50 protein-coding genes, 1 pseudogene and 1 riboswitch (1 of these 52 running past the window's edge) are annotated in these 57,671 nt (G+C 38.1%); of the genes and pseudogenes, 42 read left to right on the top strand and 9 right to left on the bottom strand.

The features are described from left to right. Positions 1 to 1,005: pseudogene (infB, locus tag CD152_RS01840) on the top strand (translation initiation factor IF-2); its annotated part reaches 903 nt to the left of the window's first position; the annotation flags it as partial. 92 nt (positions 1,006 to 1,097) lie between these two features. Here infB and ilvA read toward each other — a convergent pair. From ilvA to ilvD, 5 genes are read right to left on the bottom strand one after another with little or no spacing between them, the layout of a single operon-like run. Next, positions 1,098 to 2,360 carry a threonine ammonia-lyase IlvA gene (gene ilvA, locus CD152_RS01835; RefSeq protein WP_101140659.1) on the bottom strand — a complete coding sequence of 421 codons (1,263 nt, stop codon included), beginning with the start codon at positions 2,358 to 2,360 and terminating at the stop codon, positions 1,098 to 1,100. Between the two features lie 12 nt (positions 2,361 to 2,372). Further along, complete coding sequence (gene ilvC / locus CD152_RS01830; protein ID WP_101140658.1) at positions 2,373 to 3,365, bottom strand: ketol-acid reductoisomerase; 993 nt, start codon at positions 3,363 to 3,365, stop codon at positions 2,373 to 2,375. Continuing rightward, complete coding sequence (locus tag CD152_RS01825; protein WP_101140657.1) at positions 3,365 to 3,610, bottom strand: acetolactate synthase small subunit; 246 nt, start codon at positions 3,608 to 3,610, stop codon at positions 3,365 to 3,367. Before CD152_RS01825 ends, ilvC begins: the two co-directional genes overlap by 1 nt. Further along, a complete protein-coding gene (gene ilvB, locus CD152_RS01820) occupies positions 3,607 to 5,274 on the bottom strand; it encodes a biosynthetic-type acetolactate synthase large subunit (RefSeq protein ID WP_103214292.1) in 1,668 nt (555 codons plus the stop codon). Before ilvB ends, CD152_RS01825 begins: the two co-directional genes overlap by 4 nt. Positions 5,275 to 5,285: 11 nt before the next feature. Continuing rightward, positions 5,286 to 6,974 (bottom strand): dihydroxy-acid dehydratase, encoded by a 1,689-nt coding sequence (gene ilvD, locus CD152_RS01815; RefSeq protein ID WP_103214291.1) that lies wholly within the window; start codon positions 6,972 to 6,974, stop codon positions 5,286 to 5,288. 354 nt (positions 6,975 to 7,328) lie between these two features. On the opposite strand from ilvD, the gene rbfA reads away from it, so the two are divergent. The 18 genes from rbfA (at position 7,329) to rny (ending at position 27,255) form a co-directional block, all read left to right on the top strand. Next, positions 7,329 to 7,673, top strand: a complete 345-nt coding sequence (gene rbfA / locus CD152_RS01810) for a 30S ribosome-binding factor RbfA (RefSeq protein ID WP_012656768.1) — start codon at positions 7,329 to 7,331, stop codon at positions 7,671 to 7,673. Positions 7,674 to 7,730: 57 nt separating this feature from the next. Then, positions 7,731 to 8,627, top strand: a complete 897-nt coding sequence (gene truB, locus CD152_RS01805) for a tRNA pseudouridine(55) synthase TruB (protein ID WP_101140654.1) — start codon at positions 7,731 to 7,733, stop codon at positions 8,625 to 8,627. 9 nt (positions 8,628 to 8,636) lie between these two features. Beyond that, entirely contained in the window at positions 8,637 to 9,590 is a 954-nt protein-coding gene (locus CD152_RS01800; protein WP_101140653.1) for a bifunctional riboflavin kinase/FAD synthetase, read from the top strand. Positions 9,591 to 9,697: 107 nt separating this feature from the next. After that, positions 9,698 to 9,967 carry a 30S ribosomal protein S15 gene (gene rpsO, locus CD152_RS01795; protein WP_103214290.1) on the top strand — a complete coding sequence of 90 codons (270 nt, stop codon included), beginning with the start codon at positions 9,698 to 9,700 and terminating at the stop codon, positions 9,965 to 9,967. 114 nt (positions 9,968 to 10,081) lie between these two features. Next, complete coding sequence (pnp, locus tag CD152_RS01790; RefSeq protein ID WP_101143222.1) at positions 10,082 to 12,193, top strand: polyribonucleotide nucleotidyltransferase; 2,112 nt, start codon at positions 10,082 to 10,084, stop codon at positions 12,191 to 12,193. Positions 12,194 to 12,253: 60 nt separating this feature from the next. After that, positions 12,254 to 13,444 carry a M16 family metallopeptidase gene (locus tag CD152_RS01785; protein WP_101140651.1) on the top strand — a complete coding sequence of 397 codons (1,191 nt, stop codon included), beginning with the start codon at positions 12,254 to 12,256 and terminating at the stop codon, positions 13,442 to 13,444. A 67-nt stretch (positions 13,445 to 13,511) separates the two neighbouring features. Further along, the gene (locus tag CD152_RS01780) at positions 13,512 to 13,766 is read left to right on the top strand and encodes a hypothetical protein (RefSeq protein WP_041635905.1); all 255 of its coding nucleotides are present in this window, start codon (positions 13,512 to 13,514) and stop codon (positions 13,764 to 13,766) included. A 120-nt stretch (positions 13,767 to 13,886) separates the two neighbouring features. Further along, positions 13,887 to 15,560, top strand: a complete 1,674-nt coding sequence (gene rnjB / locus CD152_RS01775) for a ribonuclease J2 (protein ID WP_101140650.1) — start codon at positions 13,887 to 13,889, stop codon at positions 15,558 to 15,560. A gap of 59 nt (positions 15,561 to 15,619) precedes the next feature. Next, positions 15,620 to 17,860 (top strand): FtsK/SpoIIIE family DNA translocase, encoded by a 2,241-nt coding sequence (locus CD152_RS01770; protein WP_101140649.1) that lies wholly within the window; start codon positions 15,620 to 15,622, stop codon positions 17,858 to 17,860. Positions 17,861 to 17,871: 11 nt separating this feature from the next. Further along, on the top strand, positions 17,872 to 18,585 hold the full coding sequence (locus CD152_RS01765) for a GntR family transcriptional regulator (protein ID WP_103214289.1): 714 nt from the start codon (positions 17,872 to 17,874) through the stop codon (positions 18,583 to 18,585). Positions 18,586 to 18,593: 8 nt separating this feature from the next. Beyond that, positions 18,594 to 19,826, top strand: coding sequence for an EF-P 5-aminopentanol modification-associated protein YfmF (gene yfmF, locus CD152_RS01760; RefSeq protein WP_101140647.1), 1,233 nt, complete (start codon positions 18,594 to 18,596; stop codon positions 19,824 to 19,826). After that, complete coding sequence (yfmH, locus tag CD152_RS01755; RefSeq protein WP_101140646.1) at positions 19,826 to 21,094, top strand: EF-P 5-aminopentanol modification-associated protein YfmH; 1,269 nt, start codon at positions 19,826 to 19,828, stop codon at positions 21,092 to 21,094. Before yfmF ends, yfmH begins: the two co-directional genes overlap by 1 nt. Further along, on the top strand, positions 21,087 to 21,794 hold the full coding sequence (locus CD152_RS01750) for an SDR family NAD(P)-dependent oxidoreductase (protein ID WP_101140645.1): 708 nt from the start codon (positions 21,087 to 21,089) through the stop codon (positions 21,792 to 21,794). The genes yfmH and CD152_RS01750 overlap by 8 nt, the downstream gene beginning before the upstream one ends. A 10-nt stretch (positions 21,795 to 21,804) precedes the next feature. Continuing rightward, complete coding sequence (locus tag CD152_RS01745) at positions 21,805 to 22,596, top strand: YmfK family protein (RefSeq protein ID WP_103214288.1); 792 nt, start codon at positions 21,805 to 21,807, stop codon at positions 22,594 to 22,596. Positions 22,597 to 22,611: 15 nt separating this feature from the next. After that, positions 22,612 to 23,433 (top strand): helix-turn-helix domain-containing protein, encoded by an 822-nt coding sequence (locus CD152_RS01740; RefSeq protein ID WP_103214287.1) that lies wholly within the window; start codon positions 22,612 to 22,614, stop codon positions 23,431 to 23,433. A gap of 16 nt (positions 23,434 to 23,449) precedes the next feature. Then, positions 23,450 to 24,031, top strand: a complete 582-nt coding sequence (gene pgsA / locus CD152_RS01735) for a CDP-diacylglycerol--glycerol-3-phosphate 3-phosphatidyltransferase (protein WP_012656781.1) — start codon at positions 23,450 to 23,452, stop codon at positions 24,029 to 24,031. Between the two features lie 276 nt (positions 24,032 to 24,307). Beyond that, the gene (recA, locus tag CD152_RS01730) at positions 24,308 to 25,369 is read left to right on the top strand and encodes a recombinase RecA (RefSeq protein WP_012656782.1); all 1,062 of its coding nucleotides are present in this window, start codon (positions 24,308 to 24,310) and stop codon (positions 25,367 to 25,369) included. A gap of 326 nt (positions 25,370 to 25,695) precedes the next feature. Then, positions 25,696 to 27,255, top strand: coding sequence for a ribonuclease Y (gene rny / locus CD152_RS01725; RefSeq protein WP_101140643.1), 1,560 nt, complete (start codon positions 25,696 to 25,698; stop codon positions 27,253 to 27,255). Between the two features lie 75 nt (positions 27,256 to 27,330). On the opposite strand, the gene CD152_RS11715 is transcribed toward rny, so the two are convergent. Next, positions 27,331 to 27,513: a hypothetical protein gene (locus CD152_RS11715; RefSeq protein ID WP_133422288.1), complete on the bottom strand. Its 183-nt coding sequence runs from the start codon at positions 27,511 to 27,513 to the stop codon at positions 27,331 to 27,333. 95 nt (positions 27,514 to 27,608) lie between these two features. Here CD152_RS11715 and CD152_RS01720 point away from each other — a divergent pair, with 95 nt between their 5' ends. The 7 genes from CD152_RS01720 (at position 27,609) to CD152_RS01690 (ending at position 34,031) form a co-directional block, all read left to right on the top strand. Continuing rightward, positions 27,609 to 28,403: a TIGR00282 family metallophosphoesterase gene (locus tag CD152_RS01720; RefSeq protein ID WP_101140642.1), complete on the top strand. Its 795-nt coding sequence runs from the start codon at positions 27,609 to 27,611 to the stop codon at positions 28,401 to 28,403. Between the two features lie 104 nt (positions 28,404 to 28,507). Then, on the top strand, positions 28,508 to 30,241 hold the full coding sequence (locus CD152_RS01715; RefSeq protein ID WP_101140641.1) for a 2-oxoacid:acceptor oxidoreductase subunit alpha: 1,734 nt from the start codon (positions 28,508 to 28,510) through the stop codon (positions 30,239 to 30,241). Then, positions 30,242 to 31,105, top strand: a complete 864-nt coding sequence (locus tag CD152_RS01710; protein ID WP_012656786.1) for a 2-oxoacid:ferredoxin oxidoreductase subunit beta — start codon at positions 30,242 to 30,244, stop codon at positions 31,103 to 31,105. Positions 31,106 to 31,168: 63 nt separating this feature from the next. Beyond that, positions 31,169 to 31,267: riboswitch (TPP riboswitch) on the top strand. A gap of 34 nt (positions 31,268 to 31,301) precedes the next feature. Further along, entirely contained in the window at positions 31,302 to 32,303 is a 1,002-nt protein-coding gene (locus tag CD152_RS01705) for an ABC transporter substrate-binding protein (protein ID WP_103214286.1), read from the top strand. Further along, positions 32,303 to 32,590 (top strand): thiamine-binding protein, encoded by a 288-nt coding sequence (locus CD152_RS01700; RefSeq protein ID WP_041635908.1) that lies wholly within the window; start codon positions 32,303 to 32,305, stop codon positions 32,588 to 32,590. The genes CD152_RS01705 and CD152_RS01700 overlap by 1 nt, the downstream gene beginning before the upstream one ends. A 53-nt stretch (positions 32,591 to 32,643) precedes the next feature. After that, the gene (locus CD152_RS01695; RefSeq protein ID WP_232237474.1) at positions 32,644 to 33,324 is read left to right on the top strand and encodes an ABC transporter permease; all 681 of its coding nucleotides are present in this window, start codon (positions 32,644 to 32,646) and stop codon (positions 33,322 to 33,324) included. Next, on the top strand, positions 33,321 to 34,031 hold the full coding sequence (locus CD152_RS01690; RefSeq protein ID WP_232237473.1) for an ABC transporter ATP-binding protein: 711 nt from the start codon (positions 33,321 to 33,323) through the stop codon (positions 34,029 to 34,031). Before CD152_RS01695 ends, CD152_RS01690 begins: the two co-directional genes overlap by 4 nt. Before the next feature lie 49 nt (positions 34,032 to 34,080). On the opposite strand, the gene CD152_RS01685 is transcribed toward CD152_RS01690, so the two are convergent. Continuing rightward, positions 34,081 to 34,758, bottom strand: coding sequence for a DedA family protein (locus CD152_RS01685; RefSeq protein ID WP_103214285.1), 678 nt, complete (start codon positions 34,756 to 34,758; stop codon positions 34,081 to 34,083). A gap of 138 nt (positions 34,759 to 34,896) precedes the next feature. Here CD152_RS01685 and CD152_RS01680 point away from each other — a divergent pair, with 138 nt between their 5' ends. From CD152_RS01680 to miaA, 12 genes are all read left to right on the top strand, one after another. Next, positions 34,897 to 36,615, top strand: a complete 1,719-nt coding sequence (locus CD152_RS01680; protein WP_197932709.1) for an ABC transporter ATP-binding protein — start codon at positions 34,897 to 34,899, stop codon at positions 36,613 to 36,615. Continuing rightward, a complete protein-coding gene (locus CD152_RS01675; RefSeq protein WP_232237471.1) occupies positions 36,608 to 38,458 on the top strand; it encodes an ABC transporter ATP-binding protein in 1,851 nt (616 codons plus the stop codon). Before CD152_RS01680 ends, CD152_RS01675 begins: the two co-directional genes overlap by 8 nt. A gap of 143 nt (positions 38,459 to 38,601) precedes the next feature. Continuing rightward, entirely contained in the window at positions 38,602 to 40,131 is a 1,530-nt protein-coding gene (gene miaB, locus CD152_RS01670; protein ID WP_101140635.1) for a tRNA (N6-isopentenyl adenosine(37)-C2)-methylthiotransferase MiaB, read from the top strand. Positions 40,132 to 40,133: 2 nt separating this feature from the next. After that, a complete protein-coding gene (locus CD152_RS01665; protein WP_012656794.1) occupies positions 40,134 to 40,559 on the top strand; it encodes a YlbF/YmcA family competence regulator in 426 nt (141 codons plus the stop codon). 89 nt (positions 40,560 to 40,648) lie between these two features. Continuing rightward, positions 40,649 to 43,189 (top strand): DNA mismatch repair protein MutS, encoded by a 2,541-nt coding sequence (gene mutS / locus CD152_RS01660; RefSeq protein ID WP_101140634.1) that lies wholly within the window; start codon positions 40,649 to 40,651, stop codon positions 43,187 to 43,189. Positions 43,190 to 43,198: 9 nt separating this feature from the next. Next, positions 43,199 to 45,100 (top strand): DNA mismatch repair endonuclease MutL, encoded by a 1,902-nt coding sequence (gene mutL, locus CD152_RS01655; protein ID WP_101140633.1) that lies wholly within the window; start codon positions 43,199 to 43,201, stop codon positions 45,098 to 45,100. Continuing rightward, the gene (locus CD152_RS01650) at positions 45,100 to 45,642 is read left to right on the top strand and encodes a glycerol-3-phosphate responsive antiterminator (protein WP_101140632.1); all 543 of its coding nucleotides are present in this window, start codon (positions 45,100 to 45,102) and stop codon (positions 45,640 to 45,642) included. The genes mutL and CD152_RS01650 overlap by 1 nt, the downstream gene beginning before the upstream one ends. A gap of 133 nt (positions 45,643 to 45,775) precedes the next feature. Beyond that, positions 45,776 to 46,594 (top strand): MIP/aquaporin family protein, encoded by an 819-nt coding sequence (locus CD152_RS01645; RefSeq protein ID WP_012656798.1) that lies wholly within the window; start codon positions 45,776 to 45,778, stop codon positions 46,592 to 46,594. Positions 46,595 to 46,612: 18 nt separating this feature from the next. Further along, on the top strand, positions 46,613 to 48,106 hold the full coding sequence (glpK, locus tag CD152_RS01640; protein WP_012656799.1) for a glycerol kinase GlpK: 1,494 nt from the start codon (positions 46,613 to 46,615) through the stop codon (positions 48,104 to 48,106). A gap of 20 nt (positions 48,107 to 48,126) precedes the next feature. Beyond that, positions 48,127 to 49,800: a glycerol-3-phosphate dehydrogenase/oxidase gene (locus CD152_RS01635; RefSeq protein WP_103214283.1), complete on the top strand. Its 1,674-nt coding sequence runs from the start codon at positions 48,127 to 48,129 to the stop codon at positions 49,798 to 49,800. Positions 49,801 to 49,928: 128 nt separating this feature from the next. Next, positions 49,929 to 50,825 (top strand): alpha/beta fold hydrolase, encoded by an 897-nt coding sequence (locus CD152_RS01630; protein WP_012656801.1) that lies wholly within the window; start codon positions 49,929 to 49,931, stop codon positions 50,823 to 50,825. Continuing rightward, positions 50,818 to 51,756, top strand: coding sequence for a tRNA (adenosine(37)-N6)-dimethylallyltransferase MiaA (gene miaA / locus CD152_RS01625; RefSeq protein WP_103214282.1), 939 nt, complete (start codon positions 50,818 to 50,820; stop codon positions 51,754 to 51,756). Before CD152_RS01630 ends, miaA begins: the two co-directional genes overlap by 8 nt. Before the next feature lie 225 nt (positions 51,757 to 51,981). Here miaA and CD152_RS01620 read toward each other — a convergent pair whose 3' ends face one another. Further along, a complete protein-coding gene (locus CD152_RS01620) occupies positions 51,982 to 52,455 on the bottom strand; it encodes a glutathione peroxidase (protein WP_012656803.1) in 474 nt (157 codons plus the stop codon). A 58-nt stretch (positions 52,456 to 52,513) separates the two neighbouring features. Between CD152_RS01620 and hflX the strand changes: the two genes are divergently transcribed. The 4 genes from hflX to glnA all read left to right on the top strand — a co-directional run bounded on the left by hflX (position 52,514) and on the right by glnA (position 56,849). Continuing rightward, complete coding sequence (gene hflX / locus CD152_RS01615; protein WP_012656804.1) at positions 52,514 to 53,791, top strand: GTPase HflX; 1,278 nt, start codon at positions 52,514 to 52,516, stop codon at positions 53,789 to 53,791. A gap of 4 nt (positions 53,792 to 53,795) precedes the next feature. After that, positions 53,796 to 55,055, top strand: a complete 1,260-nt coding sequence (locus CD152_RS01610; RefSeq protein ID WP_086038597.1) for a methionine gamma-lyase family protein — start codon at positions 53,796 to 53,798, stop codon at positions 55,053 to 55,055. 86 nt (positions 55,056 to 55,141) lie between these two features. Beyond that, positions 55,142 to 55,495, top strand: a complete 354-nt coding sequence (locus tag CD152_RS01605; RefSeq protein WP_169926145.1) for a MerR family transcriptional regulator — start codon at positions 55,142 to 55,144, stop codon at positions 55,493 to 55,495. 16 nt (positions 55,496 to 55,511) lie between these two features. Continuing rightward, complete coding sequence (glnA, locus tag CD152_RS01600; protein ID WP_101140625.1) at positions 55,512 to 56,849, top strand: type I glutamate--ammonia ligase; 1,338 nt, start codon at positions 55,512 to 55,514, stop codon at positions 56,847 to 56,849. 212 nt (positions 56,850 to 57,061) lie between these two features. On the opposite strand, the gene CD152_RS01595 is transcribed toward glnA, so the two are convergent. Continuing rightward, positions 57,062 to 57,451 (bottom strand): hypothetical protein, encoded by a 390-nt coding sequence (locus CD152_RS01595; protein WP_101140624.1) that lies wholly within the window; start codon positions 57,449 to 57,451, stop codon positions 57,062 to 57,064. Positions 57,452 to 57,671: the final 220 nt, after the last annotated feature.

Here is a 57,671-nt window from a genome sequence, read left to right as displayed (position 1 = left end):
GAAGAATTAAAGGCAAATCCAAAACGTACAGCGATTGGAACTGTAATTGAAGCGGAACTAGATAAATCTCGTGGACCAGCTGCATCTTTACTTGTTCAAGATGGTACGCTTGAAATCGGTGACTCTATCGTTGTTGGTAATACGTTCGGACGTGTTCGTGCAATGGTGAACGACCTTGGCAAACGTATTAAGACAGCTGGACCATCTTTACCAGTTGAAATTACTGGACTTCAAGATGTGCCTTTAGCGGGTGATCGTTTTGTTGTATTTAAAGATGAGAAGAAAGCACGTCGTATTGGTGAAGCACGTCAGCAGCAAAATATTTTAGCACAGCGTCAGGAATCTCAAAAAGTTTCGCTTGATAACTTATTTGAACAGATGAAACAAGGTGAGATGAAAGACTTGAACGTTATCATCAAAGGTGATGTTCAAGGTTCAGTTGAAGCACTGGCAGCATCATTGATGAAGATCGATGTTGAAGGCGTTAACGTACGTATTATCCATACAGCAGTGGGGGCAATCAATGAATCTGACGTTACTTTAGCGTCTGCATCTAACGGTATTATCATTGGTTTTAACGTCCGCCCTGATGTTAATGCAAAACGTGCGGCAGAAGCTGAAGGTGTAGATATGCGTTTACACCGTATCATCTATAAAGTGATTGAAGAAATTGAAAGTGCGATGAAAGGGATGTTAGACCCTGAGTTTGAAGAAAAAGTAATCGGTCAAGCAGAAGTTCGTCAAACAATCAATATTTCTAAAGTTGGTACAGTAGCTGGAAGTTATGTGACTGACGGTAAGATTACGCGTGATTCACAAGTACGTATCATTCGTGACGGTATCGTCGTTTATGAAGGTCAAGTTGATGCATTAAAACGCTTTAAAGACGATGTACGTGAAGTGGCACAAGGGTATGAGTGCAGTATCACGATCGAAAACTTCAATGACATCAAAGAAGGCGACATCTTTGAGGCCTTTGTAATGGAAGAGATTAAACGCGTCTAATAATGCATGGTTAAGCTCTTTTTGAGAGTTGAAAGAAGAGCAGTCTAAACTACAACATTAAAACACTTCACGATTATTCGTGAAGTGTTTTTTTAGATTAATAGGGAATAGAGCGTTTCATGATTGTTAACGGCGATATACTTAGGATCGAACTGCTGCACATGTTGGTAGAGACTATTTTTATCTCTCTTATCTTTCAGTTGTACGCCAATGATGACAGCACCTTTACTTCTTGCAGTTTTCTTGAGGTATTCAAACTTTGTGATATCATCTTCAGGACCCAGTACATCGTTAACAAATGTTTTCAGTGCACCTGGTCGCTGTGGAAAGTTAACGATAAAGTAATGTTTTAAAGATTCATACAGGAGTGCACGTTCTTCGATTTCATTCATACGATTGATATCATTATTGCCACCGCTGATGATACATACAACATTCTTGCCGATGATATGATCCTTAAAATGTTCCAGAGCACTTACGCTTAGTGCACCTGCAGGTTCAGCGACAATCGCTTGTTTTGTATACATATCGATGATTGTGCTGCAGACCTGTCCTTCATCGATAGCGACACAATCATCGATCACCTGTCGTGCGATATCAAATGTCAGTTCTCCCACAGTTGCAACAGCAGCACCGTCTACGAATTTATCGATAGCATCTAATGTGAGTCTCGTCCCCTTGTCAAGGGATTGTTTCATGCTGCTTGCTCCGCGAGGTTCTACTGCAATGATCTGCGTTTCTTTGCTGACATCCTTAAGATATGTACCAACACCTGATATTAATCCACCACCACCGACCGCCTGAAAACAGTAGTCGATTACAGGCTGATCCATAATGATTTCCTTTGCGACAGTTCCTTGGCCAGCTACTGTATGATTGTTATCGAAAGGATCGATAAAGCTAAGGTTATGATCTTCTGTATATTGTAGTGCGGCATCAAGACACGCATCAAATGTATCTCCATACAGTTTAATCTCCACGTTATCTTGCCCAAAGAACTTGACCTGTTCTATCTTCTGATTCGGTGTAGTTACCGGCATAAAGATGACTGCGTGCAGGCCGAGTTTATTTGCAGTGTAGGCGACACCTTGTGCATGGTTGCCGGCACTGGCACAGCTGATACCTTGCTGTCGAACCGCGGGGGTCAGCTGGCTGACGGCATAATAGGCTCCTCTTAGCTTGAACGAGCGTACCCATTGCAGGTCTTCACGTTTCAGGTAAACATTGCACTGATATTTTTGAGATAGATATAGATCCTTTTCAAGTGGTGTATGCTTGACTACATGTTTCAGCACTTCATATGCCGCTTCTATATCATCTTTTGTAACAGGCATCTTTGTATGCGTATCGTTCATACTCTTCCTCCTCTAGTTGTTATTGATAAACGGCATCATCGTTCTTAGGTCTGCACCGACTTTCTCTATAGGATGTCCTGCCTGGGTACTTCTCATAGATTTAAAAGACTCAAATCCATTATTATTGTCTTCGATAAACTGCCTGCTGAATGCGCCAGACTGGATATCAGCTAGTACCTGTTTCATATTTTCCTTAACTTCGGGGGTAATAACGCGCGCACCAGAGACATAATCTCCAAACTCAGCGGTATTTGAGATGGAATGTCTCATCTTCTCCATACCGCCTTCGTACATAAGGTCCACAATCAGCTTCATTTCATGCAGTACTTCGAAATAGGCAAGTTCTGGCTGATAACCAGCTTCCGTCAGTGTTTCAAAACCGTAGTGGATGAGCTTTGTGATACCGCCGCAGAGTACCGCTTGCTCACCAAAAAGGTCTGTCTCTGTTTCTTCCTTGAAGGTCGTTTCGATGACACCGGCGCGCGTTGCACCGATGCCGTGTGCATAGTTTAGTGCAAGGGCCTTTGCATCACCAGTTACATCCTGATCGACTGCAAATAACGCAGGGACAGCACTGCCCTTAACATATTCACGTCGAACAAGATGTCCTGGTCCTTTTGGTGCGACTAAGAAGACATCAACATCGTCAGGAGCTTTGATTGCACCGAAATGCACATTAAATCCATGAGCGAAAACTAGAGCCGATTGTGGTTTGAGATGAGGTACGATTTCCTCGTTGAACACACGCTGCTGTACTTCGTCCGGCATAAGGACGACGGTAACATCCGCACGTTCCACAGCTTCACTGACGTCATATGCTTGAAATCCATCTTCTTCTGCCTTTGTTCTGGACTGTCCTTCACGTACTCCGATGACTAAGTCATAGCCACTGTCCTTAAGATTCAATGCATGCGCGTGTCCTTGAGAGCCGTACCCTAATACTGCGATTTTCTTATTTTTTAAGTATTCCTTATTTACATCGTTATCATAATATACTTTAGCCATTATAAAACCTCCTGAGTTGTGTTGTTCACTACCGATAATACAGTTACTGGTTTTTCTAGTTGTTTGATGACAGTATGAATGTTCTGGCCGTTTCTTAATGCTACTTCCAATGTCAGATTAAATTGTCCGCCTTCTGATTGTCCATGCAGTGCTATAACTCTAATGTCTCGTCGGAAACAGATGCTTGTAATACGATTCAGCACTTCGGGACGGTCTGTCATGCAGATGCTAAGCGAGTAGTTCATTCGTATCCCTCCACTTCATGATTAGGTTGCCCAGATGGAACCATTGGAACCACCATCTCATCAGGGGAGATTCTGATCTCGATGAACGCAGGACCTTGATAAGCAAGTGCTTCATAAAGTGTCGCTTCCAGAGCCTGTTGCTGAGTGATAAGGTAGGGTTTGACGCCATATGCGTTGCTCAGCATCTGAAAGTCAGGCTGTCCACTGAAGACTGACTCGCTATAACGCTGACCATGGAACTTATGCTGCCATTGTTTCACCATGCCGAGCGTACCATTGTTCAGCATGATGATTTTGACCGGGAGCTGATATTCGTTTAATATCGCCATTTCCTGGTTGGTCATCTGAAAGCCGCCATCACCGACAATAGCAACTACCATCTGATTAGGTGCGCCAAGCTGTGCACCGATTGCAGCAGGAATACCGTAGCCCATCGTGCCGAGACCACCACTTGTGATCAGCTGTGCCTTCTTGAATGGATAGTATTGGGCGGTCCACATCTGATGCTGACCTACATCCGTTGCAACAACGGCTTCATCTGTAAACCTACCGATAAGTTCAACCACATGTTGTGGTCTGATGAAAGTTTCGGCCTGTCTATACTTGAAGGGGTACTGCTGATGTCTTTCGATACATATCTCTGTCCAGCTGCTGTCGACAGAGCAAGGTAGATCCAGCAGCTGTGTAAGAACCGACCTGACATCTCCATGGATTGCGAGGTCAGCTTGTATAACCTTATTAAGTTCACTTTGATCTATATCGATATGAACGATCTGTTTGTTCTGCTGAAAGGCTGCAGTATCTCCGATGAGCCTGTCATCAAACCGACTCCCGAAGTTGATCACGCAGTCACTTTCAGAAAGTGCCATGTTCGCTGCATAGCTACCATGCATGCCCCCCATACCTAAAAAGAGAGGGTTATCGTAAGGCACTGCGCCTAGTCCGAGCAGTGTTGTGACTACTGGGAGGTGATGTTTTTCTGCGAAACGTGTCAGCAGACCGTTTGACTGAGAATGATTGATACCTGCACCTGCCAATAGAAGGGGACGCTGTGCTTGAGCAAGTAAATTTGCCAGCTTGTGGACTGTTTCGACGTGGACATTTGGTGCAAGTGTGTAACCTGGCAGGGTCATCTCAGTCTGTAAAGGGCCTCTAGCCATACTGATTCCGATATCTTTAGGAAAATCTATAACCACTGGCCCTTTACGACCTGTAGTGGCTACGTGGAAGGCTTCGTTGATAACTCGAGGTATCTCTTCTACTGAGCGGATCTGATAGTTATGTTTCGTGATTGGTGCTGTCAGTGATATCAGGTCTGCTTCCTGGAATGCATCTAGTCCGATACCTTGCTGATGCACTTGTCCTGTGATGACGACAAGGGGGAGTGAGTCACAGTAGGCATCTGTTATACCGGTTACTGCATTTGTCGCGCCGGGACCACTTGTCAGCACGACAACACCAGCTTTGCCGCTTGAACGTGCGTAGCCTTCTGCGGCGTGTATCGCTCCTTGTTCATGTCGCGTCAGAATATGCTTGAAAGGTGCGTCGTAGAATGCATCATAAAGTGGAAGTACCGCGCCTCCTGGATATCCAAAGACATATTCTACATCGTTGTCAACGAAAGATTGCACAAGCAGTTGTGCGCCTGTTTGTTCATGGTTCATGGTATTCCTCCTTATAATAGATGTTCTGGTATCTGCATAACACCGCCTGTATTGGCACTTGTGACGAGTGCTGTATAACGTGCGAGATAGCCCGATTTAACTTTCACCTTAAAAGGTTGTAGGCGTGCCTTACGTTGCTTCAGCTCATCATCTGTTACAGCGACGTTCAGCGTACGATGCACAAGATCGATGGTAACCATATCCCCATCTTCAATGAGTGCGATAGGTCCTAAAGCCGCTGCTTCAGGTGAGATATGACCGACTGCAATACCACGGGTTGCACCTGAGAACCTGCCGTCAGTAATCAAGGCGACCTCCTTACCAAGGCCACGTCCGACGATGGATGAGGTAGGGGCAAGCATCTCAGGCATCCCTGGGCCACCTTTTGGACCTTCGTATCTTATAACGACGACATGCCCCGGACGTACTGTATGGTTATCGATTGCTGCGACTGCTGCGTCATGGCTATCGAAACAAATGGCTGCACCGGTGAACGTCTGTATAGAAGAATCGACACCGCCTACTTTGATAACCCCTCCAAGTGGCGCGATATTACCATGAAGCATCGAAAGACCGCCGTGTTCACTGTAAGGGTTATCCAGTGTATGGATGACTTCCTCATTTTGTATTGTGTAAGCAGCATTATTGTCACGTAGAGTATCACCAGTAACTGTCATGCGGTCAGGATGAAGAATGCCTTCGCGTTTCATCAGTTCATTGATGATTGCAGGTACACCACCTGCGGTATGTACATCATGCATGGAGTAGGAAGAACTCGGTGCAATCTTCGATAAGTAGGGCGTTTTTTCAGCTATTTCATTGATACGCTCTAAGTCATAGTCGATACCCGCTTCGTTTGCAAGTGCGAGTGTATGAAGGACAGTATTTGTGGAGCCTCCCATTGCCATATCCAGTGCAAATGCATCGTCAATCGCCTCTTTCGTTACGATATCTTTCGGTTTGATATCACGTTTGACAAGGTCCATCAGCTTAAATGCGCTCTCTCTGATTAATGCTCTGCGTTCTTTACTGACAGCAAGTGCAGTACCATTGAAGGGGAGTGCAAGTCCAAGCACTTCCATAAGACAGTTCATGGAGTTTGCAGTAAACATACCAGCACAAGAACCACATGTCGGACATGCATTTTGTTCCATATCAAGAAAGTCCTCTTTTGTGATTGTACCTTCCTTGAATGCGCCGACCGCTTCAAACATGCTGGATAATGTCAATGCCTTGCCGGTAGCGGATAATCCTGCCTTCATTGGACCTCCTGAGCAGAAGATAGCAGGCACGTTTGTTCTTACAGCAGCGAGCAGCATGCCAGGTGTTATCTTGTCGCAGTTCGGAATATAGAAGACACCATCAAACCAGTGGGCATTGATAACTGTCTCTGCTGCGTCAGCTATGATTTCACGGCTCGGGAGAGAGTATCTCATGCCGATATGACCCATAGCGATTCCATCATCAACCCCGATTGTGTTAAATTCAAACGGTATGCCGCCAGCTTCTCTAATCGCTTCTTTTGCGATGTCTGCAAGTTCTCTTAGATGGACATGTCCAGGGACGATATCGATATACGAGTTGCAGATTGCAATAAATGGTTTATTCATATCTTCTAGTGACTTAATTTGTCCCGTTGCGTGCAGCAGGCTACGGGCCGGTGCTTGTTCAGGTCCTTTTTTGATCATATTACTTCTCATATAAATCCTCCCTTAATTTTACAAACAAAAAAAACGATGCCCTGAATAGGACATCGTTCCCAGTCCTATTCATGTGAAATAGGACTTAAACTTATAAGTAGTGTAATCTACCTACAGTTCCAGTCCGGACCGATAATAATAATAATAATGTTGTTAAGTTGTAAATGTCTGTTATTCATCATCATCTGTCCTTCCTGTTTTTTTGTATGTTACAAATTTAAAGTAAAATGAAATAGTTGTCAACACAATATTTAAAATTTTCTAAAAATTTAGCAAGATACAAAACTGTAAAATTGACAATCAGCAGTGCGAATCCTTATAATAAAAGTAATCGAAAGTATAGAGGTGAAGTATATGAGTTTAAGAAGTGAGCGTGTTGGTGAACAGCTTAAGAAAGAAATCAGTGAAATTATCAATCAGAAACTAAAGAATCCGAATGTCGGTTTTGTTACAGTGACAGAAGTTGAGGTTACGGGTGATTTAAGTCTGGCATCGGTTTACGTAACGGTGCTTGGAGAAGAGAAAGAGCGTAAGAAATCTTTAGAAGGTCTGGAGAAATCTAAAGGATTCATTAAATCAGAAATCGCACATCGTATGGATTTACGTATTGTACCTGACTTGAAATTTAAATATGATGAATCCATTGACTATGGTAATAAAATCGAGCGTATGATTGCGGAATTAAATAGAGATAAATAGACCAATCACACTTTTTCATGTAAACTATTTTAGAGTTTACTGAAGGAGTGTTTTTTTATGGATGGCATTATCGGTATTAATAAGGCACGTGGGATGACGAGTCACGATGTGGTGTTTAAGCTACGTAAAATATTAAGGACGAAGAAAGTCGGCCACACCGGGACGCTTGATCCTGAAGTGGATGGTGTATTGCCGATTTGTGTCGGTAAGGCGACGCGTATCAGTGATTATGTGATGCAGAGTGGTAAACGTTATATTGCAGAAGTGACCCTTGGCGTTCAAACGGCGACTGAAGATGCTCATGGTGAGATTGTGAAGACCGTATCGATTGAAGAAGGGATGTTCACAGAGGCGCAGGTTGATGAAGTATTACTTCGACTAACGGGTTCAATCAGACAAGTTCCACCGATGTATTCGGCGGTTAAGGTGAAAGGGCGCAAATTGTATGAATATGCACGTGAAGGAATTGAGGTTGAGCGTCCAGAACGTACAGTGCAGATTTACGAATTAATACGTACAAGTGCTGTTCGTTTTATGGATGGTAAATGTATATTCAATATTGAAGTCGCATGTGGTAAAGGGACATATATTAGAACACTTGCTACTCAGATAGCAGAAGGTCTGGGTACTATTGGCCATATGTCCGATTTGACACGAACGGAGAGCGGTGGATTTAAGCTTGAAGACTGTATTACAATAGATGCGTTACGTGAAGTACCCTATGATGCAATAGCTGAGCTTCTCAAACCGATAGAGACGGGGCTCGCCCATATGCGGCATGTCGCTGTCGATGAGCCGACATCCGTCAAGATTATGTACGGCCAAAAGTTACGTCAGATGAGCCCACCGATTGAAGATGAGACGGTGATGTCGTACAATGATAAGGTAATAGCAATTTTCATACCGGATGACAAGCATCCAGGTTTGATCAAAGCTAAAAAAGTATTTAATTAGGGGATAGCTATGAAAACAATTGAAATGATACATCCGATCGAGCAGTGTTACGATCATGAACCTTGTGCGCTTGCAGTTGGTTTCTTTGATGGGATTCATACTGGCCACCAGAAGGTCATTGAAACCATGATATGTATTGCTGAAAATAAAGGATTAAAAAAAGCGGTGATGACATTTGATCCTCACCCTTCTGTCGTCTTAAATCCTGAAAAACAGCGCACAGATTATTTGACACCGATGCAGGAGAAGAAGCATATATTAGAAACGATGGGTATTGATTATTTATTTATCGTACCATTTACTTCTTCACTCGCTAAAATGGAGGAGCATGATTTTATCTCGAATTATTTTACTAAAAATCATGTAAAAGAAGTTGTAGCTGGTTTTGATTTTACTTATGGTAAATATGGAAAGGGAAATATGCTTAAACTTGAAGCGGATAAAGAGGATTTTAATGTAACGACTGTAGAAAGACATGCGCTAGCTGACGAGAAAGTTTCTACTACATCAATTCGTAAAGATCTGATGCATGGCGATATCGAATCGGTGAATGCACAACTTGGAAGACCTTATAAAATCACTGGTCTTGTTGTTCAAGGTGAAAAGCGTGGACGTACAATCGGATTTCCGACGGCAAATGTTGAGCCGAATGAGAATTTTGTATTACCACGTTTAGGTGTGTATGCCGTTACGCTGAAACTCGATCAGACTGGTAAGATATATAAAGGTGTATGTAATGTGGGGGTAAAACCAACCTTCCATGATCCTGAAAAACAGCAAGTTTCGATAGAAGTGAATATCTTTGATTTCAAAGACTCGATATATGGGGAGCGTGTTGAAATTGAGTGGTATGAATTTTTACGCGCTGAAAAGAAGTTTGATGGTATCGATAGTCTGATTGCGCAAATAAATGCGGATAAAGCACAGGCAATTGAAATATTGAATCACATTCATCTTGATTAATTATTGATTCATGATATAATAACGAGGTACCTTTCCTTGGCTTATAGATCACTCCGACTTTATGCTCAGGTTATGGTGTCAACTAAATTTATAGGAGGCTATTAATAATGGCAATTTCACAAGAACGTAAAAATGAAATCATTGCACAATACCGTGTACATGAAACTGACACAGGATCACCAGAAGTACAAATCGCAGTTTTAACAGCAGAAATCAATGCGTTAAACGAGTATTTACGTACTCATAAGAAAGACCACCATTCACGTCGTGGTTTATTAAAAATGGTAGGTCGTCGTAAAAACTTATTAACTTACTTACGTGAGAACGATGTTCAACGTTACCGTGAATTAATTAAATCATTAGGATTACGTCGTTAATTCTAATTTTACCGAAAGAAACCTATGTTTCTTTCGTTTTTTTTATGCTATTTATGACATAATATGAATTGTCATGTTATGATTAAGGATATATGTGAGAGAGGAGATACATACATGTCTCAAGAAAAGAAAGTTTTTAAAACAGAATGGGCAGGTCGTCCATTAATTATTGAAACTGGCCAGTTAGCGAAACAAGCAAATGGTGCAGTACTCGTACGCTACGGGGATACGGTAGTATTATCAACGGCGACAGCGAGTAAAGAACCTAGAGATGTGGACTTCTTCCCGTTAATGGTTAATTATGAAGAGAAATTATATGCAGCAGGTAAAATACCTGGAGGATTCAACAAACGTGAAGGCCGTCCAGGTGAGGATGCTACTTTGACTTCACGATTGATTGATCGCCCGATTCGTCCATTATTCCCAAAAGGTTATCGTCATGATGTTCAGGTCATTTCTATCGTTATGAGTGTAGACCCGGATAATTCACCTGAAATGGCAGCGATGATCGGTTCATCTATGGCGCTTGCGGTTTCAGATATTCCATTTGAAGGACCAATTGCAGGTGTAAATGTAGGTTTAGTTGATGGAGAACTCATCATAAATCCTGACGTTCAGCAGCGCGAAGTTTCTGTTCTGGACTTACAAGTTGCTGGTCACTTCGATGCGGTCAACATGGTTGAAGCGGGTGCAAAAGAAGTAGCGGAAGATAAGATGCTTGAAGCAATCATGTTCGGTCATGCTGAAATCAAGAAACTTGTTGAATTCCAGCAATCGATCATTGATGAGATACAACCTGTAAAGTCTGAGTTTGTACCTGTTGAAGTGGATGCAGACTTAGAATCAAAGGTAGAACAATTATCAGAAAGCTTTGGACTATCTCAAGCGATTCAGACTCAGGAAAAGCTTGCACGTGAGGAAAATATTACAGCAATCAAATTAAAGGTTATCGAAGCTTTTGAAGGTGAAGATGAAGCTGTTATCACTGCAGTGAACAAGAAGTTTGATGCACTGATCAAAGAAGAAGTGCGTCGTCTTATCACAGAAGAAAAAGTGCGCCCGGATGGACGTCGCCCAGACGAAATTCGACCGCTTGATTCAGAAGTCGGTATTTTACCACGTGTACATGGTTCGGGATTATTTACACGTGGACAAACGCAGGCATTATCAGTTGCAACACTTGGTGCGCTAGGTGAGCATCAGATTATCGATGGGCTTGGTGTAGAAGAAGAGAAGCGTTATATGCATCATTATAACTTCCCGAATTTCTCTGTAGGTGAGACTGGGCCAATTCGCGCACCAGGTCGTCGTGAAATTGGCCATGGTGCACTTGGTGAACGTGCGCTATTGCAGGTCATTCCAGATGAAAAAGAATTCCCATATACAATTCGTGTTGTATCGGAGGTTTTAGAATCAAATGGTTCTAGTTCACAAGCATCAATCTGTGGTTCTACGCTTGCCTTGATGGATGCGGGTGTACCTATTAAAGCACCAGTTGCGGGTATTGCAATGGGTCTTGTAACAAAAGATGAAAATTATACAATTCTATCTGATATCCAAGGTATGGAAGACGCACTTGGTGATATGGACTTTAAAGTTGCAGGGACAAAAGAAGGTATCACAGCAATACAGATGGACATTAAGATTAATGGGTTAACGGAAGATATCTTACGTGAAGCATTAGAGCAGGCGCGAGTAGGTCGTCTGCATATTATGGAACATATGTTATCTACAATTTCTGAACCAAGAGCAGAACTTAGCCAATACGCACCTAAAATTGAAATTATTCATATTAATCCTGATAAGATTCGTGATGTTATCGGACCAGGTGGTAAGAAAATCAACGAAATTATCGATGCAACAGGAGTTAAGCTTGATATTGAACAAGATGGTACAGTGTTCATCGGTTCAAGTGATGCATCAATGATAGAGACGGCGAAGAAGTTGATCGAAAATATTGTACGTGAAGCTGAGGTTGGCCAGATTTATATGGCAACGGTAAAACGTATCGAGAAGTTCGGTGCATTTGTTGAAATCTTCCCAGGTAAAGATGCGCTCGTACATATCTCGCAAATTGCTTTAGAACGTATAAACAAAGTAGAAGATGTTGTGAAGCTTGGCGATCAGTTCCTGGTGAAAGTCACTGAGATTGATAAACAAGGTCGCATAAATGCATCACGAAAAGTGCTGTTAGAAGAAGAGAAGAAAGCATCAGAAGAAAAATAGAGCATTAAGGTGAGGCGATATGTCTCACCTTTTTATTTGATTTGTCTGTGAGGAGATTATTTGGAGCATATTAAACTTAAGAATGATATGACGTTTGCATATCATGAAACAAAGTTAGAGGTTGTGCATATTGGACTTTATATTAAAGTGGGTACATCGGATGAGGAAGGTTATCCATCAGGTATCGCGCATTTTATTGAACATATGGTATTTAAAGGGACGAAGCAGTTTCCATTTCAAGAGATATCAGATAAAATTGATGCAATCGGTGGAGAAGTCAATGCCTATACAACGAAGACATATACATGTTATTCGATTAAGACGTTAAAACGTTTTGAACGTGTTGCGATTGAATTGCTGAAAGAAATGGTCTTCTGTGCTACGTTCCCGAATGATGAACTAGAAAAAGAACGTCAGGTCATTCTTGAAGAGATAAAAATGATCGAAGATGATGATGAAGAACGTGCATTCGAACAATTTGAAGCTGTATTATTCCAAGGGTCACCATATAATACACCGATTCTTGGTACGGCTGACAGTGTGAATAATATTACTCAGACAATGCTTGAAGATTTTTATCATAAGTTTTATCAGCCGAATAATATGATCTTGTCGTATGTTGGAACTGACTATCATTTTATTAAGGATTACTTTGAGCAATTTAACTCTGTTCATAATGTTAGACGCCCGCTGAAAAGATTTACAATGAACACGATGCATCTTACGCATCATAAAGAAAGTATGGAACAAGCACATGTTATACTAGCGCATAGAGGAATAGGCTATCTGGATGAAAAAAGTACATGCTATGAAATTATAAACAATATTTATGGTGGCAGTATGACGAGTCTGCTATTCAGAAGGTTAAGGGAAGCACAAGGATTATGCTATGCATTATATTCATCGGTCGATGCTTATGAAGAGGGTGGTGTTCTATATACATACTTCGCTACTGACGCAAAAAACATAGAGCGATGTATGACAGAGATTCATCTTATACACAAGCAGCTTGCAGCAGGTATTGACGAATCGTTGCTTTTAAAAACCAAACATTACCTTGTAACAAATTTATATATGAATCTAGATTATGATGGCTCCATTATGGAGCATATGGGTAAGAGCATACTGCTTTATAATAAGATATATGAGATACATGAACTTGAAGATAAAATAATGGCTGTTACATTAGAAGAGGTTGATGAAACGCTGCAGGTTTTTAAGAAAGCGTATGCAAGTTACCGAATTTACTAGGTTTCTATAGATTAATCCTTGCTAAAAATGTATAATATGGATGACTATATAACAAGGAGATGTAACTATGGTATTTGATAAAATTCAGGTGAATGGTTCAGAAATTGAAGCAGAAGGACGTTTTAGAATTGAAGATGAAACTGTACATGTGTCAACGACAAGCGAAGATGTGGGATTAGCGTTTAAACAAGTTGAGACAACAAATGCACCTGTGCAGCTTGTACTTTATAAAGGGGACACAGATCGCTATTCATCTGAGGGGCTGACATTAAAGCACTATACAGTAGCTGGTGGCGAATTTAAGATGGAACTAGAGAAATAATAGCAGATGTGCGTAAGCCTTATTATAGAGGCTTACGCATTTTTTATTGTTAAATTGTCTTTATTTAGCTTATAATATAAGAAGTATGAATTGAACGGGTAGAATTTAGGAGGAACTATTTTGAATCTAGTAAAAAAAGAAAATGAACATATAAAGATGACACCCCTTGGTGGTGTAGGTGAAATAGCAAAGAACATGTACATCGTTGAAGTAGACGATGAAATGTTTATGCTTGATGCAGGACTGATGTTTCCTGAAGATGAGATGCTTGGAATAGATGTGGTTATACCAGATATTAACTATGTTATTGAGAACAAGGCAAGATTAAAAGGAATATTCCTTTCGCACGGGCATGTTGATGCAATTGGAGCTTTAAAGTACATTATGAATCAGATTGATGCACCTATCTATGGTTCTCGTCTGACGATAGCACTCGTTAAAGACCGCATGAAAGAAGCGAATATAAATAAGAAGATAAAGTATTACACTGTCAATAATGACTCAATCATGCGTTTTAAAAATGTGAACGTGTCATTTTTCAGTACATCACACAGTATTCCAGATAGTCTTGGTATCGTGATTCATACATCACATGGCGCTATCGTTTATACTGGTGAATTTAAGTTTGATCAGAGTTTGTCGGGAAGCTATAGACCAGATATTACAAAGATGGGACAGATTGGCGATAATGGTGTACTTATGCTGATCAGTGATTCCACAGAAGCTGAGAAACCGGGATACAATACACCTGAGAACGTCATAGAAAGTCACATCAATGACGAATTTGCTAAAGTAAATGGCCGTATTATTGTCTCTTGCTATGCATCGAACTTCATTAGAATACAGCAAGTACTAAACAGCGCAGCAAGAAATAACCGAAAAGTGTCATTTCTAGGTAAATCATTAGAAAGCTCTTTTAATACTGCACGTAAGCTGGGATACTTTGATATAAAAGAACAATTGCTGATACCGATTAAAGATGTGGAGAAGTATCCTAAGAATGAAGTCATCATTATTGCGACTGGTACTCAAGGTGAACCGATAGAGGCACTTGCACAGATGGCGCTCAATAAACATAATATATTGAATATAGAAGAAGGAGATACAGTATTTATTACGACGACACCTTCATCTAACATGGAAGTCATATTAGGCTCTACAATTAATCATCTTGTTAAAGCAGGTGCGAAAGTCATCCCTACTAATAAGAAGATTCATGCTTCTGGACATGGATGTATGGAAGAGCTTAAGCTCATGCTCAACTTAATGAAGCCTACTTACTTTGTTCCGGTCCAAGGTGAATTTAAGATGCAGATTGCTCATGCGAAGCTTGCTGCTGAGGCAGGTGTACTGCCTGAACATATCTTCTTATTAGAAAAGGGGGATTGTCTGAACTTTGACGGTGAGTACATGCTTGCGAACGAAAAGGTAACAGCGGGTAATGTCTTGATTGATGGTATTGGTGTTGGAGATGTCGGCAATATCGTATTAAGAGACCGACGCCTTCTAAGTGAGGATGGTATATTTATTGCTGTCGTAACAATCGACCCGAAAAATCGTACTATCGCTGCAGGGCCACAAATTCAGTCAAGAGGATTTGTTTATGTACGTGAGAGTGAGGATCTTCTAAAAGAAGCTGAAGAAAAGGTCAGAGCTATTGTAGAGGATGGTTTGACTAAAAATAAAATTGAATGGGCTGAAATTAAGCAGGAAATGCGTGATAAGCTGAGTAAGCTGCTCTATGAACATACGAAACGCCGTCCGATGATTATTCCTGTAATTTCAGAAATTTAAATTATAAATAAACAAGCTATTAATAGCTTGTTTATTTATTTAGTAAGGTAGGTGTCAGTATGGCTATTAAGAAGAAAACACGTAAGAAAAAACGTAATACAAAGAAGAAGGATAATATACCTTATCGTTATTTGATCGCTCTTTTGATTATTGGACTTATCTTTGCCGCCATCTTTCAATTTGGAATCATTGGCGTAGGCATTGACAGTCTATTTACTTACTTTACAGGTAGTGCGCGGTTTTATGTCTATATCCTGATTCTTTTAATGACGATATACTATACCGTGAATCAAAAGATGATACCATTGAATCGTCGCGTCAATGGCTGGTTATTGATGCTTGTGGCTTTACCTTCATTTTTACAGGTTATAGAGCATATATTAAATGGTAAGCCCATCCTGCCGTTATTTAATTCGATTTATGAGCTTCAATCCCGTTCAGGTATTCATTTTTTCGGTGGCGGTATCATAGGTTATCTATATGATATCGTGTTTAGTACATTAATCAGTACATTCGGCTCTCTGTTATTATCGCTACTGATGATAACCATCAGTACATTGCTCATTCTTGGAAGGTCTATCCGTCTCGCTGCAGAAAGAATATTCCTTTGGATCATGAAATATCTACGTCTGTTAATAGATAAAGTTACAGACTTTGCAAAAAAGGACAGAAACACACATCATAATGAAGTCATCGATGTGTCTGACCTCCCTGTGCTTACTCAAGATGCTGAGGATATTCCGATTTATGATAGCGTACAGCAATTTGATAGCAATGAAGATCTTGGTGAAGGTGAAGCGTTTATAAGTACAAGTAAAGATGTACCGTCTAACACGGAAAACATAAATCTTGAATCAGTGGTGCATACAAGTGCAACAACAGAAGATGAGAATCCAAACTACAAGCTCCCACCGATTACGTTATTACATCCTGCTGCAGAAAAAGCAAAGAACAATATGCAGGACGTAAAAAAACGTGGACAACTATTAGAAACGACTTTAAAGAATTTTGGGGTCAATGCAAAGGTAAGTCAGATTAGGATTGGACCAGCTGTTACACAATACGAAGTACAGCCTGCTATGGGCGTTAAAGTCAGTCGCATTGTTAATCTGCACAACGATATCGCACTCGCACTTGCTGCAAAAGATATTCGTATAGAAGCGCCGATACCTGGCAAATCGGCAGTCGGTATAGAAGTCCCGAATCAGTCGGTGTCTATGGTTACTCTACGTGAAGTGTTGGAAGCATCCCCTGTAAACGATAATAAGCTGAGGGTTGTGCTTGGAAGAGATATCTCAGGAGAAGCAATCACTGCAGAACTTGATAAGATGCCGCATTTACTTGTGGCTGGTGCAACTGGAAGCGGTAAGTCTGTGTGTATTAATGGTATTATTACAAGTATACTCATGAATGCAAAGCCTCATGAAGTGAAGCTGATGATGATCGATCCGAAAATGGTTGAATTAAACGTCTATAATGGCATACCGCATCTACTGACGCCAGTTGTCACAAATCCTCAGAAAGCTGCTCAGGCACTGCAGAAAATTGTCGGTGAGATGGAACGTCGTTATGATTTATTCAGTCATACCGGTACACGAAATATAAAAGGATATAACGCATATCTCGAAAGACAGAATCATGAAATGAATGAGAAGAATGCAAAGCTTCCATATATAGTAGTCATTGTTGATGAACTAGCTGATTTGATGATGGTGGCAAGTAAAGATGTAGAAGCAGCCATTATGCGACTGGCACAGATGGCGCGTGCAGCAGGGATTCATCTGATTATTGCTACCCAGCGCCCATCTGTCGATGTAATCACTGGATTAATTAAAGCAAATATTCCTTCGCGAATTGCCTTTAGTGTAAGTAGTGCTGTAGATTCAAGGACAATTTTGGATAGTCAAGGTGCAGAGAAGCTGCTCGGTAAAGGAGATATGTTATATTTACCTTATGGACAATCTAAACCGACACGTATACAAGGGGCTTTCTTATCAGATGCTGAAGTAGAAGCTATCGTTCAGTTTGTTACAAGACAGCAGTCTGCAAATTACGTTGAAGAGATGACACCTGCAGACGTAAAAGAAAGCGAAAATGATTCAGAAGATGAACTTTATCTGGAAGTATATGCATTTGTAATCGAAAAGCAGAAAGCTTCAGCCAGTTTACTGCAGAGACAGTTTAGAATTGGATACAATAGAGCGGCTCGTTTAATTGATGAGCTGGAAGCAAATGGAGTAATTGGTCCCGCTACAGGGAGTAAACCAAGAGCAGTTTTAATAGAACAAATTGAAGAATAGGAGCGTTAACATTGTCTGTAAATCATGAAGTTGTCTATACGAAGGACTGGATTCTATCAAAGATTTATTCAGGAGATTTCAATAGTCATAAACCGTTACCCTCTCAATATGAGATTTCAAGACAGTTAAATATATCACGCGATGCTATTGAGCTCGCATTTCATGAACTTATAACTGAGCAAATTATAACTGAACACTTTCAGGAAGGTTATTTTGTTAAGGAGAGGCCCCCGTTTAACTATCCGGTTGATGAACTAAAGAGTATTACTTCTATGATTGAAGAAGCAGGTTATGTCGCGGGTACTCTCGTTATCAGTCAAGATATTGAACAACCATCGCTAGATGATAAAAGAGTGCTGCGTATAGATGATGAACGAAAAGTTACGGTTATCGAACGTATTCGCACAGCCGATGAAACCCCGGTTGTTTATTGTCTGGATAAAATTGATATGATGAATTTTGAAATGGATAGTGGAATCAATTCACGCTCATTATTTGACGCACTTATGGATGCAGGGTTAGCCATCAGCTACGCTGCGACTGAGATAGAATCGATTGGCTATGAGCCTTACATATCTAATGCGCTGGATTGTGCGCCTAAAGACAGTTTACTCCTTTTCAAACAGATTCATTATAACGATAATCACGAACCTGTACTTTATTCGATGAATTATTTTAAATCGAGTCAAGTGAAGTTTAAAGTAAGACGCACAAAGAAAGGTTAGGTGAATACATGTCACATCACATGAATTATTTAAATACTTCTCAATTTAAGACGATATCGCTCGTAATGAAATTTAAAGCACCACTTGATGAATCCACAATGACAGCAAGAAGTGTATTATCAAAGTTAATACAGAAAACTTCACAGAAGTACCCTACAGAAATAGAGATGATGAATCATCTGTCAGAGCTGTATGGGGCAAACTTATACAGCTCTGTTTTAAAACAGAACAATGCACATGTCATTACTTTAGGTATAGATATTGTTAACGATAAATACTTAACAGACACAAACTTACTTGAAGAAGCTTTTAAATTATTGCACGAAGTACTGTACTTTCCAAATGTGCAGAAACAGACCTTTAATACACGGCTTGTGAATCAAGAAAAACGCTTATTAAAGAATAAATTTTTAGCGATAAAAGAAAATGTTGGTCAATATGGATTTTATCAGTTGCTGCATACAATGTTTCCGGAGGACCCAAACCGACTACCAAGCTTTGGCGATGAACATCAGCTGGACAGTATTGATGGCAGCACTTTATATCAAGCCTTTCAGAAGATGAAACAAGAAGATGAAATTTATTTCTATGCAGTAGGTGAAATCGACTCACAAGAGATTGAGTCACTTTATGAAAAATATATACAGCTCGATTCGTCAACGGTAACTTTAAATGATAGCAGACTTGTATTTAATAAGGAGACGCATTACGTTGAGGAAACAATCGATACCACTCAAGCGCGTCTTAATATAGGTATGAAGTTTGAAGTGCATCACCCAGACAGATCGTACTTCAGCTTTATCGTATTGAATCATCTCTTTGGTGGAGATGCGTCCAGTATGCTCTTTATGAACGTTAGAGAAAAATTGAGCCTAGCTTATCAAATACATAGCCAGATCGATGCGCGTAATGGATTAATGTATGTACTTGCAGGTGTAAATCAGCAAAACAAAGCACATGCAATCGAAACGATTCAAAATCAATTTGAAATGATAAAAAGTGGTGAGATTGAAGAAAAGATGGTAGATTTGTCAAAAAGACTGATTATCAACAGCCGACTTGAGTCAATGGATCGTCCGAAAGGATTTGTAGAAACAAGTTTTTCTAATACATTTGGGTCTGAAATCTCACAGCAACAATGGATAGAAGGTATTCAAGCTGTGACAAAGGCTGACATCGTAAATTTAGCGAAGACTGGATATTTTCACACAATATATTGTCTAGCGAGTGAGGTGCAATAATGAAGAAAACATACTATCGTTCTATAGATGAATCACTTTATGAATATCAGCTTGATAATGGACTTGATTTATTTATCATCCCTAAAAAGGGATTTAAAAAGTCCTATGTTACTTTAACCGCTAAATATGGCTCTATACATAATGATTTTTATCTCGATGACCAGTTGATACATATGCCAAAAGGGATTGCACATTTTCTTGAACATAAGATGTTTGAAAAAGAAGACGGAGACATGTTCAATGAATTTTCTGAGCATGGCAGTTCTGCTAATGCATTTACATCGTATGACCGAACGAGCTATTTGTTTACGACTGTCGAAAGTCTGAAAGAAAATATCAAGCTATTAATGCATATGCTTGATACCCCATATTTTACGCCAGAAAGTGTGCACAAAGAAGTGGGTATCATTGCTGAAGAAATTAAGATGTATCAAGACCAGCCCAACTATAAGCTCTATTATCAGACTTTAAATGCGATGTATCATCAGCATCCCGTAAAATATGATATCGCAGGTACGATAGAAAGTATCTCTGAAATTACTGACACTACTTTATATCAATGCTATGAGACCTTTTATCATCCTGAGAACATGGTCATGTTTATCGTAGGAGATGTAGCGCCGGAAGAAATGTACCAATATGTTAATGGTTTAGGTATAAAAAGAGATAAATACGTTCCAGCTGAACTTATGAAGATTGATGAACCGACAGAAGTGTATGCATCGATGATCCAATCAAAGGCAAGTATACAAAAAGATAAGTTGATGCTTGGTATTAAGACGAATGTTCATCATCGACATGAATCCCATATGAAAATTGAAATGGAAATGCTTTTTGCATTAGATCTTTTATTTGGAGAGCAGACTGATTTTTATCAGACGCTATTAGATGAACACCTCATCGATGACACGTTTGGGTATAGTTTTATTATTGAACCTACGTTTTCTCATATATTAATCGCTGGTGCAAGCGATAATATTGAAGAACTGAAGAAGCGTATCTTGTTACAGCTGAATCATTTTGAAACGTTGAATGATGAAGCGTCCTTTAGACGACTGATAAAACAGACAATAGGTGAATATGTTTCCAGTATGAATAGTCCTGAATATATTGCTAATCAGTTTACACGTTATTTCTTCAATGGAGATATTCTCTTTGATTTATTACCAATACTCAATCAGCTACAACTCGAGGACTGTATATCAACGTATAAGACAGCGATAGCATCAGCCTCAATTACAGATAGTAGGATGCTACCGAATGGGTAAATATATGGTTATTGGAGCGAGCGGAGATATCGGCAGTCAGATTACACGGGATTTGCTATTGGATGGACATGAAGTCATCGCGCAGTACTTTAGTGCAGATATTAGGCGGTTAAAAGAACAGTTTAGTGGTCAGGCAATTTCTTTTTTACACCTTGACTTATCGGTTCCTCTGCAGAAGAATCCTTTTGAAACATGGATGACAGCGCATCTTGATGGTTTAATCTATGTTGCTGGTAAGTCCTATTTTTCAGAACTTCGCGATGTCACAGATGATAAAATTCATGAACAGTACGCGATTCATTTCTTTAACCTTGTGAAGTGCGTTCAATATACTTCTAATGGCTTATTACAAGGGAATAATGGTAGAATTATTGTAATTAGTTCTATATGGGGTGAAACAGGGAGCAGCATGGAAAGCATCTATAGTGGTTTCAAAGCGGCACAAATCGGCTTTATAAAGTCCATCGCTAAAGAATATGCGCAAACAAATATTACTGCAAATATTATTGCACCGGGCCTCGTTACCGGAAGAATGACGGATGCACTTGAAGATGATGTTGAAAGCATCATTGAACAGATCCCTCAAAAAAAATGTGTCCAGCCAGTAGAAATCAGCCATTTTGTACGTGCTCTGTTACACCAGTATAGCCATACCACAACAGGCACTGTAATACGTATTAATGGTGGCTGGTATATATAGGAGGAAACGAATGGAACAAACTTTAAAGAAGGAATGGTACCTCGAATATGAGATAGTGATTAATCGTGCGGGACTTCTAGGTGATGTATCAAGTCTACTAGGAGCACTTGGCATCAGTATTATTACGATTAATGGTGTTGATCAGGGAAAGCGTGGACTGCTCATTAAGACAGATGATGTTGAGAAGGTGAAACGATTTGAACATATTATCAGTCAACTTGATGATATTGAAATCGTTAAGCTGCGTAAACCGAGATTGACAGATCGTCTTGCAGTGCGTCATGGGCAGTATATACAGAAGGATACCCATGAGAAAAATACTTTTCGCTTTGTTCGTAAAGAACTGGGAATACTGGTTGATCTAATGGCAGAACTCTTTAAAGAAGATGGACATCGATTGATTGGAATTAGAGGGATGCCGCGTGTAGGGAAGACAGAATCTATTGTTGCTGCAAGTGTATGTGCACATAAGAAATGGTTATTTATTTCTTCGACAATGATTAAGCAGACAGTGCGTAATTCTTTATTTAAAGGAGAATATGATGACAGTCATATTTACATAATAGACGGTGCGCTTTCAATCCGACAAAAGCCAGAGCACCTGGATCTAATCCGTGAAGTGATGGCACTACCTGCAACGAAAGTGGTCGAACATCCTGATCTATTTGTACAAAAAACCGATTATACATTAGATGATTTTGATTATATTATTGAGGTTCGTGAAACTGAAACTCAGGAAATTACTTATGAACAATTATCTAAAAATAATTTGTTTGATAACGATGAGTTTGGATTTTTTTAATAAAGGAGCACTTTAATGAAACAAATTGGGCAAATTCTAAGATCTAAACGTGAGTCTCTTGGTATGACATTAATCGACCTTGAAAAGAAAATTAAAATCCAAAAAAAATATATTGAAATGATTGAGAAGAATAATTTTGAACACCTGCCAAATCCAGATTATACACGAGGTTTCATTGAAAAATATGCGCGTTGTGTAAATCTTAATGGGAAAGAATTGATTAAACAGCATGAATCAGAACTTCCGGTCAAAAAAATATCGGCTAAAGAAGCAATAGATGCTTTAAAGGCGACGCATACTACAGAAAATGATGATTCAACGCGTAAATTGTTTTATTTCATTATTGCGGGCTTAGGTGTTCTTTTCATCATATGGATGCTCAGTCAACTGCTCTTTACAAATAAAGATGAGATGTTTAAACCTGCTTCTCTCAATCCTTCACGTAACATCTCCGTTGAAAAGAAACAAGAACCTGTATCAAAGGTTGACAAACCAGCTATAAAAAAGCAGGTGAAACCTGAAACAAGTCTGACATATAAAAACTTTGATGGCAGTAATTTAACCTATGAAGTTAAATCACAGCAACCCCTGACCGTGAAGATTGTTTCTAAGATGCCGACATGGGTCCAGGTATTTGATGATAAGAACAAGAACTACGTATACAATGAAATTAAAGAGCAGAGTTTCAAGATTGATAAAGAGGCGAAAGAAGTAACGATTATTTCAGGTAACTCTACTTCAGTAGATATCTATATCAATAACCAGAAAGTTTCGGTTCCAAAGGAAGCGGAGAATCTTATCACACGAACTTATTTCTTCAAAGTTTCAAAAAATTAGAGTTAGGATGAATAAAATGAATATACCAAATCAAATTACAGTAGCGAGGGTACTTTTAATACCGATATTTCTAGTGTTCTTACTTTCAGATTTCAATATGGGTGATATTTCTGTGCTCGGGTCTGAAGTGATGCGCATCGAACAGTTTATTGCAGCATTAATTTTTATTTTTGCTTCGCTGACGGACTGGATAGATGGCTATTTGGCGCGCAAATGGCAGCTCGTAACGAATATGGGGAAATTTCTAGATCCATTAGCAGATAAATTACTTGTTTCAAGTGGTCTGATAGCATTAGTTGAGCTTGATGCAATATCTTCATGGGTGGCAATTGTAATTATTGCACGTGAATTTGCAGTTACAGGGCTTCGTCTTTTACAGATTGAACAAGGGTTCGTGTCTGCAGCAGGACAATTAGGAAAGATCAAAACGGCTGTAACTATGCTTGCGATGACATTACTTTTGCTTAATGAACCATTTTCAGAGTGGACAGGTCTTAACAGTGGTTATCTTCTGATGTATGTAGCAGTATTCTTCACTGTATTATCTGGAATTGAATATTTTTATCACGGACGCGATGTATTTAAAAATTCAAAGTAGCATAAAAACATTTAGTATTTTTAATATACTAAATGTTTTTTATTGCAATAATTAAATTTTAGACGTGTTATTTTTCAGTTTTCTCAAATATCACCGTAATAAAAACGCTTACACGTTCTTATTTTTTTAATCTTTACACAAAAAATACAAACAGACGTTCGCATTTCGCTTGCTATTTTTAGCATTAGTGCGTATAGTATTAAATGTAGTAAATAACAGCTAAAAATATTTTATAGTTAAATATACAATTATTAATCGATCTTCGGGAGGATATATATGAGTGAAAGACAAAAAGCATTAGACACAGTTATTAAAAATATGGAAAAATCGTTTGGTAAAGGTGCAGTAATGAAATTAGGAGATCGTACTGACCGTAACGTCTCTACAGTATCAAGCGGTTCTATTACATTAGATAGTGCACTTGGTGTTGGTGGTTATCCAAAAGGCCGTATTATAGAAATTTATGGTCCTGAAAGTTCAGGTAAGACAACGGTGGCACTACATGCCATCGCAGAGGTACAGCGTCAAGGTGGCGTTGCCGCGTTTATTGATGCTGAGCATGCGCTTGATCCGGTATATGCTAAGAATCTTGGAGTAGATATCGAAAACCTTTACTTATCTCAACCTGACCACGGTGAACAAGGACTAGAAATTGCAGAAGCATTTGTCAGAAGTGGTGCGGTAGACATTATTGTGGTCGATTCAGTTGCAGCTTTAACACCTAAAGCGGAAATTGAAGGAGAGATGGGAGACTCGCATATGGGACTTCAAGCGCGTCTTATGTCTCAAGCGTTACGTAAGTTATCTGGTTCTGTATCGAAGTCTAACACGATCGCAATATTCATCAACCAAGTACGTGAGAAGATTGGTGTAATGTTCGGTAATCCAGAAACAACGCCGGGTGGCCGTGCGCTTAAATTCTATTCTTCAGTACGTCTCGAAGTACGTCGTGCAGAACAATTGAAACAAGGGCAGGAAATTGTAGGTAATAGAACAAAGATCAAGGTCGTTAAAAACAAAGTTGCACCTCCTTTTAAAGTAGCAGAAGTTGATATTATGTACGGCAAAGGTATTTCTCGTGAAGGGGAAATCGTTGATTTAGGTGCAGAATATGAAGTGCTGCAAAAGTCAGGGGCATGGTACTCTTATGATGGAGAACGTATTGGCCAAGGGCGAGAAAATATTAAGACTTATCTGAAAGAAAACCCAGAAGTACGTGACGAAATCGATCAGAAGATTCGTAAGGCGATGGGTGTCGGTGCTTCATTAGAAGAGGCATCAGCACAGAAAGAAGAAGTGCCGGTAGAAGATAAGTTATTCGACGATGAGTTAGAATAGTTAATAACCTGAGGGCAGTGCGTAGTGCATATCCTGATTTCATAGCGGACGATGTTATTTATTTTTAGCATCGTTCGTTTTTTATAGATAAATTTTCGTCATTATGAACTTAGTTTATATGCGAGAGTGCATATCAGACTTATGTTATAGGAAATATGTAACAAATTAAAATTTCATACAACAATTTGAGTAAAATGATGTAAATTTATATATTTAATGATGATGACAGCTTGACGAGTATAACTCATAAACGTACAATTAATTTATATGGATATACTTCATATAATGTTTTATTGATATATAAAAGCAAATAAGGAGGTGTTTATGTGAGCTTAACTATCCTCTTATTCATTTTGCTTAGTATCATAATCGGTGTTGCGATCGGTTATTTTGTTGCGAAGAACGTATTAACAAATCAGCAGATTCAGGCAAGAACAACTGCGGATTTTATCGTTGCTGAGGCCAACAAAGAAGCCGAAAGTCTTAAGAAAGAGAAACTTCTTGAAGCGAAGGAAGAATACCAAAGACGTAATGACCGTCTGGAAGAAGAGTATAAGGAAAGACGTTCAGACTTAGCGAGACAAGAAGCAAGACTCCTTCAAAAAGAAGAGAACTTAGATCGTAAAAGTGACCTTTTAGATAAAAAGGATGATCTTTTAGAACAAAAAGAATCTAAAATTGAAGAAAAGCAACAGCATGTAGATGCGTTAGAGCAAAGTGTTCAAGGAATCATAGCACAGCATGAACAAGAATTAACACGCATCTCCGGACTGACACAAGAAGAAGCGAAGCAAGAAATTATTGATCAGGTTGAAGAAGAATTGACGCATGATATTGCAGTTATGGTAAAAGAGAAGGAGCAAGAAGCAAAGCAGAATGTTGATAAAAAAGCGAAAATGCTTCTAGCTACGACTGTACAGCGATTAGCTGCTGAACATACTTCTGAATCTACAGTGTCTGTAATTAACCTTCCAAATGATGAGATGAAAGGTAGAATCATTGGCCGAGAAGGTCGTAATATTCGTACGTTGGAAACGCTAACAGGTGTTGATCTTATCATCGATGACACACCAGAAGCGGTCATCTTATCCGGATTCGATCCAATTAGAAGAGAAATTGCGAAAACAGCGCTTGAGTCTTTAGTGTCTGATGGAAGAATTCATCCAGGTCGTATTGAAGAAATGGTTGAAAAGGCAAGAAAATCTGTGGATGAAATCATACGAGAAGCAGGAGAAGCTGCAACGTTTGAACTTGGTATACATAATCTGCATCCTGATATCGTGAAGATACTTGGACGAATGAAATATCGTACGAGCTACGGACAGAATGTACTGAAACATTCCGTAGAAGTTGCACACCTTTCTGGTATGTTAGCTGCAGAACTAGGACAAGACGTTGCGCTCGCTAAGCGTGCGGGACTTTTACATGATATTGGAAAAGCGATTGATCATGAAGTAGAGGGATCGCATGTTGAAATTGGGGTAGATCTTGCAAAGAAATATCGTGAACATCCAACAGTGATTAACGCCATTCATTCACATCACGGAGACGTAGAACCAGACAATATAATTTCTATTCTTGTGGCAGCAGCAGATGCATTAAGTGCAGCACGCCCAGGTGCCAGACGTGAAACACTTGAGAATTATGTACGTCGCTTAGAACGTCTGGAAGAAATTTCTGAGAGCTATGATGGTGTAGAGAAATCATTTGCGATTCAGGCAGGTAGAGAAATTAGAATCATTGTAACGCCTGAAGAAGTCGATGATCTAAAAGCACATCGTATCGCAAGAGATATTAAAAACCAGATTGAAGAAGAGCTTCAATATCCTGGACATATAAAAGTTACTGTAGTGCGAGAGATGCGTGCAGTTGAATATGCGAAATAGGTCGTGACACGAGCGGTCAGACATGAGTAGAATCAAAAAAGATGACTAGAAATGTTATATTTCTAGTCATCTTTTTTACATTGTGGACCAGTATTGCATGATAGATAATCCAATCGAGAAGATGATGCCCCCAACTAGTGCTGATCTATACTTAGGGGGCTGTTTTACTGTTCTAAAATAATTTGTTATGCGATCACATATCATATATGTAATAAAAAATACGATGAACAATGTGACTGCTGTTCCGATAAAATGCATTTTATCACCTCGTTTTTGATTGTATCAATAAAAATCATTTAATTCATTTATTATTTTCTATATAATAAAGACAAATAGAGTAGAGGTAGTGAATTATGAGAATTTTATTTATTGGTGATGTAGTAGGTGCTGTCGGTCGTAATATGTTAGGCGAGTACTTACCACAGCTTAAAAAGAAGTACGGACCGAATATTACGATAGTCAATGGTGAGAATGCTGCGCATGGACGAGGGATTACAGAAAAGATATTTAAAGAAATGATGACGCTCGGAGTCGATTGTGTCACAATGGGTAACCATACATACGGTGTGCGTGATAGCTATGAATTGCTAAATAGCCATCATAAGATTATTCGTCCAGCAAACTTTCCTGATGAAGCACCGGGTAAAGGAATGGAGATCATTAAATTTAATGATAAGAAAGTTGCTGTGATCAATCTACAAGGGCGAGCATTTATGATGCAGAGTGACTGTCCGTTTAAGACGTTCGATGCACTATATGAAATTGCTAAGCAGGAGACGGATTATATCTTTGTAGATTTTCATGCAGAAACAACAAGTGAAAAGGGGGCATTTGCATATTATGTAGATGGTCGAGCAAGTGTTGTTGTGGGGACACATACACATATTCAGACAAGTGACAACCGAATCTTATCCGGGGGTACGGCTTTTATTACAGATGTCGGTATGACAGGTTTCTATGATGGGATACTCGGTATTAATAAGGACGAGGTCATCCACCGCTTCTTAACAGGAATGCCAGTTAAACATGTTGTTCCGGATACAGGACGTGGTGTGTTAAGCGGTGTATTTGTAGAACTTAAATCCAATGGTCAAGCAAAGAAAATTGAAAGAATACTTATCAATGAGGATCAACCGCTCAGTCGATAACGTATCGGCCATTCGACTGATTTTTATATAATTTACCTATGTCTGTTATATAGACATAGGTTTTTCTGTTATATTAGAGATAGTTAATTTAGGGAGGAATTGTTTTGAAGACACAAATTTCTTGGAAAGTCGGCGGTCAGCAAGGTGAAGGAATTGAAAGTACTGGAGAGATTTTCTCAACTGCGCTGAATCGTCTGGGCTATTATTTATATGGTTATCGTCATTTCTCATCACGTATTAAAGGTGGACATACGAACAATAAGATTCGTGTATCAACAACACCTGTCTATGCTATCAGTGATGATCTGGATATACTTGTGGCATTTGATCAGGAGACGATTGATTTAAACTATCATGAACTGACAGCTGAAGGGATAATACTTGCAGACAGTAAGTTTGATCCTGTTGCACCAGAGGATTACAATGGCGCATTTATTAGTATGGGATTCACTGAAATTGCAAAAGAACTTGGTACGGCATTGATGAAGAACATGGTGGCAGTCGGTGCTACAGCTAATCTTATAGGCGCAGATCTAAAGCACTTCGAAGTTTTAGTGGATGACCTGTTCGCTAAAAAAGGTGAAAAGATCTGTACATTAAATAAAGAAGCGCTGCACAAAGGTTATGCAGAAATTGAAAGTCATTCAGAACTTACTGTGGATTATAAATTAGAACCTTCAACCGAAGAAGGACATCTATTTATGATTGGTAATGAAGCAATTTCACTTGGCGCATTAGCAGGAGGAGCACGTTTTATGGCTGCTTATCCAATTACACCAGCGAGTGAAATTATGGAATATATGATTGATAAGTTACCACGCTTTGGTGGAACTGTAATACAGACAGAAGATGAGATTGCTGCAGCAGTTATGGCAATAGGTGTAAACTATGCAGGCGTACGTGCATTTACTGCATCGAGTGGTCCAGGACTATCGTTAATGATGGAAGCGATTGGACTGAGTGGTATGACTGAACAGCCGTTAGTAATTGTAAATACGATGCGCGGCGGCCCATCTACAGGATTGCCAACGAAGCAGGAGCAGTCAGACTTAATGCAGATGATCTATGGAACGCATGGTGAGATTCCAAAGATCGTCCTTGCACCAACTACTGCTGAAGATGCCTTCTACTTAACGAACGAAGCATTTAATCTAGCGGAAGTATATCAATGTCCGGTTATTATTTTAAGTGATTTACAGCTTTCTTTAGGGAAGCAGACGGTTCCTGTACTTGATTATAATAAGATTAATATTGATCGTGGTTCTCTTGTTACTGATATTGCACCAACGGAGGATAAAGCATACTTCAAACGCTATGCGGTAACAGATAATGGCATTTCACCACGTACGATTCCTGGTGTAAAAAATGGTATCCATCATGTTACAGGTGTTGAACATAACGAAGAAGGAAAGCCGAGCGAATCTCCCGTGAACCGTGCAAAGCAGATGGAGAAACGTATGCGTAAGTTAGAACAGCTGAAGATTACTGAGCCTGTTGTATACAATGCGCATCATGAAGCTGCAGATGTGTTAGTGATTGGTTATATTTCAACGTATGGAGCGATTGATGAAGCAATCTATCGTGTAGAAGGAAAGGTAAACCATCTGCATATGAAGCAACTTCATCCATTTCCGACAGAAGAGGTTCAGCAAGCGATAGATAAAGCGAAGAAAGTGATTGTTGTTGAACATAACTTTAACGGACAACTTGGACAGATTATCAAGATGAATACGAATCATCAAGGTAAGATGATTCAGATGAGCAAGTATGATGGTACTCCATACTTACCTCACGAAATTGAAGAGAAAATCAACGCAACATTAAAGGAGTTAATATAGATGGCAACATTTAAAGATTTCAGAAATAATGTGAAACCGAACTGGTGTCCTGGCTGTGGTGACTTTTCAGTACAAGCAGCAATCCAAAAAGCATGTGCGAATATCGGCTTAGAACCAGAACAGCTCGCATTAATAACAGGTATCGGCTGTTCAGGACGTCTGTCTGGATACGTAAATTCATACGGTGTGCATTCGATTCACGGTCGAGCATTACCGATGGCACAAGGTGTGAAGATGGCTAACCAGGAGCTTACAGTAATCGCTTCAGGTGGAGATGGTGACGGATTTGCGATTGGTATGGGTCATACGATTCATGCGCTACGTAGAAATATTGATATCACGTATATCGTGATGGATAATCAGATTTATGGACTGACTAAAGGGCAGACATCACCGAGTTCAGCGCATGGATTTGTGACGAAGACAACGCCAGAAGGTTCGATTGAGAAACATGTTTCTCCGCTTGAACTTGCACTTGCAAGCGGCGCGACTTTTGTCGCACAAAGCTTCTCTAGTGATATAAAAGATTTAACATCAATTATTGAAGCGGCTGTAAACCATAAAGGATTCTCATTCGTCAATGTATTCTCTCCGTGTGTCACATACAACAAAGTAAATACGTATGACTGGTTTAAAGAAAATTTGACGAAACTTGCTGATATTGAAGGTTATGATTATACCAATAAGCAGCTTGCAATGAATACGGTCCACGAACAAGAAGGCCTTGTTACAGGTATTGTGTACCAGGATACAGAAGCACCGACATACGAATCTCAAATTGCTGGCTACAGTGAGAATCTAACAAAAGCAGATTTAAATATTAAGCAAGAGGAATTTGATGCTTTAATGGCTCAGTTCAAATAAAATGAACTAACTGTACCTTATTTTTAATAAAACTGTTATAATAAATAAGAATAAAATAATAAATTTAAACACTAGGGGAGTTACTCTGAGATTGGATTCGTCCTAAACCCTTATATACCTGATCTGGATTATACCAGCGTAGGGAAGTGCCAATTGACACAACCTGCAGTCAGGTTGTGTTTTTTTGGAGGCTAATATGAATAAAAAGTTACTGTTAAGTGCGAGTTGTGTCATTTTACTAGCAGGCTGTGGAGATCAGTCAGCCGATAAAGGTAAAGAAGATAAGAAAGAAAAAGTGACGATAATGCTGGACTGGACGCCGAATACGAATCATACAGGCCTATATGTAGCACAAGAGAAAGGTTACTTTGACAAACACGGTTTAGATGTGGAAATTAAGACACCTGGTGAAGTAAACGCGGATCAGCTCATTGCTGCAAATAAAAAAGATGTTCAGTTCGGAATTAGTGCTCAGGAAACAGTGACCCAGTCTCGTTCAGAAGATATTCCGGTTAAATCTATAGGAGCGATTATCCAGCATAATACGAGTGGATTTATGAGCTTGAAAGATAAGGCTATTAAATCACCGAAAGATTATGTAGGGAGAACATACGGTGGATGGGGTGCACCGATTGAACAGCCAATGATTGATGCAGTTATGAAAAAAGACGGAGCATCAGTGAAAGACACTAAAATTATCAATATGGGAAATACTGATTTCTTTACTGCATCTAAGAAGAACATCGATTTCGCATGGGTTTATTACGGATGGACTGGAATCGAAGCAGAAACACGTAATATCGATGTTAATATGCAGTATTTAATTGATTATGATAAGAATCTAGATTATTACACACCTGTCGTTATCGCGAATGAAAAGTATTTAAAATCTAATGGTGAGACAGCTAAGAAATTTATGACCGCACTTAAAGAAGGTTATGAATATTCAATTAAACATGACAAGGAGAGTGCAGATATTTTGATGAAGTCTGTTCCGGAACTTAAAAAACAAGAAAAGCTCGTCTATGCATCACAAAAATATCTGTCACCTAAATATCAGGATGATGCGAAATACTGGGGTTATCAGGAAGAGCGCATCTGGAAGAATTTTGGGCAGTTTATGAAAGATAACAAAGTGATTACTAAAGACTTCGTTGCTAGAGATGCATTTACAAATGAATATGTGGAGGGTAAATAATGGCAGATACAATAATGAGCATACAAATTATTCCGAAGACGCCAAATGGTGAAGATGTAATTCCGTATGTTGATCGTGCAATTGAAGTGATTGAAGCATCAAACTTAAAGTACATCGTGAATCCACTTGAAACATCAATTGAGGGAAACATGAATGAGTTGCTTAAGCTAATCGAATTAATGAATAAGGAGATGCGTGAAATGGGCTGTCCTTCTATTATTTCACAAGTAAAGTTTTATCATGCTGAAGAAGTATCGATGGATATGCTTGTACATAAGTACAGATGATGAAATATGTTAAGTTTTTTCTATTTTTCATAATACTACTGTGTATTTGGGAAGTGCTCGTTCGTTTATTACATGTCGATGCATATACATTACCTGCACCAAGCGCGATATTTAAGAGCTTCTTTAATGATTTTAGCACATATCATGTGCATTTATATCCAACGCTATTACTTGTTGTACTAGGCATTATTTGCTCGATACTATGCGGTATTTGTGTGGCGATAATATTACGTTTAATCCCTGGGCTGCATGAGTATGTCTATCCATTGCTCATAATGAGTCAGAATGTACCTGTTATCGTCATTGCACCACTACTAGTCATTTGGTTCGGATTTGGAATATTGCCGAAACTTATCGTGATAACACTTGTGTGTTTCTTTCCGATAACCGTGAGCTTACTTGAGGGATTTAATGAGACAGATAAAGAATTAGAGAAATATATGAAGATGATGGGGGCAACGCGTCTTGAACGTTTCAAAAAGCTTGAATGGCCAAATAGTATGCCTTATTTCTTTAATGGATTAAAGATTGCTGGCACATACTCAGTAATGGGTGCAATCATTTCTGAATGGCTTGGCAGTGATAAAGGTTTAGGTAAATTTATGCTTATAGCTCAGCGTGCATTTCAAGTAGATCAGGTGTTTGTAGCAATTGTCTGGATCATTATCTTTGCTATGGTCATTTATCTTGTTATATATATTATTCAGCGTATTGTATTGAGGTGGCAACGATGATTCCTATTATTCAACTTAACGAAATTATGCATCGTTACGATAAAGATATTGTAATTAATAATATTAACTTAGAACTGAATAAAGGTGAGATTGTTGCATTGATCGGCCCGAGTGGCAGCGGTAAGAGTACGATATTAAATATTATCGGCGGATTACTCATCCCTTCAAGTGGCGAGTGCTTATTGCAAGGGGAACGTATCAATGGGAAAACAGGACATGTGTCCTTTATGCCTCAGACACACTCACTGATGCCATGGCGTACAGTGATACAAAACATTAACCTCGCAACAGAAATAAAGGCAAATGATAGTGAGAATAAATCAGAACATCTATTAGCAAGAGCTGGCTTCACTTCCATTAAAGATAGATACCCCAATGAGCTTTCTGGGGGAATGAAGCAGCGTGTTTCATTTCTACGTGCATTAAATACAGAACATCAATTACTGTTACTGGATGAACCGTTTTCAGCATTGGATGAAATAACTCGTAATGATATGCAGATCTGGTTGAAGTCTTTATTATTGGAGAGTGATAAAACGGTGCTGATGATCACACATAGTATTGATGAAGCGATCAAGATGAGTAACCGTATACTCGTTTTAAATCAGAAACCTGCTACGATAGTCAGATCGATAGATGTGAACCAGGATTTATCTTTTTCGCAAATTGCAGAATTAAAAGCACAAATTATTCAATTATTAAAATAACCGAATGTGAGTTATCTCACATTCGGTTATTAATATTGATGGTGATGCATTAATTCTTATTTCTGCTATCATTTCTTTTTATCTTTCTTCTGACGAAATAGGATTGTAAGAAGCTAAAGACGGCAGGAAGCACCGATACTAATATAATTAATATTAATACGATTTCAAAGTTGTCTTTAACGATCTTTATATTTCCGAAGAAGTAACCAGCAAATAGACAAATACCAACCCACAAAATTGCACCGACAATATTATACGTAATAAAATAACCATACTTCATCTTGCTGGCACCTGCTACAAACGGTATAAAAGTTCTGATAAAGGGCATGAAGCGGGCAATCCCAATTGTTTTACCGCCGTGTGTATTAAAGAAATCCTCTGCTTTATCAAGGTGTTCCTTCTTAATGAATTTGCCGAGTTTAGGGTGATTATAGACACCAAGTCCAAGAAACTTACCGATATGATAGTTAACAGTATCACCGATTACAGCTGCAGCAAACAACACGATAAATAATATCCAGATATTTAGTGCACCCTGTGGCGCAAGTGCACCAGCTGCAAAAAGCATTGAGTCTCCAGGTAAGAATGGCATGATCACAAGTCCTGTTTCTACGAAGACGATTGAAAATAATATTGCATAAGTCAATGTGCCATATTCTTTAACGATATTCACTAGATGTTCGTCAATATGTAAAATAAAATCCATAAGGTGACTGATAAATGACATGGTTAAACCTCGTTTCTACAAATAATTATTAATTATACTTTATTTTTAAAAAAGTTGCGATGGATAGAGCATAAATCATACATTTCGGAAACCGATATGGCACAATAGTATAAAATAAACAAAATGGGAGGGGTTCTATTGAAGGAGATATTAAAGTTTACAATACCATATCGCTTATGGATTGTTATAGCGCTCATACTAATGCTATTAGAACTGGCGGTTGAACTCAGTTTACCGATTATATTATCGCTCATTATTAATGAGGGATTAATCAAGCAGAATATGGATATTACGCTTCAATATTTAATCATACTGCTTATCATAAGTGCTGCCGCATTTATCTGTGGTGTGATCAATTCATTTATTTCAAGTCATGTCTGTCATAGTTTCTCCTTTGACTTGAGAAATGCCTTATTCAAGAAGGTGCAGCAGTTTTCACTTAAACACATAGAAACTTTTAAGACATCTAGTATCATTACAAGACTGACAAATGATGTGATTGCATGTGAAATGGTACTTTTTATGAGTTTACGTATTATGTTACGTGCACCACTTCTAGTGTTAGGTAGTATCATCATGAGCTTTATTGTTGCACCGCACTTAGCACTCTATCTTTTAATTGGTGCGCCGATAATATTTGTATTTCTGTATTATACGTCTAAGGCAGGTATGAACATGTTTACACGTGTTCAGAAAAAACTTGATGGACTCAATCGTAATATTCAGCAGAACTTATCTTCTGTGCGTATGATACGTGCGAATATGAGTGCAGACTATGAATCTGAAAAGTTCGAACATACTGCTTTAGATCTCAAAGAAGATACAACACGTGCACTAAAGTTGATGGAACGTATACTTCCATTTCTTTTGATTGTAATGAATATCGCATTATTATTTGTAATATATATTGGAGCGATAGATGTCACTAATAATGCCTTGAATGTCGGTGCACTCGTAGCAGTCATTAACTACGCGCTCAGAATGCAAGGTGGTTTTTCAATGTTTGCATTTATTATCATTGCCTATTCAAGAGCAAAGGCAAGTGCGGAACGTATGTCTGAAATATTGACAACTGATGTAAATACATATCATGGAAGTACGGATGTTGAAGTGAGTGGTGGTGCTTCAATTGAATTTAAAAATGTATCTTTCAAATATCCGTTAAGCCATCAAATGGTGCTTAAAGATATTTCTTTTCATATTGAAGCTGGTGAGAAATTTGTCATTATGGGGGCAACAGGATCTGGTAAAAGTGCTTTACTAAGCCTGCTCCCTAGAATGTATGAAGTGACACAAGGTAAGATTATGATCAATGGTATTGATATTAAAGAAATGGAGATTACAGATCTTAGGGATATGATTGGATATGTACCCCAGAGAAACATACTGTTTACGGGTAGCGTATTTGATAATATCATATTTGGAAATGCACATGCTGAATCTGAAGATGTAACAGAAGCAACGAAGATCGCACAAGTCCATACGAATATTCTGGATTTCGATGCACAGTACAATACTAAAGTCGGACAGGAAGGTGTGAATTTATCGGGTGGGCAGAAACAACGACTCGCAATCGCCAGGGCAGTCATAAAGTCGCCGAACATCCTGATTTTAGATGACAGTACGTCTGCCCTTGACATACATACAGAGAATAATTTATTTAAAGAATTATCTAAGCTCAGCATGACGCGTATTATCGTAACACAGAAAATCCAGACAGCAATGACAGCTGACCATATCCTGTTATTAGATAAAGGAGAAATCGTTGGTTTTGGGAATCATCAGTCATTGCTGGAAACATCAGAACTGTATCAGGCAATCTATCACTCGCAGGAAAGAGGTGATCTCCATGGTTAAATCGATATTGGGTCATCCAGTAATTTTAACGCGTAAAGATATAAAAGAGAGTAAAAGTATTAATACAGATCAAAGAGGGAATCCAATACCGAAATCAAGCAATTGGAAATACGCTATCGATCGCATCTGGTCCTTGATGGAAGGCGATAGGCTAAAGCTTACAGTTGTTATAGTGTCGGTGATTATATCGTCGCTATTAGGACTCGTAGGACCATATATGATTGGACAGATGATTGATAATAAAATACTGAAGAAAAATTTTGAGGGCATTGAAAATGATCTTCTGATTCTGCTCTTTATATTTATAGGCTTATCATTATTTTCATATGTTGCTGCAATAATTATGGTAACGATCGCTCAGGAAACGGTGTATAAATTACGAATGCTGCTATTCAGTCGACTTCAGAAGCTGCCAATACCATTTTTCGATAAACGCCAGCATGGCGAACTGATGAGCCGTATGACAAATGATATCGATACAATATCTCAAGTACTGAATTCGTCATTTATACAGTTTACCTCAAGTGTTATAACGATTATCGGTACAATTATTGTGATGTTGCTGCTCAGCCCGCTGTTAACATTATTAACGATGATGATCATCCCTTTAATGTTAATTGCGATGCGCTGGATAACAAATCGTACGAGTATTCTATATAAAAGAAGACAAAGAGCTGTCGGTGAAATGAATGGTTATATTGAAGAGATTATTTCAGGTCAGGAAGTTGTAAAGTTATTTACAAGAGAAGCTCGTGTGACCGAAGGATTTACTGAGAAGAACGCAAAAGTCAGAGATATCAGCTACTGGTCGGTATCTTATTCTGGTCTTATTCCGAAAGTGATGAACTTCTTTAACAATTTATCATTTGCTATCGTAGCAGGTATTGGAGGAGTATTAGCACTAAACGGAAATGGTATTACTGTCGGAACCATTGTTATATTTGCAGAATACGCAAGACAATTTACACGTCCTTTAAATGATCTGGCCAATCAGTTCAACACTGTATTATCTGCATTAAGTGGTGCAGAGCGTGTCTTTGAGATCATCGATACTGAACCTGAAGTAGACATCGATAACAGTAATAGAAATTTAACGATTCAGGGAGAGATTTCTTTTGAACATGTTATCTTCAAATATAATGAAGAACAATTAAAACCAACCATTAATGATGTGACGATACATTTAAATCAAGGGGAATCTCTGGCATTAGTAGGAGCTACAGGAGCTGGAAAAACAACACTCATGCAGCTATTAGCAAGGTTTTATGAAATAAATTCCGGGAAAATAACGATTGATGGTATTGATATAAAAGATATCCCAAAACAAACATTGCGTAACCAGATGGCTTATGTGCTGCAGGATCCATTTATCTTCGATGGAACGATTCGAGAGAATATCAAGTATAAAAATCAGCACATCTCTGACGAAGTTATGATACAGGCAGCAAAAGATGCAAATGCTTATGATTTTATTATGAGGTTAGAACATGGTTTTGACACAAAGATTAGTTTTGAATCCACTCATCTTTCCCAAGGTGAAAAACAGTTAATTAATATCGCGCGTGCATTGATATCAGATCCAAAGATTCTATTGCTGGATGAAGCGACGAGTAACATCGATACTGTTACAGAGATGAAGCTTCAGCAGGCGATTGAACGCCTAATGAAAAATAGAACAAGTATCATCATTGCGCACCGCTTAAATACGGTAAAGATAGCTGATAAAATAGTGGTCCTTGAAAAAGGAAAAATAATAGAACAAGGCTATCAAAAAGATTTAGTTATGCAAGATGGTATGTATGCAAGAATGTTAAAAAGCGGAGATGAAGCATTACTAGAATAAATTTAATCAGTCATTTATATTTAAATGACTGATTAAATTTAAATTTTTAACAGGTATATCTGTACAATAAAAATACTTTGAAAATATTTGATATAAAAGCTATACTATAGTAAAGATATTATGAATAAAATGGGGTTATTTAAATGAACGAAGAAGGTAGATTACAATCTTCAGGTGCAAAAGGTAACGCAGTACCGGAGAAAGATTATAGTAAATATTTTGAACATGTTTACCAGGGACCAAATTTAAAAGAGGCGAAGCGTCGTGGTAAAGAAGATGTGAAATATCATAATGATTTCAAGATTGATGAGCAGTATCGCGGATTAGGTCGCGGTCGTAAATTTTATATCAGAACGTATGGTTGCCAGATGAATGAACATGATACAGAAGTAATGGCAGGCATCTTTGAAGCTCTAGAATATGAAGCGACAAGTGATGTCAATGATGCAGATGTTATTTTACTCAATACGTGTGCTATTCGTGAAAATGCAGAGAATAAAGTTTTCGGTGAGATTGGGAATCTTAAACATATTAAACAGGCGAAACCAGATGTACTTATCGGTGTATGTGGATGTATGTCACAAGAAGAGTCCGTAGTGAATAAGATATTAAAATCATATCAAAATGTAGACATGATCTTTGGGACACATAATATACATCGTCTGCCTGCCATACTGGATGAAGCCTATATGTCTAAAGCGATGGTTGTAGAAGTGTGGTCTAAAGAGGGCGATGTTATTGAAAACCTACCTAAGTCACGCCTCGGAGATACGAAAGCATGGGTCAACATTATGTACGGCTGTGATAAATTCTGTACATATTGTATTGTGCCGTTCACGCGCGGTAAAGAACGTAGTCGTATGCCAGAAGAGATCATTGCAGAAGTGCGTGATCTTGCGCGACGTGGGTACAAGGAAATTTGTTTACTTGGACAAAACGTAAATGCTTATGGTAAAGATATCGATGGATTGAACTATGGATTGGGTGATCTACTTGCGGATATTCAGAAGATTGATATTCCACGTGTACGTTTCACTACAAGTCATCCATGGGACTTTGATGATCGACTTATTGAAGTGATCGCTGCAGGAGGAAATATTGTACCGCATATCCACCTTCCTGTTCAAAGTGGTAACAATGAAGTATTGAAAATCATGGGACGTAAGTATTCGCGTGAAAGCTATTTGGAGCTGGTTGGTAAAATCAAAGCAGCGATGCCAGAAGTCGCACTGACGACAGATATTATCGTAGGTTATCCGAATGAAACGGAAGAACAGTTCCAGGAAACGTTATCTCTCTATGAGGAAGTTGCTTTTGACCATGCTTATACTTACTTGTATTCTCCACGTGAAGGTACACCAGCTGCAAAGATGGAAGATAATGTACCGATGCGTGAGAAAAAGGATCGTCTGCAACGATTAAATAAACTTGTTGGTGACTATACTGAACGTGCTTTATCCCATTATCTTGATCAGGAAGTAATCGTACTATGTGAAGGACCTTCTAAGAAAAATGATGAAATTCTCGCAGGGTATACTGAAAAGAATAAATTAGTGAACTTTAATGGACCGAAAGAAGCAATTGGACAGCTTGTTAAAGTAAGAATCACAGAAACAAAACAATATTCAATGAACGGCGAATTAATAGAAATTATTAAACCAGTTGAGGTGTAGAGATGTATACAAACGATGAAATTTTGGCAAAAGCAAAAGAATTAGGTAAGATGATGGCAGAAACAGAAGCAGTTGAGTTCTTTAAACGTGCAGAGGCTCAGATTCATGAAACACAAGTTGTCAGAGAGAAAATGGCGTCTTTGAAATCATTACAAAAACAAGCCGTCAACTTTGAACAATATGGCAAAGAAAAAGCACTACAGATGGTCGAAGAAAAAATTGCAAAGGTTGAAGCTGAACTGGATGAAATGCCAATTGTAGATCAGTTCAAAGAAGCGCAATTTGAAGTGAATAGCATATTACAGATGGTTTCTCATGCAATCAGCCAGACCGTGACGGATGAGATTATCGTTTCAACTGGGGGCGACCTATTAACGGGTGAAACGGGTGCAGAAAAGAAGAATGCAGCACCAGGATGTGGAAATTAATAACAATTAAAGGGGTTGAGACGATTCTTGTCTGAACCTCTTTTTTAAACGAATCCCTAAATGGAAATTATGAATAAAGGATTGAGAATATGTCTAAACCTACACCGATGATGACACAATATTTACAGATGAAGGAGCAGTATAAAGATTGTATCTTGTTCTTCAGGCTTGGTGATTTCTATGAAATGTTCTATGAAGATGCTGAATTAACAGCGAAAGAACTGGAGATTACGCTGACGCGCCGTGATAAAAAAAATAACATTCCAATGTGTGGGGTACCGCATCATTCAGCAAAAGTTTATATCGAACGTTTAATTGAAAAAGGTTATAAAGTAGCCATTGCTGAACAGATGGAAGATCCAAAACAAGTTAAAGGAATGGTGAAACGAGAAGTTGTTAAGATTATCACTCCTGGAACTGTTATGGATGATATGATCAGTGAAAACGAAAGCAACTATATTGCAAGTATTCATCATGAAGAGGGGTTTACCTTAGCGTATAGTGATGTATCTACCGGTGAGCTAAAAGTGACCCAATTAAATGAAGATGAAATGTTAAATGAGTTATCATCCGTAAATCCGAAAGAAATCATTACAAATATCGATTTGAATGAAGTATTAATCAATAAAATAAAAATGATTACGGATGTCATTTCAAGATTTGAAGTAAACGATACATTTAAACAGGCTGACGGTGTTGATCAATCATTGCAACCAGCAGTTAATTTATTATTATCTTATATCCAGTATACACAGATGCGTGCGCTTGCCCATATCGACGAAGCTGTATACTATGAACCTGTACACTATATGCGTCTTGATATGTATGCGAAACGTAATCTAGAACTTACTGAAAGTATTCGTCATAAAAATAAAAAGGGCACTTTACTATCAATATTTAATCAATGTAAAACACCGATGGGGAATCGTCTTGTTAAAGAATGGATCGAACGACCATTATTGAATCGGCAGGAGATCGAAGAGAGACATAACGGTGTCGAATTATTTAATGATAATTTCATTTTAAGACATCAACTGAGAGAGGCGTTAACACATGTTTATGATATTGAACGTTTAGCAGGACGTGTACAGTTTGGTAATGTCTCTGCTAAAGATCTTGTGCAGTTAAAATACTCATTAGAACAATTGCCTATGATACAATCACTTTTAAAAGAACACGATGAAGTGATTCGTACATTAGATAATATCGATGCATTACAACCATTATATGATATGTTAGAAGCGAGTCTATTGGACGAAGCACCGACTTCTATCAAAGACGGCGGCATCTTCAAAGATGGATTTAATGATGATGTTGATGAACTCAGATATGCCTCTAAAAACGGCAAGCAGTGGTTAAATGAACTTCAGGCAAAAGAACGTGAACGCACAGGTGTAAAGTCACTAAAGATTGGTTATAACAAAGTTTTCGGTTATTATATTGAAATATCTAAAGCCAATCTTGTTAATTTAGATGTTGATGCGTTCGGCTACACGAGAAAGCAGACTTTAAGCAATGCAGAACGCTTTATAACAGAGGAACTTAAAGAAAAAGAATCTTTAATTCTCGGTGCGGAAGAGAAGCTGATGAATCTTGAATATGAACTGTTTATTCAACTACGTGATTTTGTGAAGACATTTATATTAAATTTAAAGCAGCAGGCAAAAAATATCGCAGTGCTTGATTGCCTTCAAAATTTCAGTGAAGTGGCTACGAAACATCAATATATTAAGCCGATTATATCTAGCACTAAGGTATTGAACATAAAAGATGCAAGACATCCAGTGGTTGAAACAGTGATGGAACGTGATCAGTATGTTGCAAATGACTGCAAATTAGATGACCATACGTTTATTTATTTAATTACAGGCCCTAACATGAGCGGAAAAAGTACATATATGCGACAAGTCGCATTAATTAGTATCATGGCGCAGATGGGAGCATTTGTACCAGCTTCTTATGCTGAAGTTCCGATTTTTGATCAGATTTTTACGAGAATTGGCGCAGCAGATGATCTTGTATCAGGACAAAGTACCTTTATGGTAGAAATGCTAGAAGCAAAAAGTGCATTACAGAATGCGACAGAAAATAGTCTGATTATATTTGATGAAATTGGAAGAGGCACAAGTACATATGATGGTCTGTCATTAGCGCAATCGATGATTGAATACGTTCATAATAAGATTGGTGCAAAAACATTGTTTTCAACGCATTATCATGAACTTGTCGACCTTGAACAAACACTTGATGGGCTGAACAATATCCATGTTGCAGCAAAAGAATATAATGGCGAATTAATATTTCTGCACAAAGTGATGCCGGGTGCTGTCGCACATAGTTATGGTATTCATGTTGCTAAACTTGCACAGTTACCAGCTGAGATCATTGCACGTTCCAGTGAATTATTAGATGAATTTGAACACAATGAAAAAGTTAGAAAAGGAGATTCGAATAAGATAATTCAACCATCATTTAATTTGTTTGAAATAGAAAATGAGAATACTAATAAATATAATGCGAATCATGAGCATGATCTAATTATTCAGCAAATTAAAGATATCTCAATCGACGAGTTAACGCCGATTGAAGCGTTATTAAAATTACAGGAAATAAAATCCCGAATAAAGTAGGTGAAATACTTGGGAATCATTAAAACTTTAGATAGTACGATAAGCAATAAAATAGCAGCAGGTGAGGTGATAGAACGTCCACAATCTGTCGTTAAAGAACTCGTCGAAAACGCCATTGATGCAAAAAGTACAAGTATCACGATTGAAGTAGAAGAAGCGGGTTTATCAAAAATCAAAGTAACGGATAACGGATCTGGAATTTTAGAAGAAGATCTGGAGTTAATGTTCAGAAGACATGCGACGAGCAAAATAGAAAATGAGCACGATCTATTTCATATTCGTTCATTAGGATTTAGAGGAGAAGCATTAGCATCTATTGCTTCTGTCAGTAAAGTGCGCGTCACTACATGTCATGATGGGTCAATTGGCCGCCAAATTGATGTAATTGACGGAGAAACGGTGAACAAAACTCTGGCACAAGCACGTCAAGGAACAGAAATAACTGTTGAAAGTCTTTTCTATAACACGCCTGCTCGATTAAAATATGTAAAAAGTCTTCATACAGAGCTCGGAAAAATCACAGATATCATCAACCGATTTGTTATCAGCTTCCCATACATCAAATTTACTTTAGTAGCAGATGGCAGAGTACTTATAGCCTCAAATGGCAATGGTAAGATGCAGGAAGCGATGGCCGTTGTCTACGGGATGAAAATCGCACAGGACCTAGTTGAGGTCAACGGCCGAACAGGTGATTATGAAGTGCATGGTTTTATTGCCAAGCCAGAACATACAAGAAGTAACAGGCATTATATGTCTCTTTTTATCAACGGGCGTTATATCAAGAACTTTATGCTCACAAAAGCAATATTATCAGGCTATCATACGTTATTACCTGTTGGAAGGTATCCTATTCTTGCAATTAATATCGTTATGGACCCTGCATTAGTAGATGTGAATGTTCACCCGACAAAGCAAGAAGTAAGATTATCTAAAGAATCTCAGTTGATGGAGCTTATCGAGAGATTGATAAAAGAAAAGATCTGGAAACAGAATTTAATTCCAAAAGTAGAAAAGAAGAAGGCGCTTGAAACATTTCAGCAGCAAAAGTTTGAATATGATCTATTAAGAGAACATCGGGACAAGATAAAACAATCTGACTACAGTGAGCAGACAGCAGTAAATCAAATCGATGAAAACTTTAAAGAACAGCATAAAACAGCACAATTGGATAAACAAACAATTCCGGACGGTGAAAGCACCCAAAAAACGACAGGATTTATTAGTGATTCAGCAATAGAATTAGATACAACTTCAGAAATCTTACCAGAAAAAAATGAATCATCTGACGTAATTGAAAATATAAGTACTGATACATCTCGTGAAAAAAGAAAGATCCCTTACATGGAAATTGTCGGTCAAGTTCATGGCACTTATATCATTGCTCAAAATGAGGATGGCATGTTTATGATCGATCAGCACGCGGCACAAGAAAGAATTAAATATGAGTACTTCAAAAAACAAATTGGTGATGTAGGGCTGGAAATGCAGTCATTACTCATTCCGATCACTGTAACTTTAAGTAAAGATGAAGCAATAAACTTAAACAAAATCAATATACTGCTTAAAGATATTGGGATTCATCTTGAACATTTTGGAGGTAATGATTATATTATAAATGATATCCCTGTATGGTTCCCGGACAACTATGAAGAAACGGTACAGGAATTAATCGATTATGCGCTGCAGCACAGACAGATAGATTTGAATAAATTCCGTGAAGAGACTGCCATTATGATGAGCTGTAAAAAATCGATAAAAGCGAATCATTATTTAAGGATTACAGATATGAACTATTTACTGGAAGAACTTGCACATACTGTAGAACCATACACATGTCCGCATGGCAGACCTATCATCATTCAATTTACAACTTATGAACTTGAGAAACTATTTAAGAGGGTGATGTAATGATTTTACCGGCAATCCGTTCTATGAAAGATCTTGAAAAGTTTGTGGTGACCCAATACTCGACCTGTGTCATATTAGATATGCATATTGGTCATGTCAGTAATTATATTCAATTTCTAAATCAGCATCAGAAGTCAGCATTTATTCATATTGACTTGATTAAGGGTATGTCAACTGACGAATATGCCGCAGAGTATATTATACAGAGGTATAAAGTTGATGGCATTGTATCCACAAAACCCAAAATTATAAAAAGAGCGAAACAGCTTGGGGTTAAAACGATACTCAGAACGTTTATTATAGACTCAAATGCACTGAAAAAAAGTTATGAACTCATACAAAGTGCTGATCCTGATTTTGTCGAAGTACTGCCTGGTCTACTTTATAAGGCAATTGAAAATATTCACAAAGTAACCGGCAAGAAAATTATTGCAGGAGGCCTTATTGAATATCCAGAAGAAGTAGAGAAGGCATTAGCTGCAGGAGCTACATATGTGACAACAAGTAATAAGAAACTTTGGAAACATTGTGAAATAAAGTAATTGACAACGTTTACATTTTCGGTTATGATTGTGTTAAGTTAATATTTGGGACGAGTAGAAGAGACCTCTAATATAAAGTATTAGGGGTCTCTTCGTCTTTTTTTAACTTAACTAAACAAAGAGGAGTGGGTCTATGAATGCTTTTGTGGGAGAATTAATCGGTACTGCAATCTTAATTTTATTTGGTTGTGGTGTAAATGCGAACGTTAATTTAAAGGGGACGTACGCAAAAGGCAGTGACTGGATTGTTATCGCAGTAGGTTGGGGTCTTGCTGTGGTTATGGGTGTGTATGCAGTTGGATCAATTACTGGTGCGCATTTAAATCCAGCAGTTACAATAGGAATGGCAGTTGATGGGAGCCTTCCGTGGAATCAAGTCCTTCCGTATTTTGCAGGGCAGATGATTGGCGGGGTACTTGGAGCAGCATTAGTATGGTTCCAGTTTATGCCGCATTTTAAAGAAGAAGATGATGCAGGTACTAAACTTGGCGTATTTGCTACAGGACCAGCTTATCCTAACTATGTTTCTAACTTTGTATCGGAAATCATAGGAACTTCTATATTGGTTATGGCACTGTTATTCATTGGAGGAAATAAATTCTCTGAAGGGTTGAATCCTCTTGTAGTAGGGCTATTGATTATAGCCATCGGAGTAAGTTTAGGTGGAACAACTGGTTATGCAATCAATCCGGCACGTGACTGGGGTCCGCGTATCGCTCATACGATTCTACCGATACCAGGTAAAGGGTCTTCCAACTGGAAATATGCAGTGGTTCCAATGGTAGGTCCGATGGTAGGTGGTGTCTTCGGCGCTACATTATTCCATGTTTTATTTAAGGAAGATCAATATATGTTATTTGGTTTATCAATCGCATTAATTGTCGCTACATTAGTGCTTGGTGTATTCTTGAATAAAGCAGTGTTAAAGAATGAAAAAACTGACTTAATATAAAACAAAAGGGTGATGATTATGGAAAAATATATTTTATCAATTGATCAAGGGACAACAAGTACACGTGTAATCGTTTTTAATAAAGACGGAGAGATTAAAGGGGTATCTCAAAGAGAATTTACTCAGCATTTTCCAAAGGCAGGCTGGGTTGAACATGATGCCAATGAAATTTGGTCAACTGTATTATCATGTTTTGCGTCCGTTCTTACAGAATCGAATATTAGGCCTGATCAGATTGCGGGTATTGGTATCACAAATCAACGTGAAACAGCAGTCGTATGGGATAAGAATACAGAGCGTCCAATCTATAACGCAATCGTATGGCAGTCTCGTCAAACTCAGGAAATCTGTAATGATCTTAAAGATAAAGGATTGGAAGATGAATTTAGAGAGAAGACTGGCCTTTTACTCGATCCTTATTTTTCAGGTACAAAAGTTAAATGGATTCTTGATAATGTAGAAGGTGCTAGAGAAAAAGCTGAGAATGGTGATCTATTATTCGGTACGATTGATTCATGGCTCGTATGGAAACTTTCTGGATGTAAAGAGCATGTAACTGACTACTCAAATGCAAGTCGTACATTGATGTATAACATTCATGAATTGAAATGGGATGAACAGCTTCTTGAATATTTAACTGTACCTGCTTCAATGTTACCTGAAGTACGCCCATCAAGTGAAGTATATGGTAAAACAGCAAATCATCATTTCTTTGGTCATCAGATTCCGATTGCAGGTATTGCTGGTGATCAGCAGGCAGCGTTATTTGGGCAAGCATGCTTTGAGTCAGGAGAAGCTAAGAACACATACGGTACCGGCTGCTTTATGTTAATGAACACAGGTGAAAAAGCAGTTAAAAGTGAAAATGGCTTATTAACGACTTTAGCTTATGGTATTGATGGCAAAGTCAACTACGCACTTGAAGGATCCATCTTTGTTGCGGGAAGTGCAATTCAATGGTTACGTGATGGTATGCGTATGATTCAAAGTGCTCCTCAAAGTGAAGAGTACGCTACAAATGTTACAGATGCTGATGGTGTGTATGTCGTTCCTGCATTTGTTGGACTAGGTACACCTTACTGGGATTCTGAAGCACGTGGTGCAGTTTTCGGTTTAACGCGTGGTACACAAAAAGAACATTTTATTCGTGCGACACTTGAGTCACTTGCATATCAGACTCGTGATGTTCTTGATGCGATGGAAAAAGATTCAAAGATTGAAGTTAAAACATTAAGAGTTGATGGTGGAGCGGTCAAGAATGATTTCTTGATGCAGTTCCAGTCTGATATTTTAGATGTACCGGTAGAGCGACCTGAAATTAACGAGACAACTGCCTTAGGTGCAGCATACCTTGCGGGACTGGCAGTAGGTTACTGGAAATCGAAAGATGAAATTCGTAATCGCTGGAACCTTGAAAAGCAGTTCGATCCAAAAATGGATGAAACAAAAAGAGAAGATCTATATAAAGGCTGGCAGACAGCGGTTAAAGCTACACAAGTATTTAAAAAATAAGTTTTAATGGAGGAATAATAATGCAACTTTCAAGTCTGAATAGAAATCAAACATTGAACAAAATGAAGGAAGAATATTATGATATCGTAGTGGTTGGTGGAGGTATCACTGGTGCAGGTATCGCATTTGATGCAGCGCAGCGCGGTATGAAAGTCGCGCTCGTTGAAATGCAGGACTTTGCAAGCGGAACTTCTTCGCGTTCAACAAAGCTTGTTCATGGTGGATTACGTTACTTAAAACAGCTGCAAATTGGCGTTGTAAGTGAGACTGGGAAAGAAAGAGCGATTGTTTATGAAAATGGACCTCATGTAACGACACCAGAATGGATGCTCTTACCGATGCATAAAGGGGGTACGTTTGGACCAGCAACAACGTCTCTTGCATTAAAAGTATATGATTATTTAGCAGGTGTAAAGAAATCGGAAAGAAGAACAATGCTTTCTGCAAAAGAAACATTAGCAAAAGAACCTCTCGTAAAAGAAAGTGGCCTTAAGGGTGGGGGTTACTATGTTGAATATAAAACAGATGATGCGCGTATGACCATTGAAGTTATGAAACGTGCCGCAGAATTTGGTGCTGATATTTTAAACTATACAAAAGCAACCGGATTTACTTATGACAAGAAAAACAAGGTGAGTGGTATCGAGGCGGTTGATACAATCTCAAATACGAAGTTTAAAATTCAAGGGCGTAAAGTTGTCAATGCATCTGGGCCATGGGTTGATGAAGTGCGTGGAAAAGACTATTCGAAAAATAATAAGCAACTCCGCCTGACAAAAGGAATCCATCTTGTCTTTGACGAAAGCGTTTTTCCACTCAAACAGGCAGTTTACTTTGATACTGAAAGCGATAAACGCATGATTTTTGCTATTCCTCGCGACGGTAAAACGTATGTCGGTACTACGGATACATTCTATAATAACGATAAAACAAGTCCTAAAGTAACACAGGAAGATCGTGATTATATCATTGATGCAATCAACTATATGTTCCCGACTGTAAACGTTGCAGACGAGGATATTGAATCAACTTGGGCAGGTATTCGTCCTCTGATCTTAGAAAAAGGAAAAGATCCATCTGAAATTTCACGTAAGGATGAAATTTGGGAAGGTAAATCTGGCCTTCTGACGATTGCCGGTGGTAAATTAACAGGATATCGTCATATGGCTCAGGAAATCGTTGATTTAGTTGCAAAACGTTTAAAAGAAGAATATAAACTGAACTTTAAAGAAAGCAACACTAAGCATACAACAATTTCTGGTGGAGATGTAGGAGGCAGTACTAATTTTGAGCACTTTATTGAAAAGTCATTGAAACCTGAACTCTACAGTTATCTACCGGAAGAGGAACAAAAATTCCTGATTAAAAAGTATGGTTCAAATGTAGAGAAGTTATTTAACATTGCACATACGAAACATACTGCTGAAGTCAACGGCCTGCCTCTAACATATTATGCACAACTTGTATATTCAATTCAGGAAGAAATGGTGATCAAACCTACTGATTTCTTGACACGTAGAACTGGTGATCTATATTTCGATATTAAAAAAGTTGAACAATATAAGGAAGCGGTTATTGATACGATGGCTAATTTACTTAACTATGATAATGGTCAACGTACAGAATATGCACGTGAGCTTGAACAAAAGATCCATGAAGCAAAATCACCGTCTGTTCAAGTTTCAGTAGAATAAATTACGATGAAAAGCAATTATGATCTAAACCATCCAAATAATATTTGGATGGTTTTCCTATATTTTCAGATAATGATAGGGCTATGACGAAAACAAATTGTTTCGCTATAATAAAGATGAGGTGAAGAATGATGGAAATTACGAATAAGTTTATTACATTGAAGGATAACACACGGATTGCATTTAAACTTTATAGACACGAGGAAAGCAAGGGTGTCATTCAGATGCTTCACGGTATGGCCGAACATATGGAGCGTTATGATGCAGTGTGCAGATATTTCTGTGATATGGGGTATGATGTTCTGATACATGATCACAGAGGACATGGCAAGCATATTGAAGCTTCAGAACAAGGACATTTCCCCTCGATTGATACTTTGGTAGAGGATGCATATGAAATATTTGAAACATTCGATTTTAAAGGGGAATTTATTTTGTTCGGACATTCTATGGGAAGTATCGTCGCTAGAAAATATGTTATCCGTTACCCTGGTTTATTCGATAGACTTATATTGTCAGGTACTAGTTTCTACAATAAGAAATTTGAGGCAGCTTCGCTATTGCTTAAACCACTATTAAAGATACATCCACCCTATAAAAAACTAGATTTCGTCAATAAGTTGACTCTGAGCGATTTTAACCGTAAGTTCAGACCTTTACGTACAGAGAGTGACTGGATTAGTTTGAATGAGGATAATGTCGATGCGTTTGTCTCAGATCCCGCTGCAGGATTTAATATGTCGATAGGTGCTTTAAATTCAATCAACGAATCATTAAAGTTTACAAGCAGCAAGAAGAATGTTAAGCGCATGAACAAATCATTAAAGATTCTGCTTATTGCTGGTCAGGACGATCCGTTTTCTAATTTCGGGAAAGGGGTGGAAAAGACAGGTCAATTATATAAAAGATGTGGAATTAAACATGTCTTTATCCAGCTCTATGAAAATTCAAGACATGAGGTATTATTTGAAAAGAATCAAAAAGAAGTATTACAAAATATTAGAAAGTGGTTGAAGAATGAATAAAATTCCGTTAATCGTTATTGTGGGACCCACAGCTGTAGGTAAAACAGCATTAAGTATTGAAATAGCTAAAGCTGTTAATGGTGAAATTATTAGCGGGGATGCGATTCAGGTCTACCGAGGTATGGATATCGGTAGTGCAAAGATTACACAGGAAGAGATGGAAGGCATCCCACATCATCTGATTGATATTTTAAACCCAGATGAGGCATATTCAGCAGCACAGTTTAAAGTCCATGCTGAAAAGCTGATTGAAGACATATATAGCAGAGGAAAAACACCGATGATTGTCGGCGGAACGGGATTATATATACAAAGCGTACTATATGAATATGAATTTGTAGAAGAGGATCAAGCGCTGAAGAAAGAACTGATGGATCACTATGAAAGTCTGGATAAAGAGACGCTTTATCGTCTGTTGACTGAGAAGGATACAAAGGCTGCGTCTCAAATTCATATTAATAATAGACAGCGAGTGTTACGCGCGCTGACATATTATGAAATGCACCATAAATCTATCACTGATCAGAAGAAGAGTCATACATTAAGTTCTAAATACGATACATATATTATAGGGCTTAATATGCCGCGTCCAACACTATATGACAAAATCAACCGCCGTGTATTGCTTATGGTCGAACAAGGACTTGTTCAGGAAGTGGAGACATTGATAAGTAAGGGCTATAGACAGAGCCAAAGCATGACTGCAATAGGATATAAAGAGATGATTCCTTATATAGATGGAGAAGTTTCGTTGAATCAGGCGATAGAAAATTTACAGCAAAACTCCAGGAATTTTGCAAAACGTCAATTGACATGGTTCAATAATCAGATGACGATTGAATGGTTTGATACGTCTGAATTGACGATAGAATCAATCGTCGAACAAATTGCTGCAAACATACCGAGGGATGATAATGATGAATTCAGCTAACCTGCAGGACGCATTTTTAGATAATTCCAAAGAAATCAGCAAGAACTAACAGTATTTTCAACAAACGGGTTTCATATAGAAGGTGTAGTACTCAACTATGATGAATGTCATCCTGTTTAAAGCGATAAACACAATCTCATTTACAAGCATACTATCAGTACTTTTGCAGTGTAAATATGCTGTAAGTAATAAAGAACAATTCCTCTGAAAGGAATTGTTCTATTTTTATAGATATTTTTCTATATGCTTTTTCAATTGCTCGGGTGTAGTTGTAGGTGCAAAACGCGCAACAACGTTACCTTGTCTATCAACTAAAAATTTTGTGAAATTCCATTTGATCTTACTGCCCATGATCCCTTTTGTCTCTTCTTTTATATATTTAAACAGCGGGTGTGCGTTATCTCCATTCACTTCTATTTTTTCATGAATCGGGAACGTAACGCCATAGTTCAAACGACAATTCTGTTCAGCTTCAGCCCCACTTCCGGGTTCCTGGCCTCCAAATTGATTACAAGGGAATCCCAATACAGTAAACCCTTGTCCTTTATATTCCTGGTAGAGTTTTTCAAGTCCATCAAACTGTTTTGTAAATCCACATTCGCTCGCAGTATTAACAATTAGAACAACTTGATTTTTGTATTCTGCAAGTGAATATGATTCATGATTTGCTTTAGTAACCGTATATTCGTATATAGACATATAAACGCATCCTTTCTAAATATGTTAAAATGAAGTATCAAATAATTGAGGTGAAACTTTGAAAGATACACAAAAAGCGACTGAACGTGCTCTTATTATAGCAGTTCATCTAAAAAAGAACGATGATTTTAACTTCGGTGAATCGTTAGAGGAGATTAAATCATTGTGCCATACAGCCGGCATTGAAGTTACCGAAGTTGTTATTCAAAATAAAGATAGAGTTGATAATAGTTATTACATAGGTAAAGGAAAGCTAGAAGAAATAGTGGAACTAAAGGAACGAGAAGATATAGCATTTGATATGGTTGTTGTTAATAATGAGCTCACAACAAGTCAATCGAAACATTTAAATGAAGTGCTTGACTGTAAAATAATAGACCGTACTCAGCTTATACTGGATATCTTTGCACAACGTGCAAAAAGTCGAGAAGGTAAACTACAGGTGGAGCTTGCTCAGCTCGAGTATTTATTGCCAAGATTATCTGGACACGGACTAAGTTTATCAAGACTTGGTGGTGGTATCGGGACACGTGGGCCTGGTGAAACGAAACTAGAAATGAATAGGCGACATATCAGAAGCAGAATTCATGATATCAAGCTACAACTCGAAACAATTAAACAACATCGACAGCGTTATAGAGAAAACCGAAAAAAGAGAAATATATTCCAGGTTGCGCTAGTTGGCTATACGAATGCAGGCAAATCGACGTGGTTTAATGCACTTTCAGACAGTGACACATATATGGAAGATTTACTGTTTGCGACGCTTGACCCGAAGAGTAAGATGATGAAGCTGCATGAAGGTTATCCAGTACTATTAAGTGATACCGTCGGTTTTATACAGCAGTTGCCGACTCATTTAATCGAAGCATTCAGTTCGACATTAGAAGAGGCGAAGTATGCAGATATTCTTATTCATGTCGTTGATAGAAGTCATCCAAACTATATGAATCATATCGATACAGTCATTGCTCTGTTAAAGGAGCTAGATATGGATACAATTCCGGTACTTACGCTTTTAAATAAAAAAGATAAGCTTGAATCCTTTGTCACAGCTGCAGGGAAAGATGAATTGCTTGTATCAGTATTTGATAAACAAGATAAGATACATATACAAAACAAACTTATTGATATGATGCAACGTAATATGTCAAAATACGCAATTGAAGTTGACAAGGATGCCGGACAGATAATCGCTTTCTTAAAGGAACATACACTAGTTTCAGCAATAAATTTTAATGAAGACAAAGATAAATATGAAATATACGGCTATGAACATCGTCATGAAGGTATATTAAATAAGCTATTAAGTAATGAACAGATAAAGAGGTTATAATACTATGAAAATTACGAAGTATGAACAGCTCCAGCAATTAATCGAGGACAATGAAAGCAAAATCACGCCGATATTTAAAAGGATAGAATCTATCGCCCTTTATAATCAAAAAAAAGTAATAGATGCATTTAATGATATAAAAATTACAGACGCTGATCTTGGCGGTACGAATGGCTATGGCTATGATGATAGCGGGCGAGATAACTTAGAAGCGGTATATGCACACGTTTTTAAGACAGAGGATGCCATCGTTCGTCCACAAGTCATCAGCGGGACGCATGCAATAACGCTTGCGTTAAGCGCTAACTTGCAATTCGGGGACGAATTACTCTACATAACGGGTCAACCCTATGACACGCTTTTAGAAGTTATCGGTATTACAGGTAACGGTATCGGTTCATTGATTGAAAATGGTGTTGCCTATAAGGATATCGATTTGGTCAACGATGAAATCGATATCGAAAATGTCCTAGAATCTATAACATCAAAAACGAAAGTGATAGGCATTCAGCGCTCTAAAGGGTACAGCTCACGTAAATCGTTGACAATTAAACAGATAGGTGAGGCAATATCAGCGATAAAAGATAAATATCCTGATGTTATTGTATTTGTCGATAATTGTTATGGTGAATTCACAGAAGTTCAGGAACCGTCAGAAGTGGGTGCGGATTTAATTGCTGGCTCTCTCATTAAGAATCCAGGAGGTGGACTGTGTAAAATTGGTGGTTATATTGCAGGACGTAAAGATCTGATTGAGCGTGTTGGATATCGTCTTACAGCACCAGGTATCGGCAAAGAAGCAGGTGCTTCACTTTACAGTCTGCATGAAATGTATCAAGGGTTTTTCCTGAGCCCGCATGTTGTGAGTCAGGCACTAAAAGGCGCAGTATTTACTAGTGCGATGCTTGGGTCTTTGAATCTGAATACAACGCCACTCTGGAATGATGAGCGAACAGACCTCATTCAATCAGTCATCTTCAATGATAAAGAAAAGATGATTGCATTTACACAGGCTATTCAGATGGCATCTCCTATAAATTCACAGTATTTACCGATGCCGGCATACATGCCTGGCTATACGGATGATGTTATTATGGCAGCAGGTACATTTATACAAGGCGCATCACTTGAACTTACAGCAGACGGTCCGATACGTTCACCGTACGAGGTTTATGTTCAAGGCGGATTAACTTATGAACACGTTAAACTCGCAATAATTAAAGCGATTGAAATACTGACTGAAAAAGAAATTATAACGTTATAACAAATCTATGTAAGGTTTCCTTACATGGATTTGTTTTTTATAAAAAAATATGATAAATTACAACTATGTTCGAAAGGGTGTTGAAGATGCGTGATGCAATAAGAAGAAATATGCTGGTGTTTCCAATGAGTGTCGTTATGAAATTAACAGAGCTTTCTGCAAGGCAAATTAGATACTATGAATCACAGTCGTTGATTACACCTGAACGAACAAGTGGGAACCAAAGACTATTTTCAATGAACGATCTGGATTTATTACTTGATATTAAACTACTTTTAGAAAAAGGATTTAATATGAAGCGTATTAAATCGATTATCAATGAGGAGAAGTCACAACAACCCACATTTGAGATTAAAGAATCTCTTGATTACGAAGTTTCAAGGCTCGACCGTAGTAAAATCCCTATTAATCGTGGGGATCTGTCAAGATTTTTTAAATAAACAACTGGAGGATATTATGGCGAAATTTACAAGAGAAGACATCATCAAGTTAGCAGAGGAATCAAACGTACGTTATTTAAGACTACAATTTTCTGATATTCTAGGAACAATTAAAAACGTAGAGGTACCCATCAGCCAGTTAGAGAAAGTACTAGACAATGAAATGATGTTTGATGGTTCATCAATCGAAGGGTTTGTACGTATCGAAGAATCAGATATGAAATTACATCCAGACTTAGACACATGGGTTATTTTCCCTTGGACTTCAGACAAAGGTAAAGTCGCACGTTTAATCTGTGATGTGTATAAGCCAGACGGCACACCATTCTCAGGAGATCCACGTAGTAACTTAAAACGTGTATTGAAAGAAATGGAAGCTTTAGGATTTACAGACTTTAACTTAGGACCAGAACCAGAATTCTTCTTATTCAAATTAGATGAAAAAGGGGAACCAACACTTGAATTAAATGATAATGGTGGATACTTCGATTTAGCGCCTACAGATTTAGGTGAGAACTGTCGTCGAGACATCGTTTTAGAACTTGAAGACATGGGCTTTGATATAGAAGCAAGTCACCACGAAGTAGCGCCAGGTCAGCACGAAATCGACTTTAAATATGCAGATGCAGTTACTGCATGTGATAACATTCAAACATTCAAATTAGTTGTTAAGACAATTGCGCGTAAACATAATCTTCATGCAACATTTATGCCTAAACCATTATATGGTGTAAATGGTTCAGGTATGCACTTTAACGTTTCGTTATTCAAAGGGCCGAAAGAAAATGCGTTCTATGATCCGAACGGAGAAATGGAATTATCTGAAGATGCGCGTCACTTTATCGCAGGAGTTCTTAAACATGCAAGAGGATTTACTGCAGTGTGTAACCCATTAGTAAACTCTTACAAACGTTTAGTACCTGGTTATGAAGCACCAGTTTATATCGCATGGAGTGGCCAAAACCGTTCGCCATTAATTCGTATTCCTTCATCACGTGGACTATCTACGCGTGTAGAAGTACGTTCAGTTGATCCATCTGCTAACCCATATATGGCATTAGCAACGATTCTTCAAGCAGGATTAGATGGCATCAAGAATAAATTAGCTTGTCCAGCACCAGTTGATCAGAATATTTATGAAATGAATCGTGAAGAACGTGAATCTGTTGGTGTAGAAGACTTACCATCAACACTTTACACGGCAATCAAAGCGATGAAAGAAGACGATATTTTAAAAGAAGCACTGGGTGACCACATCTATCGTGCATTCATCCATTCAAAAAATATTGAATGGGACATGTACCGTATGCAAGTGTCTGAGTGGGAACGTGACCAATATATGAAACAGTATTAATAGAAGTAGGGTGCATATTACTTATTAAATCAAAGACAAATAGAATTTATCTAGTAAATGCCAGGTATTAAACAAAATGAATATATAATCAAAATCAAATATCTAAAAAGGGAGAGAATCTAGTATTCTCTCCCTTTTTAAATGGAATCAATATTTCAAAGATCGTGTAAGTTCTGATATTATAGGATAAATGTTCTATAATAAAGGTTTGATTAAAGTGTAATGGATGATAAGAATATTGTAAAAGAATCATAAGTGATATTAAGTCTTATTGATAATCCTGAATCTGTAGCTATATTTGAGTATTCAATTCCGGAGTCCAAATTAATGTAAACAAGAATACCGTCCTCTAAATCAATTATTGTGAAAGATAAGTCTGGTTCTGTAAAATATAGAAAGTTGAGAGTATTTTCAAGTTTATATGTATTCATTAAAAGTATATCTTCTTCGAATAACGCGATTTCTTTTGAAACATTCTTATTGTCATAACTTATTATCAAGTTATATACAGTACATACATCTCTTTCTTCCTTTTTCACTAATATAAGAGCTATATTATTTTCTTTATAGTCTCTATCTTTAAGTACGAACTTTTTTTCCATATTTTTGTGTCCTTTTATACATTCTTTTTTTGTATATATGAAGTTACGACAGGATTATTTTTTACTACTAATATTGTACTTGTCGCTTTATTTTATAGAATTTTAGCACCTATATTTCTACCTGTGTATTTGACTAAATAAAACTCCTATTAATTTTATACAATTATAATATAGTTTAACATAATTTGCTAAAATGGTATAAAATAGGTTTATTGTCATG

Origin of the sequence: Macrococcoides caseolyticum (assembly GCF_002902665.1) — a bacterium.
In the GTDB taxonomy this organism is placed as follows: domain Bacteria; phylum Bacillota; class Bacilli; order Staphylococcales; family Staphylococcaceae; genus Macrococcoides; species Macrococcoides caseolyticum.
Note: the sequence above shows the minus strand (reverse complement) of the source record. Positions and strands in the feature narration are given on the sequence as shown.

Bases quoted from the DNA above. Each gene is read 5' to 3' on its own strand.
- ilvA (WP_101140659.1), bottom strand. From the start codon at position 2,360: ATGAACGATACGCATACAAAGATGCCTGTTACAAAAGATGATATAGAA.
- ilvC (WP_101140658.1), bottom strand. From the start codon at position 3,365: ATGGCTAAAGTATATTATGATAACGATGTAAATAAGGAATACTTAAAA.
- CD152_RS01825 (WP_101140657.1), bottom strand. From the start codon at position 3,610: ATGAACTACTCGCTTAGCATCTGCATGACAGACCGTCCCGAAGTGCTG.
- ilvB (WP_103214292.1), bottom strand. From the start codon at position 5,274: ATGAACCATGAACAAACAGGCGCACAACTGCTTGTGCAATCTTTCGTT.
- ilvD (WP_103214291.1), bottom strand. From the start codon at position 6,974: ATGAGAAGTAATATGATCAAAAAAGGACCTGAACAAGCACCGGCCCGT.
- rbfA (WP_012656768.1), top strand. From the start codon at position 7,329: ATGAGTTTAAGAAGTGAGCGTGTTGGTGAACAGCTTAAGAAAGAAATC.
- truB (WP_101140654.1), top strand. From the start codon at position 7,731: ATGGATGGCATTATCGGTATTAATAAGGCACGTGGGATGACGAGTCAC.
- CD152_RS01800 (WP_101140653.1), top strand. From the start codon at position 8,637: ATGAAAACAATTGAAATGATACATCCGATCGAGCAGTGTTACGATCAT.
- rpsO (WP_103214290.1), top strand. From the start codon at position 9,698: ATGGCAATTTCACAAGAACGTAAAAATGAAATCATTGCACAATACCGT.
- pnp (WP_101143222.1), top strand. From the start codon at position 10,082: ATGTCTCAAGAAAAGAAAGTTTTTAAAACAGAATGGGCAGGTCGTCCA.
- CD152_RS01780 (WP_041635905.1), top strand. From the start codon at position 13,512: ATGGTATTTGATAAAATTCAGGTGAATGGTTCAGAAATTGAAGCAGAA.
- CD152_RS01770 (WP_101140649.1), top strand. From the start codon at position 15,620: ATGGCTATTAAGAAGAAAACACGTAAGAAAAAACGTAATACAAAGAAG.
- yfmF (WP_101140647.1), top strand. From the start codon at position 18,594: ATGTCACATCACATGAATTATTTAAATACTTCTCAATTTAAGACGATA.
- yfmH (WP_101140646.1), top strand. From the start codon at position 19,826: ATGAAGAAAACATACTATCGTTCTATAGATGAATCACTTTATGAATAT.
- CD152_RS01750 (WP_101140645.1), top strand. From the start codon at position 21,087: ATGGGTAAATATATGGTTATTGGAGCGAGCGGAGATATCGGCAGTCAG.
- CD152_RS01745 (WP_103214288.1), top strand. From the start codon at position 21,805: ATGGAACAAACTTTAAAGAAGGAATGGTACCTCGAATATGAGATAGTG.
- CD152_RS01740 (WP_103214287.1), top strand. From the start codon at position 22,612: ATGAAACAAATTGGGCAAATTCTAAGATCTAAACGTGAGTCTCTTGGT.
- pgsA (WP_012656781.1), top strand. From the start codon at position 23,450: ATGAATATACCAAATCAAATTACAGTAGCGAGGGTACTTTTAATACCG.
- recA (WP_012656782.1), top strand. From the start codon at position 24,308: ATGAGTGAAAGACAAAAAGCATTAGACACAGTTATTAAAAATATGGAA.
- CD152_RS11715 (WP_133422288.1), bottom strand. From the start codon at position 27,513: ATGCATTTTATCGGAACAGCAGTCACATTGTTCATCGTATTTTTTATT.
- CD152_RS01720 (WP_101140642.1), top strand. From the start codon at position 27,609: ATGAGAATTTTATTTATTGGTGATGTAGTAGGTGCTGTCGGTCGTAAT.
- CD152_RS01710 (WP_012656786.1), top strand. From the start codon at position 30,242: ATGGCAACATTTAAAGATTTCAGAAATAATGTGAAACCGAACTGGTGT.
- CD152_RS01705 (WP_103214286.1), top strand. From the start codon at position 31,302: ATGAATAAAAAGTTACTGTTAAGTGCGAGTTGTGTCATTTTACTAGCA.
- CD152_RS01700 (WP_041635908.1), top strand. From the start codon at position 32,303: ATGGCAGATACAATAATGAGCATACAAATTATTCCGAAGACGCCAAAT.
- CD152_RS01690 (WP_232237473.1), top strand. From the start codon at position 33,321: ATGATTCCTATTATTCAACTTAACGAAATTATGCATCGTTACGATAAA.
- CD152_RS01685 (WP_103214285.1), bottom strand. From the start codon at position 34,758: ATGTCATTTATCAGTCACCTTATGGATTTTATTTTACATATTGACGAA.
- CD152_RS01675 (WP_232237471.1), top strand. From the start codon at position 36,608: ATGGTTAAATCGATATTGGGTCATCCAGTAATTTTAACGCGTAAAGAT.
- miaB (WP_101140635.1), top strand. From the start codon at position 38,602: ATGAACGAAGAAGGTAGATTACAATCTTCAGGTGCAAAAGGTAACGCA.
- CD152_RS01665 (WP_012656794.1), top strand. From the start codon at position 40,134: ATGTATACAAACGATGAAATTTTGGCAAAAGCAAAAGAATTAGGTAAG.
- mutS (WP_101140634.1), top strand. From the start codon at position 40,649: ATGTCTAAACCTACACCGATGATGACACAATATTTACAGATGAAGGAG.
- CD152_RS01650 (WP_101140632.1), top strand. From the start codon at position 45,100: ATGATTTTACCGGCAATCCGTTCTATGAAAGATCTTGAAAAGTTTGTG.
- CD152_RS01645 (WP_012656798.1), top strand. From the start codon at position 45,776: ATGAATGCTTTTGTGGGAGAATTAATCGGTACTGCAATCTTAATTTTA.
- glpK (WP_012656799.1), top strand. From the start codon at position 46,613: ATGGAAAAATATATTTTATCAATTGATCAAGGGACAACAAGTACACGT.
- CD152_RS01635 (WP_103214283.1), top strand. From the start codon at position 48,127: ATGCAACTTTCAAGTCTGAATAGAAATCAAACATTGAACAAAATGAAG.
- CD152_RS01630 (WP_012656801.1), top strand. From the start codon at position 49,929: ATGATGGAAATTACGAATAAGTTTATTACATTGAAGGATAACACACGG.
- miaA (WP_103214282.1), top strand. From the start codon at position 50,818: ATGAATAAAATTCCGTTAATCGTTATTGTGGGACCCACAGCTGTAGGT.
- CD152_RS01620 (WP_012656803.1), bottom strand. From the start codon at position 52,455: ATGTCTATATACGAATATACGGTTACTAAAGCAAATCATGAATCATAT.
- CD152_RS01610 (WP_086038597.1), top strand. From the start codon at position 53,796: ATGAAAATTACGAAGTATGAACAGCTCCAGCAATTAATCGAGGACAAT.
- CD152_RS01605 (WP_169926145.1), top strand. From the start codon at position 55,142: ATGCGTGATGCAATAAGAAGAAATATGCTGGTGTTTCCAATGAGTGTC.
- glnA (WP_101140625.1), top strand. From the start codon at position 55,512: ATGGCGAAATTTACAAGAGAAGACATCATCAAGTTAGCAGAGGAATCA.
- CD152_RS01595 (WP_101140624.1), bottom strand. From the start codon at position 57,451: ATGGAAAAAAAGTTCGTACTTAAAGATAGAGACTATAAAGAAAATAAT.